Annotated in this window: 53 protein-coding genes and 2 pseudogenes; 18 read left to right on the top strand and 37 right to left on the bottom strand. The window is 61.1% G+C overall.

What is annotated here, in order from left to right; all coding sequences use genetic code 11:
- Positions 1–161 precede the first annotated feature (161 nt).
- Entirely contained in the window at positions 162–1,220 is a 1,059-nt protein-coding gene (nadA, locus tag BLO80_RS11050; RefSeq protein WP_003205010.1) for a quinolinate synthase NadA, read from the top strand.
- Between the two features lie 198 nt (positions 1,221–1,418).
- Here the strand turns inward: nadA and BLO80_RS11040 are convergent, their stop codons facing one another.
- The 8 genes from BLO80_RS11040 to BLO80_RS11005 form a co-directional block, all read right to left on the bottom strand.
- Positions 1,419–1,907: an RDD family protein gene (locus tag BLO80_RS11040; protein ID WP_060740916.1), complete on the bottom strand. Its 489-nt coding sequence runs from the start codon at positions 1,905–1,907 to the stop codon at positions 1,419–1,421.
- 95 nt (positions 1,908–2,002) lie between these two features.
- Complete coding sequence (locus BLO80_RS11035; protein WP_003175786.1) at positions 2,003–2,215, bottom strand: cold-shock protein; 213 nt, start codon at positions 2,213–2,215, stop codon at positions 2,003–2,005.
- A gap of 395 nt (positions 2,216–2,610) precedes the next feature.
- Positions 2,611–3,735, bottom strand: a complete 1,125-nt coding sequence (gcvT, locus tag BLO80_RS11030) for a glycine cleavage system aminomethyltransferase GcvT (RefSeq protein WP_092332048.1) — start codon at positions 3,733–3,735, stop codon at positions 2,611–2,613.
- A gap of 31 nt (positions 3,736–3,766) precedes the next feature.
- On the bottom strand, positions 3,767–5,143 hold the full coding sequence (locus tag BLO80_RS11025) for an L-serine ammonia-lyase (RefSeq protein WP_092332051.1): 1,377 nt from the start codon (positions 5,141–5,143) through the stop codon (positions 3,767–3,769).
- Positions 5,144–5,381: 238 nt separating this feature from the next.
- Complete coding sequence (gene gcvP / locus BLO80_RS11020) at positions 5,382–8,231, bottom strand: aminomethyl-transferring glycine dehydrogenase (protein ID WP_092332054.1); 2,850 nt, start codon at positions 8,229–8,231, stop codon at positions 5,382–5,384.
- Positions 8,232–8,241: 10 nt separating this feature from the next.
- Positions 8,242–8,625: a glycine cleavage system protein GcvH gene (gcvH, locus tag BLO80_RS11015; RefSeq protein ID WP_092252034.1), complete on the bottom strand. Its 384-nt coding sequence runs from the start codon at positions 8,623–8,625 to the stop codon at positions 8,242–8,244.
- A 418-nt stretch (positions 8,626–9,043) separates the two neighbouring features.
- Positions 9,044–10,552 (bottom strand): sigma-54-dependent transcriptional regulator, encoded by a 1,509-nt coding sequence (locus tag BLO80_RS11010; protein ID WP_092332056.1) that lies wholly within the window; start codon positions 10,550–10,552, stop codon positions 9,044–9,046.
- A 220-nt stretch (positions 10,553–10,772) separates the two neighbouring features.
- Positions 10,773–11,678 carry a LysR family transcriptional regulator gene (locus tag BLO80_RS11005; protein ID WP_092332059.1) on the bottom strand — a complete coding sequence of 302 codons (906 nt, stop codon included), beginning with the start codon at positions 11,676–11,678 and terminating at the stop codon, positions 10,773–10,775.
- A 113-nt stretch (positions 11,679–11,791) separates the two neighbouring features.
- Between BLO80_RS11005 and BLO80_RS11000 the strand changes: the two genes are divergently transcribed.
- Both BLO80_RS11000 and BLO80_RS10995 read left to right on the top strand, forming a co-directional pair.
- Positions 11,792–12,670, top strand: coding sequence for an MBL fold metallo-hydrolase (locus tag BLO80_RS11000; RefSeq protein WP_092332061.1), 879 nt, complete (start codon positions 11,792–11,794; stop codon positions 12,668–12,670).
- A 64-nt stretch (positions 12,671–12,734) separates the two neighbouring features.
- Positions 12,735–13,349, top strand: coding sequence for an NAD(P)-dependent oxidoreductase (locus BLO80_RS10995; RefSeq protein WP_092201518.1), 615 nt, complete (start codon positions 12,735–12,737; stop codon positions 13,347–13,349).
- Positions 13,350–13,369: 20 nt separating this feature from the next.
- Here BLO80_RS10995 and BLO80_RS10990 read toward each other — a convergent pair whose 3' ends face one another.
- The 13 genes from BLO80_RS10990 to BLO80_RS10930 form a co-directional block, all read right to left on the bottom strand.
- A complete protein-coding gene (locus tag BLO80_RS10990) occupies positions 13,370–13,699 on the bottom strand; it encodes a GlpM family protein (protein WP_170842284.1) in 330 nt (109 codons plus the stop codon).
- Between the two features lie 25 nt (positions 13,700–13,724).
- Complete coding sequence (locus BLO80_RS10985) at positions 13,725–15,053, bottom strand: two-component response regulator AauR (protein WP_092332064.1); 1,329 nt, start codon at positions 15,051–15,053, stop codon at positions 13,725–13,727.
- A complete protein-coding gene (locus BLO80_RS10980; RefSeq protein WP_092332066.1) occupies positions 15,050–16,951 on the bottom strand; it encodes a two-component sensor histidine kinase AauS in 1,902 nt (633 codons plus the stop codon). The genes BLO80_RS10985 and BLO80_RS10980 overlap by 4 nt, the downstream gene beginning before the upstream one ends.
- Positions 16,952–17,111: 160 nt before the next feature.
- Complete coding sequence (locus BLO80_RS10975) at positions 17,112–17,846, bottom strand: amino acid ABC transporter ATP-binding protein (RefSeq protein ID WP_003204983.1); 735 nt, start codon at positions 17,844–17,846, stop codon at positions 17,112–17,114.
- Positions 17,843–18,514: an amino acid ABC transporter permease gene (locus tag BLO80_RS10970; protein WP_092166460.1), complete on the bottom strand. Its 672-nt coding sequence runs from the start codon at positions 18,512–18,514 to the stop codon at positions 17,843–17,845. Before BLO80_RS10970 ends, BLO80_RS10975 begins: the two co-directional genes overlap by 4 nt.
- Positions 18,514–19,260: an amino acid ABC transporter permease gene (locus tag BLO80_RS10965; protein WP_014339891.1), complete on the bottom strand. Its 747-nt coding sequence runs from the start codon at positions 19,258–19,260 to the stop codon at positions 18,514–18,516. Before BLO80_RS10965 ends, BLO80_RS10970 begins: the two co-directional genes overlap by 1 nt.
- A gap of 190 nt (positions 19,261–19,450) precedes the next feature.
- Positions 19,451–20,365, bottom strand: coding sequence for a glutamate/aspartate ABC transporter substrate-binding protein (locus BLO80_RS10960; protein WP_092332069.1), 915 nt, complete (start codon positions 20,363–20,365; stop codon positions 19,451–19,453).
- 447 nt (positions 20,366–20,812) lie between these two features.
- Positions 20,813–22,351 carry a glycerol-3-phosphate dehydrogenase gene (gene glpD / locus BLO80_RS10955; protein ID WP_092332072.1) on the bottom strand — a complete coding sequence of 513 codons (1,539 nt, stop codon included), beginning with the start codon at positions 22,349–22,351 and terminating at the stop codon, positions 20,813–20,815.
- 209 nt (positions 22,352–22,560) lie between these two features.
- Positions 22,561–23,295: a hypothetical protein gene (locus BLO80_RS10950; RefSeq protein WP_139196959.1), complete on the bottom strand. Its 735-nt coding sequence runs from the start codon at positions 23,293–23,295 to the stop codon at positions 22,561–22,563.
- Positions 23,296–23,473: 178 nt separating this feature from the next.
- Positions 23,474–24,199, bottom strand: a complete 726-nt coding sequence (locus BLO80_RS10945; RefSeq protein WP_092332077.1) for a hypothetical protein — start codon at positions 24,197–24,199, stop codon at positions 23,474–23,476.
- Between the two features lie 222 nt (positions 24,200–24,421).
- Positions 24,422–25,177, bottom strand: coding sequence for a DeoR/GlpR family transcriptional regulator (locus tag BLO80_RS10940; RefSeq protein ID WP_003204973.1), 756 nt, complete (start codon positions 25,175–25,177; stop codon positions 24,422–24,424).
- Between the two features lie 84 nt (positions 25,178–25,261).
- Positions 25,262–26,767: a glycerol kinase GlpK gene (gene glpK / locus BLO80_RS10935; RefSeq protein WP_060740931.1), complete on the bottom strand. Its 1,506-nt coding sequence runs from the start codon at positions 26,765–26,767 to the stop codon at positions 25,262–25,264.
- Between the two features lie 86 nt (positions 26,768–26,853).
- Entirely contained in the window at positions 26,854–27,705 is an 852-nt protein-coding gene (locus BLO80_RS10930; protein ID WP_092332080.1) for an MIP/aquaporin family protein, read from the bottom strand.
- A 323-nt stretch (positions 27,706–28,028) separates the two neighbouring features.
- Between BLO80_RS10930 and ybaK the strand changes: the two genes are divergently transcribed.
- Entirely contained in the window at positions 28,029–28,499 is a 471-nt protein-coding gene (gene ybaK / locus BLO80_RS10925) for a Cys-tRNA(Pro) deacylase (protein ID WP_092332084.1), read from the top strand.
- A 114-nt stretch (positions 28,500–28,613) separates the two neighbouring features.
- Positions 28,614–29,405: a PhzF family phenazine biosynthesis protein gene (locus tag BLO80_RS10920; protein ID WP_092332086.1), complete on the top strand. Its 792-nt coding sequence runs from the start codon at positions 28,614–28,616 to the stop codon at positions 29,403–29,405.
- A gap of 211 nt (positions 29,406–29,616) precedes the next feature.
- On the opposite strand, the gene BLO80_RS10915 is transcribed toward BLO80_RS10920, so the two are convergent.
- The gene (locus BLO80_RS10915) at positions 29,617–30,726 is read right to left on the bottom strand and encodes an ABC transporter ATP-binding protein (RefSeq protein ID WP_092332088.1); all 1,110 of its coding nucleotides are present in this window, start codon (positions 30,724–30,726) and stop codon (positions 29,617–29,619) included.
- Entirely contained in the window at positions 30,723–31,643 is a 921-nt protein-coding gene (gene argF, locus BLO80_RS10910; protein ID WP_092332090.1) for an ornithine carbamoyltransferase, read from the bottom strand. The genes BLO80_RS10915 and argF overlap by 4 nt, the downstream gene beginning before the upstream one ends.
- 402 nt (positions 31,644–32,045) lie before the next feature.
- On the opposite strand from argF, the gene BLO80_RS10905 reads away from it, so the two are divergent.
- The 3 genes from BLO80_RS10905 to grxD all read left to right on the top strand — a co-directional run bounded on the left by BLO80_RS10905 (position 32,046) and on the right by grxD (position 35,001).
- Complete coding sequence (locus BLO80_RS10905) at positions 32,046–32,333, top strand: hypothetical protein (protein ID WP_092332092.1); 288 nt, start codon at positions 32,046–32,048, stop codon at positions 32,331–32,333.
- 131 nt (positions 32,334–32,464) lie between these two features.
- On the top strand, positions 32,465–34,573 hold the full coding sequence (locus BLO80_RS10900; protein ID WP_092332095.1) for a molybdopterin oxidoreductase family protein: 2,109 nt from the start codon (positions 32,465–32,467) through the stop codon (positions 34,571–34,573).
- An 89-nt stretch (positions 34,574–34,662) separates the two neighbouring features.
- On the top strand, positions 34,663–35,001 hold the full coding sequence (grxD, locus tag BLO80_RS10895) for a Grx4 family monothiol glutaredoxin (RefSeq protein ID WP_092332098.1): 339 nt from the start codon (positions 34,663–34,665) through the stop codon (positions 34,999–35,001).
- 231 nt (positions 35,002–35,232) lie between these two features.
- Here the strand turns inward: grxD and bfr are convergent, their stop codons facing one another.
- A complete protein-coding gene (gene bfr, locus BLO80_RS10890; RefSeq protein WP_092332100.1) occupies positions 35,233–35,706 on the bottom strand; it encodes a bacterioferritin in 474 nt (157 codons plus the stop codon).
- Between the two features lie 198 nt (positions 35,707–35,904).
- Positions 35,905–36,123, bottom strand: coding sequence for a bacterioferritin-associated ferredoxin (locus BLO80_RS10885; protein WP_003178704.1), 219 nt, complete (start codon positions 36,121–36,123; stop codon positions 35,905–35,907).
- Positions 36,124–36,438: 315 nt separating this feature from the next.
- Between BLO80_RS10885 and BLO80_RS10880 the strand changes: the two genes are divergently transcribed.
- Complete coding sequence (locus BLO80_RS10880) at positions 36,439–37,041, top strand: peroxiredoxin (RefSeq protein WP_092332102.1); 603 nt, start codon at positions 36,439–36,441, stop codon at positions 37,039–37,041.
- A 200-nt stretch (positions 37,042–37,241) separates the two neighbouring features.
- Here BLO80_RS10880 and rnt read toward each other — a convergent pair whose 3' ends face one another.
- Positions 37,242–37,919, bottom strand: coding sequence for a ribonuclease T (gene rnt / locus BLO80_RS10870; RefSeq protein WP_003204947.1), 678 nt, complete (start codon positions 37,917–37,919; stop codon positions 37,242–37,244).
- Positions 37,916–38,962, bottom strand: a complete 1,047-nt coding sequence (gene pyrC / locus BLO80_RS10865) for a dihydroorotase (protein WP_092332105.1) — start codon at positions 38,960–38,962, stop codon at positions 37,916–37,918. Before pyrC ends, rnt begins: the two co-directional genes overlap by 4 nt.
- Positions 38,963–39,153: 191 nt before the next feature.
- Between pyrC and BLO80_RS10860 the strand changes: the two genes are divergently transcribed.
- On the top strand, positions 39,154–40,143 hold the full coding sequence (locus BLO80_RS10860) for a flagellar protein MotY (RefSeq protein WP_092201555.1): 990 nt from the start codon (positions 39,154–39,156) through the stop codon (positions 40,141–40,143).
- Positions 40,144–40,271: 128 nt separating this feature from the next.
- Positions 40,272–41,489 carry an argininosuccinate synthase gene (locus BLO80_RS10855; protein WP_003204943.1) on the top strand — a complete coding sequence of 406 codons (1,218 nt, stop codon included), beginning with the start codon at positions 40,272–40,274 and terminating at the stop codon, positions 41,487–41,489.
- Between the two features lie 324 nt (positions 41,490–41,813).
- On the opposite strand, the pseudogene BLO80_RS29910 reads toward BLO80_RS10855, so the two are convergent.
- Positions 41,814–42,071, bottom strand: a pseudogene (locus BLO80_RS29910) (hypothetical protein); the annotation flags it as partial.
- Positions 42,072–42,539: 468 nt separating this feature from the next.
- Here BLO80_RS29910 and BLO80_RS10845 point away from each other — a divergent pair.
- Positions 42,540–43,166 (top strand): response regulator transcription factor, encoded by a 627-nt coding sequence (locus BLO80_RS10845; RefSeq protein WP_053124532.1) that lies wholly within the window; start codon positions 42,540–42,542, stop codon positions 43,164–43,166.
- Between the two features lie 53 nt (positions 43,167–43,219).
- Here BLO80_RS10845 and BLO80_RS10840 read toward each other — a convergent pair whose 3' ends face one another.
- The 8 genes from BLO80_RS10840 to metG form a co-directional block, all read right to left on the bottom strand.
- The gene (locus BLO80_RS10840) at positions 43,220–43,405 is read right to left on the bottom strand and encodes a PA3496 family putative envelope integrity protein (RefSeq protein WP_072408699.1); all 186 of its coding nucleotides are present in this window, start codon (positions 43,403–43,405) and stop codon (positions 43,220–43,222) included.
- A 107-nt stretch (positions 43,406–43,512) separates the two neighbouring features.
- A complete protein-coding gene (nth, locus tag BLO80_RS10835; protein ID WP_092332110.1) occupies positions 43,513–44,151 on the bottom strand; it encodes an endonuclease III in 639 nt (212 codons plus the stop codon).
- Complete coding sequence (locus BLO80_RS10830; protein WP_092332112.1) at positions 44,148–44,681, bottom strand: Rnf-Nqr domain containing protein; 534 nt, start codon at positions 44,679–44,681, stop codon at positions 44,148–44,150. Before BLO80_RS10830 ends, nth begins: the two co-directional genes overlap by 4 nt.
- Positions 44,674–45,282 (bottom strand): RnfABCDGE type electron transport complex subunit G, encoded by a 609-nt coding sequence (locus BLO80_RS10825; RefSeq protein ID WP_092332115.1) that lies wholly within the window; start codon positions 45,280–45,282, stop codon positions 44,674–44,676. The genes BLO80_RS10830 and BLO80_RS10825 overlap by 8 nt, the downstream gene beginning before the upstream one ends.
- Entirely contained in the window at positions 45,279–46,259 is a 981-nt protein-coding gene (locus tag BLO80_RS10820) for an RnfABCDGE type electron transport complex subunit D (RefSeq protein WP_092332117.1), read from the bottom strand. The genes BLO80_RS10825 and BLO80_RS10820 overlap by 4 nt, the downstream gene beginning before the upstream one ends.
- Positions 46,246–47,253 carry an electron transport complex subunit RsxB gene (rsxB, locus tag BLO80_RS10815; RefSeq protein WP_092332120.1) on the bottom strand — a complete coding sequence of 336 codons (1,008 nt, stop codon included), beginning with the start codon at positions 47,251–47,253 and terminating at the stop codon, positions 46,246–46,248. The genes BLO80_RS10820 and rsxB overlap by 14 nt, the downstream gene beginning before the upstream one ends.
- Positions 47,250–47,822, bottom strand: coding sequence for an Rnf-Nqr domain containing protein (locus tag BLO80_RS10810; RefSeq protein ID WP_092332122.1), 573 nt, complete (start codon positions 47,820–47,822; stop codon positions 47,250–47,252). Before BLO80_RS10810 ends, rsxB begins: the two co-directional genes overlap by 4 nt.
- A gap of 130 nt (positions 47,823–47,952) precedes the next feature.
- Entirely contained in the window at positions 47,953–49,998 is a 2,046-nt protein-coding gene (gene metG, locus BLO80_RS10805; protein WP_092332125.1) for a methionine--tRNA ligase, read from the bottom strand.
- A 342-nt stretch (positions 49,999–50,340) separates the two neighbouring features.
- Here metG and apbC point away from each other — a divergent pair, with 342 nt between their 5' ends.
- The gene (apbC, locus tag BLO80_RS10800; protein ID WP_092332128.1) at positions 50,341–51,435 is read left to right on the top strand and encodes an iron-sulfur cluster carrier protein ApbC; all 1,095 of its coding nucleotides are present in this window, start codon (positions 50,341–50,343) and stop codon (positions 51,433–51,435) included.
- A gap of 36 nt (positions 51,436–51,471) precedes the next feature.
- Here apbC and BLO80_RS10795 read toward each other — a convergent pair whose 3' ends face one another.
- Positions 51,472–52,230, bottom strand: coding sequence for an SDR family oxidoreductase (locus BLO80_RS10795; protein ID WP_092201573.1), 759 nt, complete (start codon positions 52,228–52,230; stop codon positions 51,472–51,474).
- A 164-nt stretch (positions 52,231–52,394) separates the two neighbouring features.
- Here BLO80_RS10795 and BLO80_RS10790 point away from each other — a divergent pair, with 164 nt between their 5' ends.
- From BLO80_RS10790 to BLO80_RS30225, 5 genes and pseudogenes are all read left to right on the top strand, one after another.
- Entirely contained in the window at positions 52,395–53,126 is a 732-nt protein-coding gene (locus tag BLO80_RS10790; protein WP_092332130.1) for a HugZ family pyridoxamine 5'-phosphate oxidase, read from the top strand.
- 66 nt (positions 53,127–53,192) lie between these two features.
- Positions 53,193–53,669, top strand: a complete 477-nt coding sequence (locus BLO80_RS10785) for an FxsA family protein (protein ID WP_060740954.1) — start codon at positions 53,193–53,195, stop codon at positions 53,667–53,669.
- Between the two features lie 244 nt (positions 53,670–53,913).
- Positions 53,914–54,207, top strand: a complete 294-nt coding sequence (locus BLO80_RS10780; protein WP_024619193.1) for a co-chaperone GroES — start codon at positions 53,914–53,916, stop codon at positions 54,205–54,207.
- A gap of 50 nt (positions 54,208–54,257) precedes the next feature.
- Positions 54,258–55,901: a chaperonin GroEL gene (gene groL / locus BLO80_RS10775; protein WP_092252066.1), complete on the top strand. Its 1,644-nt coding sequence runs from the start codon at positions 54,258–54,260 to the stop codon at positions 55,899–55,901.
- A gap of 376 nt (positions 55,902–56,277) precedes the next feature.
- Positions 56,278–56,377: pseudogene (locus BLO80_RS30225) on the top strand (IS110 family transposase); the annotation flags it as partial.

The raw sequence follows: 56,377 nt of genomic DNA, 5'->3' as shown, positions 1-56,377 counted from the left end.
GGTCAGAATGATCTTTTGCATCGGCGGGATATTCTGTAGCCTTGCCGGCTTCACGCTATCCCGTGCCTGATTGATACCCACTTTCCCGGCGGTACCCGAGTGGTCCGGAGCCGGGTGTATACTCGACTTTCGCGCTAAACGCGCCTGCAGGTCTTGCGAACATGACGCAAATTTCCGAACGCCTTCTGGTCCAGGCCCACCTCGACGCCAAGCAGCCCAAGCCGCTGACCGCCGAGCAAGAAGCCTGGTACCGCGCCGCCATCGCCGCCGAGCTCAAGGCTCAGGACGCGGTGCTGGTCGCGCATTTCTACTGTGACCCGATCATCCAGGCCCTGGCCGAAGAGACCGGTGGCTGCGTGTCCGACTCCTTGGAAATGGCCCGTTTCGGCAATGCCCACCCGGCCAAGACCGTGGTGGTGGCCGGGGTCAAGTTCATGGGCGAGACCGCCAAGATTCTCAACCCCGAAAAACGCGTGCTGATGCCCACCCTGGAGGCCACCTGCTCCCTGGACCTGGGTTGCCCGGTGGACGAGTTCTCGGCGTTCTGCGACCAGCATCCGGAGCGCACCGTGGTGGTTTATGCCAACACCTCGGCGGCGGTCAAGGCCCGGGCCGACTGGGTGGTGACGTCCAGTTGCGCCCTGGAAATCGTCGAGAGCCTGATGGACAACGGCGAGACGATCATCTGGGGGCCGGACAAGCACCTGGGTACTTACATCCAGCGCAAGACCGGCGCCGACATGTTGCTCTGGGACGGTGCCTGCATCGTCCACGAAGAGTTCAAGTCCAAGCAGTTGGAGGACATGAAGGCGCTGTACCCGGACGCCGCGATCCTGGTGCACCCGGAGTCGCCGACGTCGGTGATCGAGCTGGCGGACGCCGTGGGCTCCACCAGCCAGTTGATTGCCGCGGCCCAGACCCTGCCGAACAAGACGCTGATCGTCGCCACCGACCGGGGCATTTTCTACAAGATGCAGCAGCTGTGCCCGGACAAGGTCTTCATCGAGGCCCCTACCGCCGGTAACGGCGCAGCGTGCCGCAGTTGCGCGCACTGCCCATGGATGGCCATGAACACCCTGGAGCGCACCCTCAAGAGCTTGCAGGAAGGTGCCAACGAGATCTTCGTCGACCCGGCGCTGATCCCCCAGGCGATTCGCCCGCTCAAGCGCATGCTGGACTTCACCCAGGCGGCGCGGATGAAGCTGGCGGGCAATGCGTGATCGTTGGCAGGCTGACGGTTTTTGAGCGTTAGGGCTTGAGGCTTTAAAGCTTTTTGTGGCGAGGGAGCTTGCTCCCGCTGGGCTGCGAAGCAGCCCTTCTTGCCAGCAGCCCGATCACTCAGTGCAAGCCATCCACGACTGCTGCGCAGCCGAGCGGGAGCAAGCTCCCTCGCCACAAGGCTGTTTTGCAGTCGGGAATTACTTGGTCTTCTTGGGAATCCGCACCAGCTGCGTTTCCGAGTAGATGTCATGCCAGCTGCGCTGGCGCTTGTCGAACAGCGCCCAGATGAAACCCAACCCCACCAGCAGCAGTGACGCGATCGACACCACGAACCGCAACAGCGCCTGCCACAGGCTGATGGCCGTGCCATCGGCGTTCTGTACGCGGATGCACCACACTTGCATGCCCAAGGTCTGGCCGTTGTGGGTCCAGAACTTGGCGAAGAAGCCGAACAGCACGAACAGCAGCACCGTGGACAGCAGTGGGTCGCCGTCCAGCGCACCGGCTTCGGTCAGGGCGCGCATTTTTTCTTCGCCGATGATCGCCATCTGGATCATCTTGTAGGCACCGCTGGTGACGATCAGCAGCGCTGTGCACAGCAAAAAGTCATAAAACATCGCCGCCAGGCGACGGCCCAGGCCGGCGGGGGGAAAGTCGCCCTGGGGCGTGAGCAGGTGTTTCGGCATGACGGCCTCGGCTGAAAAAGGAAGCCATTTTACGGATTTACGCCCATAAAAAAGCCCCTGATATCAATCAGGGGCTTTTTTAGTGTGCGAAAGCCTCAGGCCTCGGCTTGAACCTCGTCAGCCTGCATGCCTTTCTGGCCTTGCACGGCAACGAAAGTGACTTTCTGGCCTTCTTTCAGGCTCTTGAAGCCGTTGCCCTGAATGGCGCGGAAATGCACGAACAGGTCCGGACCGCTTTCAGGCGTGATAAAACCAAAACCCTTTTCGTCGTTGAACCACTTGACGGTACCGCTCTGACGTTGAGACATTTTCTTATTTCCTTTGACGCTAAAATTGATGACAGCCTCTTTCGCATGAAAGAGTACTGGGCTGGGTTGCAGGAAAGTAAGAGACGTCGAACGGGATGTAGCGAACTTCATAAGCTACTGCCCAGGTCACGATTCCAAGCGACCCATGCAAACACAGTGACCAAACTCTACGCCAACTTCGAATAAAAAAACAACCCCCCCGGAAGGGCCCGTATTTGCTCAGCTTGCCCGCATTTACGCCGCTTGCGGAGCAGGGCTTATTCGATAGGCTAGTTCAATTGTTTACGACCGTTATAAGGTCGGTTGAATGTCTAAAGATATGCACCTTTTTATGGCGGTTGCGTGACACATTAGTGCACGTATAACGCAACCGCGTTACTTATAGAAACAACCAATCAGCCGCGGTAGTAGCGCTGTGGGACGAATGGCATTTTGCTTACAAGCAAAGGCACCTTCTTCCCACGCACGATGGCCCAGACCGGCGTATCCAGCGCCACATAGGCGCTGTCCAGGTAACCCATCGCCAACGGAGCGCCCAGGGTCGGGCCGAAACCGCCGCTGCACACAGAGCCGATGGTCTCGCCGGCTTCGTTGACGATCTCCGCGCCTTCACGCACGGGTGTGCGTTCCTGGGGCAGCAGGCCGACGCGTTTGCGCTTCACGCCGCCCTGTTGTTGGGCGAACACACTCTCGGCGCCGGGGAAACCACCGGCGCGGGTGCCATCGGCACGGCGTACTTTGGAAATGGCCCACAACAGGCTGGCTTCGATCGGCGTCGTCTCGGTGTTCATGTCGTGGCCATACAGGCACAGGCCGGCTTCCAGGCGCAGGGAGTCACGAGCACCGAGGCCGATGGCCGCGACTTCCGGCTCGGCCAGCAAGGCGCGGGCGAGTTTTTCCGCGTCGGCGGCGGGTACGGAGATTTCGAAACCGTCTTCACCGGTGTAGCCCGAACGGCTGACAAAGCAATCCACGCCCAGCAGCGTGACGCGCTGGAATTGCATGAAGGTCATCTTCGCCACGTCAGGCGCCAGGCGGGCGAGCACGGTGACGGCGGCCGGGCCTTGCAGGGCGAGCAGGGCACGGGCCTCGAACAGCGGCTCGATCGTGCACTGATCGCCAATGTGCGCACGCAGGTGGGCCAGGTCCTGTTCCTTGCAGGCGGCGTTGACCACCAGGAACAGCTCGTCATTACCCAGGTTGGCGACCATCAGGTCGTCGAGGATGCCGCCGTTCTCGTTGGTGAACATGGCGTAGCGCTGCATGCCCACCGGCAGGTCGATGATGTCCACCGGCACCAGGGTTTCCAGGGCCTTGGCGGCGCCTGCGCCGCTCAGGCGGATCTGGCCCATGTGGGACACGTCGAACAGCCCGGCCTGATCGCGGGTGTGCTGGTGTTCCTTCATCACGCCCAGTGGGTACTGCACCGGCATGTCATAGCCGGCGAACGGCACCATGCGGGCGCCGAGTTCGAGGTGCAGGGCGTGCAGCGGGGTTTTCAACAGTTGTTCGGTGGACATATCAGCTCCTGGAAAATGAGAGTGGCGCGCGTCAGCATTCGATGATGTTGACCGCCAGACCGCCGCGGGCGGTCTCCTTGTATTTGCTTTTCATGTCGGCGCCGGTCTGGCGCATGGTGCGGATGACTTTGTCGAGGGAGACGAAGTGATGCCCATCGCCGCGCATGGCCATGCGCACCGCGTTGATGGCCTTCACCGAGCCCATGGCGTTGCGTTCGATGCACGGCACCTGCACCAGCCCGCCGATCGGGTCGCAGGTCAGGCCGAGGTTGTGTTCCATGCCGATCTCGGCGGCGTTTTCCACTTGCTGCACGGTGCCGCCGAGTACTTCGCACAAGGCGCCGGCGGCCATGGAACAGGCCACGCCGACTTCACCCTGGCAACCGACTTCGGCGCCGGAGATGGAGGCGTTTTCCTTGTACAGGATGCCGATGGCGGCGGCGGTCAGCAGGAACCGCACCACGCCATCCTCGTTGGCTCCGGGGATGAAGCGCATGTAGTAATGCAGCACAGCCGGGACGATGCCCGCCGCGCCGTTGGTCGGAGCGGTGACGACGCGCCCGCCGTAGGCGTTTTCTTCGTTGACGGCCAAGGCGTACAGGTTGACCCAATCCAGCACCGACAGCGGGTCACGCAGAGCGGCTTCGGGGTTCTTGCACAACTGGCGATGCAACGCCGCGGCACGGCGCTTGACCTTCAGTCCGCCCGGCAGAATCCCTTCGTTGCGACAGCCGGCCGCCACGCAATCCTGCATCACCTGCCAGATCTTCAGCAGGCCGGCGCGGGTCTCGGCTTCGGGGCGCCAGGCGCTTTCGTTGGTCAGCATCACCTGGCTGATCGATAGGCCATAGGTGGTGCAATGGCCCAGCAGGTCCTTGGCGCTCTTGAACGGGAAGGTCAGGGGCGTGGCGTCTTCGACGATGCGGTCGGCGCCGGCGGCGTCTTCATCCACGACAAAGCCGCCACCGACCGAGTAGTACTCGCGGCTGCGCACTTGCAGCCCGGCGGCATCAAAGGCGCGGAAGATCATGCCGTTGGGGTGAAAGGCCAGCGGCTTGCGGATCATCGCCAAGTGCAGTTTTTCGTTGAATTCGATGGCGTGTTCGCCGAGCAGGTTCAGGCGACCGTTGCTGCGGATCTCCTGGAGCCGGGCGTTCACCGTTTCGGTGTCCACGGTGTCGGGATGCTCGCCCTCCAGGCCCAGCAGCACGGCCTTGTCACTGCCGTGGCCCTTGCCGGTGGCACCGAGGGAGCCGTAGAGCTCGACCTTGACGCTGGAAATGCTTTCAAGCAGGTCGTCACGGCGCAGCCCCTCGGCGAAACGGGCAGCGGCACGCATCGGGCCGACCGTATGGGAACTGGAAGGGCCGATACCGATCTTGAACAGGTCGAACACGCTTAACGACATGGTGTTTCTCCGGTTTCTTTTTATGAGGATCGACGGTTATGAAATGGGGCACAGGCTCCTTTGTGGGAGCGAGCTTGCTCGCGATAGCGGAGTGTCAGTCAACATTTCTGTCAGCTGTCACACCGCTATCGCGAGCGAGCTCGCTCCCACAGGGAGATGTGGTTTCCTTGAGAAGGTGACCTTCCACAAGGTTCGCGGTGTTGTTGAGAGGTGGCGAGCAAGCCCGCCACCCCACAGGTCAAGCGTAGCTTTCGATCGACGGGCAGGCGCAGACCAGGTTGCGGTCGCCGAACACGTTGTCGACCCGGCCCACCGGCGGCCAGTACTTGCCGTCGATCAACGACGCCACCGGGTACACCGCCTGTTCACGGCTGTAGGGGTGGGTCCACTCGCCGACGAGCTCCGCCGCGGTGTGCGGGGCGTTCTTCAGCGGGTTGTCGTCTTTGTCCAGGCTGCCATTTTCCACCGCGCGGATTTCTTCGCGGATGCAGATCATGGCGTCGCAGAAGCGGTCCAGTTCTTCCTTGGATTCGCTTTCGGTCGGTTCGATCATCAACGTGCCGGCCACCGGGAACGACATGGTCGGCGCGTGGAAACCGAAGTCGATCAGGCGCTTGGCCACGTCATCGACACTGATGCCACTGCTGTCCTTGAGCGGACGCAAATCGAGAATGCACTCGTGGGCCACCAGGCCGTTGCTGCCGGAGTAGAGCACCGGGTAGTGCTCTTCCAGGCGACGGGCGATGTAGTTGGCGTTGAGGATGGCCAGTTGCGAGGCGCGCTTGAGGCCCGCGCCGCCCATCATGCGTATGTACATCCAGGTGATCGGCAGGATGCTCGCGCTGCCGAACGGCGCCGCGCACACCGCGCCTTCCTTGCGCGCCATGTTGGCATGGCCCGGCAGGAACGGCGCCAGGTGCGACTTGACGCCAATCGGGCCGACGCCCGGGCCGCCACCGCCGTGGGGGATGCAGAAGGTCTTGTGCAGGTTCAGGTGCGACACGTCGCCGCCGAACTTGCCCGGGGCGCAGAGGCCGACCATGGCGTTCATGTTGGCGCCGTCGATGTACACCTGGCCGCCGTTTTCATGAATGATGCCGCAGATTTCGCGGATGCCTTCTTCGAATACGCCGTGGGTGGACGGGTAGGTGATCATCAGCGCGGCGAGGTGTTCGCGGTGCTCGATGGCCTTGGCCCGCAGGTCTTCGATGTCGACGTTGCCACGGGCATCGCAGGCGGTCACGACCACGCGCATGCCGGCCATGTTGGCGGTGGCCGGGTTGGTGCCGTGGGCCGAGGACGGGATCAGGCAGATGTCGCGACGGTCTTCGCCACGGCTCTGGTGATAGGCGCGGATCGCCAGCAGGCCGGCGTATTCGCCCTGGGAACCGGCGTTGGGTTGCAGCGACACCGCGTCATAGCCGGTGGCGGCGCAGAGCATGGCTTCCAGTTCGTCGGTCAGTTGCTGGTAGCCGGCGCTTTGCTCGGCCGGGGCGAACGGGTGCAGGGCGCCGAACTCGGCCCAGGTCACCGGGATCATTTCGCTGGCGGCGTTGAGTTTCATGGTGCAGGAACCCAGCGGGATCATGGTGCGATCCAGGGCCAGGTCCTTGTCGGCGAGCTTGCGCAAGTAGCGCATCAGCTCGGTTTCGGAGTGGTAGCGGTTGAACACCGGGTGGCTGAGGATCGCCGATTGGCGCACCAGCTCGGCCGGGATGCGGCTTTGCACGGTGGCGGCCAGTGCCGTGAAGTCCGGCAGTGCCTTGCCGTCGGCCAGCAGGCTCCACAGTGCTTCGACGTCAGCTTGGCTGGTGGTCTCGTCCAGGGACAGGCCCAGGCGTTCCGTGTCCACCACGCGCAGGTTGATGCGTTGGGCGCGGGCCTTGTCGTGCAGGGCGGCGGTTTGCGCGCCGGTGTGCAGGGTCAGGGTGTCGAAGAAGCTCTCTTGCTCGACGCTCAGGCCCAGCGTGCCGAGGCCCTTGGCGAGGATTGCGGTCAGGTGATGGATGCGATTGGCAATTTGCACCAGGCCCTTGGGACCGTGGTACACGGCGTACATGCTGGCGATGTTGGCCAGCAGTACCTGGGCGGTGCAGATGTTGCTCGTGGCTTTCTCGCGGCGGATGTGTTGCTCGCGGGTCTGCATCGCCAGGCGCAGGGCCGGCTTACCGAAACGGTCCACGGAAACACCGACCAGGCGGCCCGGCATGTCGCGCTTGAAGGCGTCCTTGGTGGAAAAGTACGCCGCGTGCGGGCCGCCGAAACCCAGCGGCACGCCAAAGCGCTGGGCGCTGCCGATGGCCACGTCGGCACCGAATTCACCCGGCGGGGTCAGCAAGGTCAGGGCCAACAGGTCGGCCGCAACGGCCACCAGGGCGTTGGCGGCGTGGAAGCGTTCGGTCAGTTCGCGGTAGTCGAACAGGTCGCCGTTGCTGGCGGGGTACTGCAGCAGCGCGCCAAAGAAACCGCTGACGTCGCTCAGTTCGCGCTCATCGCCCACCACCACGTCGATGCCCAGGGGCTCGGCACGGGTGCGCAGCACGTCGAGGGTTTGCGGGTGGCTGTGCACGGAGGCGAAGAAGGCCTTGCTGCCCTTGTTCTTGCTCAGGCGCTTGCAGAAGGTCATGGCTTCGGCGGCGGCGGTGGCTTCGTCGAGCAACGAGGCGTTAGCGATCGGCAGGCCCGTGAGGTCGCTGATCAGGGTCTGGAAGTTCAACAGCGCTTCGAGACGGCCCTGGGAGATTTCAGGCTGATACGGGGTGTAGGCGGTGTACCAGGCCGGGTTTTCCAGCAGATTGCGCAGGATCGGTGCCGGCGTGTGACAGTTGTAGTAGCCCTGGCCGATGTAGGTCTTGAACAGTTGGTTCTTGGCGGCGATGGCCTTGATCGAGGCCAGTGCGTCGGCTTCGCTCTGGCCGTCGCCCATGTCCAGCACGCTGGTGCCCTTGATGCTTTCCGGGATGACGCTGGCGCTCAACGCTTCCAGGGAGTCGTAACCCAGGCGCTCGAGCATGGCTTGCTCGTCGCTGGAACGCGGGCCGATGTGGCGGGCGATGAATTCGTTGGCGGTGCCGAGATTTACGGTCATGGTGCGCTCCTCAGGCTTCGGCGTTGGCTTTGATCAGGCGATCGTAGGCGTCTTGATCCAACAGCTTAGCCACTGCATCGGCGTCGGTCGGTTTAAAGCGGAAGAACCAGCCTTCGCCCATCGGATCTTCGTTGACCAGTTCCGGGCTGGCGTCGAGTTTGTCGTTCACTTCGAGCACTTCACCGTCCAGGGGCATGTACACACCGCTGGCGGCCTTGACCGATTCCACGGTAGAGGCCTCGGCGCCTTTGTCATAGGCCTGCAATTCAGGCAGTTGCACAAAAACCACGTCGCCCAATGCGTTCTGCGCGAAAGCGGTAATGCCTACGGTGACGCTGCCGTCGGCTTCGGTGCGCAGCCATTCGTGATCTTCAGTGAAACGCAACTCGCTCATGGAAACTCCTGGGGCCAGATTCGTCTGGTGGACGCGAAGAAAGGCGCGGGGCTTGGCCCGGCCGAATGGCTATACCCATAGCAAGAACGCGGCCAATGTTTATAAGTGCTTATAAATCAATGGATTGATTGATTTTATCGAGACTCGATTCAACTCGGCTGTAGCGAAATCGCTACAGTTGTACGGCTGGATAAAATCGTTGTGGGATCAAAGCCTTGTACAGTGCCGGTTAGCGGTAAGTGTATCGATATCGTTCCGCTGTAGCGCTTTCAGTACAGGTGGAGGTCGTTTTTGGCTTGATTCTGAACGCAACGCCGGCCCCTTGTGGGAGCGAGCTTGCTCGCGATCGGGGACTGCCAGTCACCTCAGTGCAAACTGAACCACCGCTATCGCGAGCAAGCTCGCTCCCACAAGGGGCCTACGGCTTCCCGGAAATCCCGTACTTGCGCAACCGATGGGCAATCGCGGTGTGGGAGGTTTGCAGGCGGCTGGCGAGCTGGCGGGTGGAGGGGTAGTTGGCGTAGAGGCTTTCGAGCAGGTGCTTCTCGAAGGTTTCCACGGCCTGTTCCAGGCTTTCGACTTCCACATCGCCCTGGCGCGCCACGGAGGTGCCGGCGATGTCCAGGTCACCGATGTCCACCAGGCTGCTTTCGCAGATGGCGGCGGCGCGGAAGATCACGTTCTGCAATTGCCGCACGTTGCCCGGCCAGCGGTTGCCCAGCAGCGCCGGATACGTGCCGGGAGCCAGGCGGCAGACCGGGCGCTGGATCTGCGCGCAGGCCTGCTGCATGAAGTAGCGCGCCAGCAGCAGGATGTCCTGGCCGCGTTCACGCAGCGGTGGGACTTCGACATTGAGCACGTTCAGGCGATAGAACAGGTCCTCGCGGAACGAGCCTTCGCTGACCATTTTCTCCAGGTTGCGGTGGGTGGCGCTGAGGATCCGCACGTTGACCTTGACTTCCCGGTCGCCGCCCACCCGGCGGAAGCTGCCATCGTTCAGGAAACGCAGGAGCTTGGCTTGCAGGTACGGCGACATCTCGCCGATTTCATCGAGGAATACCGTGCCCTGGTTCGCCAACTCCATCAGCCCTGGCTTGCCGCCCCGTTGCGCCCCGGTGAAGGCGCCGGGGGCGTAGCCGAACAGCTCGCTTTCCGCCAGGTTCTCCGGCAGCGCGGCGCAGTTCAGGGCCAGGAACGGCGCGCTGTGACGGGCGCTGATGGCGTGACAGGCCCGGGCCACCAGTTCCTTGCCAGTGCCGGTTTCGCCCTGGATCAGCAGCGGTGCATCCAGGGCCGCGACCCGCTGGGCCCGGGCCTTGAGGGTGCGGATCGCCGGGGATTCGCCCAGCAGCGCGTCGAAACCTTCGGCGTGGTCGTGGTGCAGGGCTGACAGACGCTCGCCGATGCGATTGGGCTGATAGAGCGTCAGCAGCGCGCCGGCGTCGGTGATGGGGGTGGCGTCCAGCAGCAAGGTCTGGCCATTGAGGGTGACCTCCCGCAATGGCAGGCGGAACCCATTTTCCAGCAGGGCGCCGAGCAATGCCTCGTCACTGAACAGCTCGGCCACGCTTTCCCCGGCCGGTTCACGACCATACAGGGCGATCAGCGCCGGGTTGGCCAGCAACACCTTGCCGACGCTGTCCAAGGCCAGCACCGGGTCGGTCATGGCGGCGAGCAAGGCATCGAGCTGCAGGTGCCGACGCTGGCCCGGCAAGATGTCCACCACGGTGACCGCCTGCACGCCGCGCACGCTGAACAGCGCCTCGCGCAGCTCGTCGAGCACTTGCGGGCTGAGGGTCGGGGCATCGATGTAGACGTTGGGTGGCACCATCTCCACCGCATCCAGGTTGAGATTGCGCCCACCGAGCAAGGCCAGGACTTCCTGGGTGATGCCGACGCGGTCGATGAAACTGACGTGGATACGCATGGGGCGGTTTTGGGTTCTGGGTTGCGGAGGGTGGCCAGTATGCCTTGGGGCGGGCTGTTGGTGAAATCCTGGTGCAAGGCTTGGGGCTGTACAGCGATTCCTTGTGGGAGCGAGCTTGCTCGCGATAGCTGAATGTCAATCAACATCTCTGCTGGCTGTCACACCGCTATCGCGAGCAAGCTCGCTCCCACAAGGGGGACAGTGGTGAGGCGAGTATTTTCTACAACCCCACATCCCACTCCGGCGTCTCGGGAAACTTCAGCACCAGAAAATCCAGCAGGCTGCGCAGCGCCGAGGGCATGTGCTTGCGTGAGGCGTACACCGCGTACATGTTCATCCGGCGCGGTTCGGCATGGGGCAGCAGGCGGATCAGTTCGCCGTTCTTGAGGTGGGCGCCGGCCTGGTAGCTGGGCAGCATCGCCACGCCTGCGCCGGCTATCGTGGCTTGAAGCAATGTGCTGGCTTCGTTGGCGCTGATGTTGCCTTGCACCGGCACCGAGACCTGCTTGCCGTCCTGCTCGAAATGCCACAGGCTCTTGCCGACGTAGGAGTGGGTGAGGCAGTTGTGCCGGCTCAGGTCTTCCACGCGCAGCGGTGTCGAATGCTCACGCAGATACCGCGGCGAAGCGCAGATCACCGAACGGCAGACCGTCAGGCGGCGGGCGATCAGGTTCGGGTCCAGGTCGTTGCTCATACGGATCGCCAGGTCGATGCGCTCGTCCACCAGGTTCACGGTGCGGTCGAGCATCTGCAGGTCGACGCTCACCCCTGGGTAGCGCTTGACGTAGTCGGCCATGGCGCTCGCCAGTTGGGCCTGGCCGAACGAGGTGCTGGCGCTGATGCGCAACAGGCCCCGTGGCGCATCGTCCGGGGCGCCGACGGCGGCTTGCATGTCGCCGGACAGCTCCAGCATCTGCCGGCAGCGCGGCAGGATCTCGGAACCTGCGGCTGTCAGGCTCAGCTTGCGGGTGGTGCGGTGCATCAGCCGGGCACCGACCCAATCTTCCAGCTCCGCCAGGTAGCGCGATACCACTGGCCGCGACAGGTCCAGATGCTCGGCCGCCGCCGACTGGCTGCCCAGGTCGACCACCGTGACGAACACCCGCATTGCTTGTAGACGATCCATGATTTGCCCGATTTCAGAAACAAACTATGTTTCAGCATCGCATTTTTTGTAACGAGTCAGGTAACTAAGCTCCGTCTCATTCCCCTGGCGGGTTTTTCGACAACGGAGCACACATGACCGGCTTTATCCCACTCAAGCGCCTGCTGCTGGCAACTGCCGCCCTGGCTTTCACTGCCCAGAGCTGGGCCGCCGGCTTGACGCTCGACGTCTACAACCCTGGCGCGGCGGCGGTTTTCCCGGTGACTTCGGTGTTGGTCAGCGGTGAAAAAGAGGCGATTCTGGTGGACGCCCAATTCGGCAAATCCCAGGCCGCCGAGGTGGTGGAAAAAATCCGCGCCAGTGGCAAGCGATTGACCACGATCTACATCAGCCATGGCGACCCAGACTACTATTTTGGTCTGGAGACCCTCACCGCCGCGTTCCCTGAGGCCAAGGTGCTGGCGTCGGCGCCGACCGTCGAGCACATCAAGCACACCATGGACGGCAAACTGAAATACTGGGGGCCGATCCTGAAGACCGATGCGCCGGCCAAAGCCATCGTGCCCCAGGTGCTCAAGGGCGACAGCCTGACCCTGGAAGGCCAGCGCTTGCAGGTCGTCGGCCTCGATGGTCCGCAGCCGGACCGCAGTTTCGTGTGGATTCCATCGATCAAGGCGGTGGTTGGCGGTGTCGTGGTGGCCGAGAACCTTCATGTGTGGATGGCCGATACCCAGACGCCGCAGTCTCACAAGGATTGGCTGGCGACGCTGGACGCTATCGAAAAGCTGCAACCGGCCACTGTGATCCCCGGCCATTACCTGGGCGAAAGCGCCCGTTCCCTGGCCCCGGTGCGTTTCACCGCCGATTACATCAAGGCTTTCGACGAAGAAACCGCCAAGGCCAAGGATTCCGCCGCGCTGATCCGTGCCATGAAACTACGCTATCCGGACCTGGGTGAAGACAGCTCCCTGGAGCTCAGTGCCAAGGTGGCGAAGGGCGAGATGAAGTGGTGAATACCGATCTTTGATCAGAGCACAAACGCATGTATTTCAACATCGCTAATCACTGGAGAACACCATGAGCAAAATCGCAATCATCGGCGCCACCGGGCGTGCGGGTAGCCAACTGTTGGAAGAGGCCCTGCGCCGTGGTCACAGCGTGACGGCCATTGCCCGCAACACCGCGAAAATCGGCGAAAGGGCCGGAGTGGTCAGCAAGCAGTTGGACGTATTGGACAGCGAGGCGCTGATCGCCGCCATCGCCGGGCATGACGTGGTGATCAGTGCCACGCACTTTGCCAGCGTGCCGGCCGACAAAGTCATCGCACCGGTGAAAGCCGCCGGGGTCAAGCGCTTGCTGGTGGTTGGCGGGGCCGGTTCGTTGCTGCTGCCGGATAACAGCCGGGTGATCGACAGCGATGGCTTCCCGGAGGAATACCTGGCCGAAGCCAGCGCCGGTGCATTGTTCCTGGATGTGCTGCGCAAGGAACAGGACCTGGACTGGACGTTCCTCTCGCCTTCGGCGGAGTTCGTGGAAACCGAGCGCACGGGCCAGTTCCGTGTCGGCAAGGATCACTTGCTGTTCGACGCCGATGGGCGTAGCTGGATCAGCTTCGCCGACTATGCCATTGCGATGATCGATGAAGTGGAAGCGCCGCAGTTTTCGCGGACGCGGTTTACCGTCGGTTATTGAGCCGTAGGTTTTTACAGGGATCAGCCGTGAACCCGCACCCAGACGGTGACCAGCACCGTCGCTGCCATCAGCCAGGCGACGGCTGCCACGGCCAATGAGGCTTCGAGGCGCAGGCGGTCGACCATGACGTACAGCGTTGCGAGATAGACGAAGTACGGAATGATCGACCACATGCCAAACACGATGGTGGTCTTCAGATCGTCCACCGAGCGGCCTTTGCCAACGATGTAGTGGGCGATCAGGGCGAAGGTGGGGAACAGCGGCACCAGCCCGGCGATGTAGTAATTCCGGGTCTTGGCCAGCATCGCCAGGATGACCACCACGGCTGCGCCCAGCGCCGCCTTGAAAATCAGGTCCACACGTTCACCATTGGGGTTAATGGCTCAGGCCATATTTTTTGACTTTGTCGAACAGCGTGGTCTTGGCCATGCCCAGTTCCTGACTGGCCTGGGTCAGGTTGCCACCGCTGCGTTGCAGGGCGTCCACCAGCAGGTTGCGCTCGAACGCTTCCACCGCTTCGGCGAAGGTCAGGCCCTGGCTGCCGCCACTGGCACCGGAGCGCTTGAATGCCGGCAGGCCGAGGGCGTAGCGCTCGGCGACGTTGCGCAGTTCGCGCACATTGCCCGGCCAGTCGTGGCTCATCAGGTTCGACAGAGTCTGGTTGTCCAGCTCCGGCACCGTGCGGTCGAAGCGCAGGGACGACTGCTGAAGAAAGTGCTCGAACAATTGCAGGATGTCTTCGCGCCGCTCGCGCAGGGGCGGCAGTTCCAGGGTCACCACGTTGAGGCGGTAATACAGGTCGCTGCGAAATTGCCCGGACCGGCCCATTTCGTCCAGGTCGGACTTGGTGGCGGCGATCACCCGGCAATCCACCGCCACGCTCTGGTTCGAGCCCAGGCGTTCGAGGGTGCGTTCCTGCAACACGCGCAGCAACTTGATCTGCAAGGGCAGGGGCATGCTTTCCACTTCATCGAGAAACAGTGTGCCGCCATCGGCGTGCTCGATCTTGCCGATCCGGCGTTTGCCGGCCCCGGTGAAGGCGTTGGCCTCGTGGCCGAAAATCTCGCTTTCGAACAGATTCTCCGGCAGGCCGCCGCAGTTCAGCGCGACGAACTGCTTGTTATGGCGTCGGCTGAAATCATGCAGGCAGCGGGCGACCAGTTCCTTGCCGGTGCCGGTTTCGCCTTCGATCAGGACGTTGGCCAAGGTGTCGGCGACGTTGGCGATCAGTGCGCGCAGATGCTGCATGGCCGGCGAGCGGCCAATGATCCGGCCTTCCAGGGAGTCGCGTTCGGCCAGTTGCCGACGCAGCGATGACACTTCCCGGGCCAGGCTGCGCTGTTCCAGGGCGCGACGGGCGACATCCACCAGGCGCTCAGGGGAGAAGGGTTTTTCCATGAAGTCATAGGCGCCTTTTTGCATGGCCCCGACGGCCATGGAAATGTCGCCGTGGCCGGTGATCAGCACCACCGGCAGGCTGCGGTCCCGCGCCTTGAGACGCGTCAGCAGTTCCAGGCCGTCGATGCCCGGCAGCCGAATATCGCTGATGACGATGCCGGCAAAGTCATCGTCGACTCGCTCCAGGGCCTCTTCGGCACTGCCCACGCCGATGCAGGGAATGTCTTCCAGACTCAGGGCCTGCTGGCAGCCCAGCAGGACGTGGGGGTCGTCTTCGACGATCAGTACGCTCAGGTCGTGGTTCATAGCGGCTCGGCAGGTGAAAGGCTGACCAACGGTAGATTGAGGACAAACGTAGTGCCACGCTCAAGCGGGTACTCGACGCCCAGGTGCCCACCCGCGGCGGCGGCCAGGCTCGCCGAGAGCGTCAGGCCCAGGCCCAGGCCCTGTTCGCCAGGTTTGGTGGTGAAGAACGGTTCGAACAAATGCTTGCGGGCTTCAGGATCGATGCCGTGACCATTGTCCCGCACCCGAAGGCGATATTTGCCATCGGCGGCCTGGCCGTCGAGCCATAGTTTCGGCTCGGGTTGCGTTTGCATGGCGTCCAGGGCGTTGCCGATCAGGTTCACCAGGATCTGTTCGAGGCGGGTCTGGTCGATTTGCAATTGGACGTCATCGAAACCGCTGTGGATCTGGATGTCCAGGTTTTCCAGGCGCCCGCCCAGCAATTGCAATGCGGCCTCGACGGCCTTGCCCAGGCTCGCCCGGCCCTGGTCGTCGCCGCGCCGGGCGAAGGCACGCAGGCTGGCGGTGATCCGGCCCATGCGGTCGATCAATTCGTTGATGGTCTTGAGGTTGGTGCTGGCGATGTCCAGCTGGCCGCGCTCCAGGAAGCGCACGGTATTACCGGACAAGGTGCGCAGTGCCGCCAGCGGCTGGTTGAGCTCATGGGCGATGCTGGTGGACATCTGGCCGATGGCCGCCAGTTTACCGGCCTGGACCAGTTCGTCCTGGGCCCGGCGCAAGGTCTCTTCGGCCTGGCGCCGCTCGCGGATCTGGCCCTTGAGTCGTTCGTTGCTGGCGCGCAGGTCGGTGGTGCGTTCGGTAATCCGACGCTCAAGCTGGTTGTTGGCTTCCTGCAAGGCTTCCCGGGCCGCCAAGCGGGTGGCGATGACCTTGCGTCGTTCGTTCCAGGCGATCAGCAGGAACGCCACCAGGGCGAAGGCCACGGCCACCAGGATGCCTTGGTTGATCGCCTGGCGACGCAGGTCTTCAAGGGGCGTCAGCAGGGTGAAATTCCACGGGGTATCGCTCAAGGGTCGAGTCTGCGACAGGTAGCTGATGGCGCGATCGTCGGACACCAGTTCGGTGTTGGCCGGGAAGGTCAGCTTCTCCATGCCTTCGGCCAGGCGTTCCCGGGCCAGGGGCACCAATTCATTGAGCGGGAACCAATAATATTGCAGGCTGCGGGCCAGGCGTTCCTTGGTCTCGTCGCTCAGGGGCCGCACCGACTTGAGCCGTCGCGCCGGGTCGCTGGAGAGGATGATGATGCCGTTCTCGTCACTGACGAACGCCTCCAGCCGCGCTCGCTGCCAGCGCTCTTCCATGGCTTCGAGGCGCACCTTGACCACCGCCACGCCAATGATCTTGCCCTGTTGCTCCAGGCCATGGGCCAGGTAGTAACCGGGTTCGCCATTGGTGCTGCCGATGCCGTAGAACCGTCCCGGCTGGCCGCGTACGGCGTTCTGGAAATAGGCACGGAAGGACAGGTCTTCGCCCAGGTAACTGTCGACATCGCGCCAGTTGCTGGTGGCCAGCACCCGACCGGTGGTGTCCATCACGTAGATGGCCCGGCTGCGGCTGCGGCGGTTCAGGCCTTCGAGGTATTCGTTGACGGTCTTGCGATGCTCGGGCGTGGGGTCGTCGAGCAGTTGCGACACACTCGATTCAAGCTCCAGCAGGCTGGGCAGGTAGGTGTACTTGCTGATTTCGCTCTCGACCGCACGGGCGTGCAGCTCCAACTGGCGCTCGCCATTCTCGGCGAGGCCACGTACGCCATAGTGCTCGCTGATCCAGAAGCCGAGGTAACCCAGGCCGATCATCAGCGCAATGATCAGGGGCGGCAGGAACAGATGGCGGATCAGGCGGGGTTTCACGGCGAGTGATGGCGGCGCGGCGCGATAAAGGGTGGGGTCGCATTTCATCACAGAAGCCTTGGGTCAACCACAACACAAATCTACAAACCAACTCCTATCCCCTGTGGGAGCGGGCTTGCTCGCGAAAGCGGTGTGTCAGCCACATTGATGTTGAATGTGCTGCCCTATTCGCGAGCAAGCCCGCTCCCACAGAGGAGAACGGTGTTGTTTAGTGCTGCAGGATTTTCTCGAGGAAATGCTGCGCGCGTTCGGAGCGGGCACTGATGTCGCCGAAGAACTCTTCTTTCTTGCAGTCCTCGATGATCTGGCCCTGGTCCATGAAGATCACCCGGTTCGCCACTTTGCGGGCGAAGCCCATTTCGTGGGTCACGCACATCATGGTCATGCCTTCATGGGCCAGTTGCACCATCACGTCGAGCACTTCGTTGACCATTTCCGGGTCAAGGGCCGAGGTCGGTTCGTCGAACAGCATCACCACCGGGTCCATCGCTAGGGCACGGGCAATCGCCACGCGTTGCTGCTGGCCGCCGGAGAGCTGGCCCGGGTGCTTGTGGGCGTGGGCCGAGAGGCCGACCCGCTCGAGCAGTTGCAGGCCTTTCTTGGTGGCTTCTTCCTTGCTGCGGCCCAGCACCTTGATCTGCGCGATGGTCAGGTTTTCGGTGATGGTCAGGTGCGGGAACAGCTCGAAATGCTGGAACACCATGCCCACCCGCGAACGCAATTTCGGCAGGTTGGTCTTCGGGTCGGCGATGGAGGTGCCATCTACCACGATGTCGCCTTTCTGGAACGGCTCCAGGGCGTTCACGCATTTGATCAGCGTGGATTTGCCCGAACCCGATGGCCCGCACACCACCACAACCTCACCCTTGCTGACCTCGGTGCTGCAATTGGTCAGTACCTGGAAGTCCCCATACCACTTGTTGATGTTCTTGATAGAGATCATACGGCGAACCTTTTTTGCAGACGCTTGACCAGCAGCGAGGCGGCAAAGCTGATTGTGAAGTACACGAGACCTGCGATGATCAGGAACTCATTGGAGCGGCCGATGATGTCGCCATTGGCCCGCGAAGCATTGAGGAAGTCCACCAGGCCGACCGTGTAGACCAGCGAGGTGTCCTGAAACAGGATGATGCTCTGTTGCAGCAGCAGCGGGGTCATCTTGCGAAACGCCTGGGGCAGGATGATCAGGCGCATGGTCTGGCCATAGTTCATGCCCAGCGCCTGTGCCGCGCCCATCTGGCCCTTGGGGATCGACTGCACGCCGGCCCGCACGATTTCGCAGAAGTACGCGGCCTCGAACATCATGAACGCCACGACGCAGGAGCCGAACGCACCGATCGGGGTGTCCTCGCCGGTGATCCAGCGCAGCACGAACGGCACCGCCAGGTAGAACCAGGTGATGACCAGCAGCAGCGGAATCGAACGGAAATAGTTGACGTAGGCGCCCGCGATATTGGACACCAGCTTGTTGTGGGACAGGCGCATCAGCGCCAGGATCGTCCCCAGGATGATCCCGCCGACGACACCCAGGGCCATCAGCTTGAGGGTCATGACCATGCCGTTCCACAAGCCGGGAATGGCCGGTATGACGCCAGTGAAGTCGAATTCCATCATTTACCCCCCACGGAGATCAGGCCGGGCACCGCGACCTTCTTCTCGACCATGCGCATGAGCAGCATCAGGCTCATGTTCAGGGTGAAGTAGATCAGCGTCGCCAGGGTGAAGGCTTCGAACAGGTTGGCGGAGAACTCGGCGGTCTGTTTGGTCTGCGCGAGCAGCTCCATCAGGCCGATCAGCGAGGCCACGGAGGAGTTCTTGAAGACGTTGAGAAATTCCGAGGTAAGCGGCGGAATGATGATCCGGTAGGCCTGGGGCAGCAGCACGTTCCAGTAGATCTGGGGCAGCTTGAAGCCCATGGCCCGGGCGGCGGATTCCTGGCCGCGCGGCAACGCCTGGATGCCCGTGCGCACTTGTTCGCAGACCCGGGCGGCGGTGAACAGGCCCAGGCACACCACCACGCTCAGGTAGGCCGAGGTGGTCGGGTTCAGGTCCTGCTTGTACCACTCCTGCATATCGGCGGGCAGCAGGTCCGGCACCAGGAAGTACCAGATGAACAGCTGAACCAGCAGCGGCACATTACGGAAGAGTTCCACGTAGCAGGTGGCGATCCCCGACACCAGCCGGTTCGGCACGGTGCGCATCACGCCGAGCACCGAGCCCAGCAGCAGGGCGATGATCCAGGCCACGACGGCGATAGCGATGGTCCAGCCCAGGCCGGCTACGTACCAGTCGAGATAGGTCTCGCTGCCCACGCCGGTGGACTTGAAGAACACGCCCCAGTCCCAGTTGTAATTCATTAGGGTCTCCCCTCAGATCGTTCGATATACAAGTGCCCGCCTGGGGAAACTCCGTTCCCGCCCGGCTCGGAGGCCAGGCACACGCGATCGGCTCGACAGCCACCGGTTCGAGTGTTTCCAGATTTGCCAGCAGGGAGTGACCATCCCCTGAAAGGGCCGGGCCCCTTCAGGAGATAAGGTTAGTCAGAAATCAGGATTTCTTGTCGTCAGCCGCTTTATCGGTCGGCTTGGCGATCAGTGCCTTGAGTTCGTCGCTCATCGGGAAGTTCAGGTTCAGGCCTTTTGGCGGGATAGGTTGCATGAACCATTTTTCGTAGATCTTGTTGATCTCGCCCGAAGCGTAGGTGGCCTTGATGGCGTCATCCACAGCCTTTTTGAACGGCTCGTCACCCTTGCGCATCATGCAGCCATAGATTTCGTAGGACTGTGGTGTACCGGTCACGGTCCAGTCGTCGGCTTTCTTGGCCTTGGCGGCTTCGCCGGCCAGCAGGGCATCGTCCATCATGAAAGCGACGGCACGGCCGCCTTCGAGCATCTGGAAGGACTCGCCATGGTCCTTGGCGGAGATGACGTTCATGCCCATTTGCTTGTCGGCGTTCATGGACTTGAGGAGGCGCTCGGACGTGGTGCCGGCGGTGGTCACGACGTTCTTGCCCTTGAGGTCGTCGAAATCCTTGTACTTGGAATCTTTCTTGGTCAGCAGCCGAGTGCCGATCTCGAAGATGCCAACGGAGAAGTCAACCTGCTGCTGACGCTCGACGTTGTTGGTGGTGGAGCCGCATTCCAGGTCCACGGTGCCGTTCTGCACCAGAGGGATACGGGTTTGCGAGGTGACCAGGTTGTACTTGACCTGCAGGTTGGGCAGGTCCAGGTCTTTCTTGATCGCTTCGACGACTTTCAGCTGGATGTCGTGGGAGTAGCCGACCGGCTTGCCGGAAGCATCCGCGATGTAGGAGAACGGAATGGAAGCGTCGCGATGCCCAAGCGTAATGACGCCGGACTCTTTGATCTTTTTCAGTGTGCCGGTCAGTTCGGCTGCGAAAACCGGAGTGCTGATCAGAGCGGCAGCAATGGCTGCGCCCAGGAGATGGGGAACGATACGCATCGATGTTTCCTCGACATTGTTTTTTTTATTTCGGCCGGTTCGTCGGCCCTGAGTACTTCGAGATGCCTGGCAGCTCCTGGTGTGTTGGCGTACAGGCATTCGTCTCCAGAAGTGTAGAGCATGACTCGTGCCAGGCCAGGACAGCCTGTTTAACGTGTTGTTTTAAATGGTTATTCATGTGTTGTTTCAGGTTTTATGCCGGCTGGTTTATCCGGTTAGCCGAACTGACTGGCGGGTCGTGTTCGGAAAACCGAATGGCTTGGGCCTACCCCGATCCATTGTGGGAGCGAGCTTGCTCGCGATCGCGGTGTGTCAGTTCCATGGATGTTGAATGTGCCGGCCTCATCGCGAGCAAGCTCGCTCCCACAGAGGGCATCGGTGGACGACAGATAGCAAAAAGCCCCTGAATCGCTGGATCCAGGGGCTTTGGGGGTTGCGGGGTATCGGTCAGGCCGCTTCGATCTTGCGACGGTTGTGCTCGACTTTATCCAGGTACTGTCGCAGCTTCTCCTGCTCGGCCGGGGTGGTGAACAGGCCCAGCTTGCTGCGACGCCACAAGACGTCCTGGGCATCGACGGCCCACTCGTCGCTGCACAGATAATCGACTTCGCGGGTATAGAGGCCGGCGCCAAGGTGTTCGCCCAGGCCGCCAAGGTCATGCACGCCTTCGAGCATGCGCCAGGTACGGCTGCCATAGGTGGTGGCCCAGCGGCGGGCGATGTCGGTCGGCAGCCAGTCGAACTTGTCCCGCAACGCCGAGCACAGCGCTTGCGGGGTGGTCATGTTTTCGCCGCCGGGAAGGGCCTCTACGGCGGTCCAGCTTCCGCGCATCTGCGTGAAGTAGGGCGCCAGTTGCGCCATGGCCGATTCGGCCAATTTGCGATAAGTGGTGAGTTTGCCGCCGAACACCGACAGCAAGGGCGCTTCTTCGCCGCCACCGGAAAGCGCCAGGGTGTAGTCCCGGGTAACGGCCGACGGGTTGTCGGATTCGTCGTTGCACAGCGGCCGTACGCCGGAATAACTGTGCAGGATATCGTCGCGGCTGATCTGCTTCTTGAAGTGGGCGTTGACCACCTTCAGCAAGTAATCGGTTTCGCCTTCGGTGATCGCCACGTTGGCCGGGTCGCCGGTGTATTCGCGATCCGTCGTACCGATCAGGGTGAACTGGTTCAAGTACGGAATGGTGAACACGATGCGCTGATCTTCGTTTTGCAGAATGTGCGCATGCTCGCCTTCGTAGAGTTTCGGCACGATCAGGTGGCTGCCCTGGATCAGGCGAATGCCGTAGGGCGATTCCAGCTTCAGGTCATCGCGAATGAACTTGGCGACCCACGGGCCGGCGGCATTGACCAGCGCCTTGGCGCGGATCGAAAACAGGCTGCCGTCGGCACGTTCCAGGTGCAAGTGCCACAGGCCTTTGCTGCGGCGGGCGTTCACACAGCGGGTGCGGGTGTGGATATGTGCGCCTTTTTCCCGGGCGGCCATGGCATTGAGTACCACCAGTCGCGCATCGTCGACCCAGCAGTCGGAGTATTCGAAACCTTTGGTGATTTCGCTTTTCAGTGGGCTGTCGGCACCGAATTTCAGGCTTTTGGAGCCTGCGAGCAGTTCACGTTTGCCCAAGTGATCGTAGAGGAACAGGCCGGCGCGAATCATCCAGGCCGGGCGCAGGTGCGGGCGGTGGGGCAGCACAAAGCGCATCTGCTTGACGATGTGCGGGGCCTTGGTCAGCAGCACTTCGCGTTCGGCCAGTGCTTCACGCACCAGGCGGAATTCATAATGTTCAAGGTAGCGCAGGCCGCCATGGATCAGCTTGCTGCTGGCCGACGAGGTATGACTGGCCAGGTCGTCCTTTTCGCAAAGGAACACCGAAAGGCCGCGGCCGGCAGCGTCCGCGGCAATCCCCACGCCATTGATACCGCCGCCAATGACGGCGATGTCATAGATCTCGGCGAGAGGGGGCGTAGGCAAGGTAGAAGTGGGCATCGGCTGGCCTCGGGTTCTTTTCGTAATATTTGAATTCGAACATAAATGTTCATTTGCGAAAATACTAGCCCATAAATACAGCCACAGCCAGTCGTCTTCAATTGAAAATACTGATCAAAGGAAAGCGAAAGGAAAATTTTCGAAGAAAAGAGGGGGGAGGGAAGCTGGCACCGGCGACACGGATAGCGCATCGCCGGCGCTTGTTGGTATCAACTGCGGCTGACTTGTAGGACGGCGGGAAGCGAATGTATGAGAACGTTTTGATCATTACCCGTGTAGTAGGTAATGCGTACTTCTCCGCCATCCTCGGTCAGGTCCAGGACAGAGCGAACAATGACTACGGAGAGATCGGGGCCTACCCCAAAGCGCTCCATATAGATCACTCTGCCGTCGCGTCCATAGCTTGTCCATCGAGCGTCAATAACCACAGGCCGGGGGAAAAGAACAGTAAGTCCGGGGGCGGCTATCTGGTCCGGATCCAGCAGGCCATCAGCTGCTGCGGGTACAGTAGGAGGTGGGTTCGACGGGGTTGATGCCCAGGAGACTACAAAATACAGTCCGGTAATCGCCGACTCCTTCTTCGGACCACCGGAAGTCGGAAAAACTTCGTAGCTGACCTGGGGCCGCGCTAAATCATCTCCTGGAGGCGTGCCTGGGTCTGCCAATAGAACGCTCTTGGGCACAATGAAATCCAGGAAGCGCTCCGTGTCTCTTACGGATAACTTCGTGTAATAACTGCTCGCTTCATGACTGCCTCGCCATAACAGCTGGACTGTGTCGTTTTTTGCCATTTCCGGATAGACCGCCACGCGGACCACAACCCCTGAGTCAGGAGTCGCGGGCAAATCCAGCACCCCTGACTCTGGAGGGACGTCCATGACCATCGGACGATCGAGGATGTTGGCAATTGAAAGAGGGCGTAGATCTTTCATGGAATCGGTCATGTCAGCTCCGTACACGTAATAGTCGCGGCAGCTACTACGTGCCGTAGTCATTTGTGGAACTCCTCGACCCAGCAATCGAGCGGGCGGGCAGGTCGGCGCGGTCGCACGCGATTCTGGGAAGGAGTTCAGAGACTCAATCGGCGACGCTGCAAGCGCGTCGTCGGGGCTTGAACAGCTATCAATCGCGCGTGACTTTCAGCACGGCAGGAAGAGATGTCCCCAGGATATTTTCATCATCGCCCGTGTAATAGACGATGCGTACCTCGCCACCATCCTCGGTCAGGTTCAGGACAGGGCGAAAAATGACCACAGAGAGGTCATCGCCTACCCCAAAGCGTTCCATATAGATCACCCTGCCGTCGCGTCCGTAGCTCGTCCACCTAGCCCAAAGGGCAACGAATCGGGGAAAAATAACGGTGAGTCCTGGATCGGGGATTTTGTCAGGATCGAATTGGCCTCCGATAGCAGCAGGCACGTCGGCTGGCGGGTTCGATAAGCGTTCGTTTCGATGGAAAGACAGGGAGTTGACGGCTGATTCCTTGTTTTCCCCAGAGGCTGGAAAAACCTGATAGCTGACATGAGGGCGGGCGTAATACCCTCCCGGAGGCGACCCAGGGTCTGCGCGCAGAACGTTCTTTGGCACAACGAAATCGAGAAACCGCTCGGGATCCCGTACCGACGACTTTGCGTAATAGCTGCTCGCCTCATCCCCGCCCAGCCATGAAAGCTGGACAGTATCGTTTGTATTCATGCCTGGATAAACCGCTATGCGGACGACGGCTCCTGACTCGGCAACCGCCGTCAAATCAAGACTTCCACTCTCCGGCGAATGCTCCATGACCATCGGAAGATCCAGTACGTCGGCACCAGGAAGGTAATGCAGGTCTTTTGGCAAATCGGTCATGGTAGTAACTCCATACACTCAAGTTATGGCAGCTACTACGTGCCGTGGTCATTTGGTTAGCGCCCGCTCGACTGGTGCGCAGCGGATCCCCAAACGAACGCAGGATTGAGAAGGCACAAACCCAATGTCAGGGTCTGTCAGCAAATCTGGTATTCGACAGCTTGGCTAAATTTCAAGCTAGCAGAGTTTTCAAGCCCGTAACGCTGGGCGGATAGATGGCAGTCAGACCACCTCCAACCGAATCTTGTGCTGGCTCAACAACTGCGCCAGGGCCGGCACCGGTTGCTGGTCGGTCACCAGGCAATCGATCAGGCTGATGGGGCCCAGGCGGACCATGGCATTGCGTCCGAACTTGCTGGAGTCCGCCGCCAACAGCACTTGCCGGGCGTTGGCGATGATGGCTTGGGAAACCCGCACTTCCTGGTAGTCGAAGTCCAACAGGCTGCCGTCTTCGTCGATACCGCTGATGCCCACCAGGGCGAAGTCGACCTTGAACTGGTTGATGAAGTCGACGCTGGCCTGGCCCACCACACCGCCGTCACGCCGTACGTTGCCGCCGGCGATCAGGACTTCGAAGTCGTCCTTGGCGCTGAGGATCGAAGCCACGTGCAAGTTGTTGGTGATGACCTTCAGGTGGTTGTGATTGAGCAGGGCCCGGGCGATGGATTCGGTGGTGGTGCCGATGTTGATGAACAGCGAGGCGTGATCGGGGATCTGGGCGGCGATGGCTTCGGCGATGCGTTGCTTTTCGTCGCGCATCTGATCGGCGCGCATGGCGTAGGCGGTGTTTTCCACGCTTGAATCGTAGGCGGCGCCGCCGTGGTAGCGGCGCAGCAGGTTCACTTCCGCCAGTTGGTTGATGTCACGGCGGATGGTTTGCGGGGTGACGACGAATAACTGCGCCATTTCCTCGATGCTGACATAGCCGCGTTCGCGGACCAGTTCGAGGATTTGCTGCTGGCGGGGAGGCAGATTCATGGGGCTTCCTTTGGGCTGCCGTACAAAATTTGCCCATGATGCCGCAGGAATCCGATCCCGACCAGTTTCAGAACCTTATCAGGCTTATTCAGCGTCTTCGTGGGGCTCCCAATCGCGGGTGCGGCTGACCGCTTTCTGCCAGCCGGCATAGAGTTTTTCTTTCGCCGCCTCGTCCAGTTGCGGTTCGAATTCGCGCTCGATCACCGCTTTGCCGCGCAGCTCTTCCAGGCTGCCCCAGAAGCCGCACGCCAGGCCGGCCAGGTATGCCGCACCCAGGGCCGTGGTTTCACGCATTTTCGGCCGCTCGACCTGGGTGCCGAGGATGTCGGCCTGGAACTGCATCAGGAAGTTGTTCGCCACCGCGCCACCGTCGACGCGCAGGGCCCTGAGGCGTTCGCCCGAGTCCTGTTGCATGGCGTCGAGCACATCGCGGGTCTGGTAGGCGATCGACTCCAGTGCTGCGCGAATGATGTGATCGACCCGTACGCCGCGGGTCAGGCCAAACAGTGCGCCACGGGCATAGGGGTCCCAGTACGGCGCGCCCAGGCCGGTGAAGGCGGGCACCAGGTACACACCGTTGCTGTCCTTGACCTTGTTGGCAAAGTATTCGGTATCCAGGGCGTCGTTGATGATCTTCAATTCATCACGCAGCCACTGGACGGTGGAGCCGCCGTTGAATACAGCGCCTTCCAGGGCGTAGGCCACTTCGCCACGGGGGCCGCAGGCGATGGTGGTGAGCATGCCGTGATTGGATTTCACGGCCTTTTTCCCGGTGTTCATCAGCAGGAAGCAGCCGGTGCCGTAGGTGTTTTTCGCCTGCCCCGGCTCCACGCACATCTGCCCGAACAGGGCTGCCTGCTGGTCGCCGGCGATGCCGCCGATGGCGATACCGCTTTTGGTACGGCCATAGATTTCCGAGGACGACTTCACTTCCGGGAGCATTTCCCGGGGGATGTCGAGGATCTCGAGCATCTTCGCATCCCATTCCAACGAGTGAATGTTGAAGAGCAGGGTGCGTGAGGCGTTGGTGTAGTCGGTGACATGGACCTTGCCACCGGTGAATTTCCAGATCAGCCAGCTATCGACCGTGCCGAACAGCAGCTCACCGTTGCGCGCACGTTCGCGGCTGCCTTCGACGTTGTCCAGGATCCACTTGAGCTTGGTGCCGGAAAAGTACGGGTCGGTGACCAGGCCGGTGGTCTGGCTGATGTATTGCTCGTGGCCGTCGCGCTTGAGCTGTTGGCAGATCTCGGTGCTGCGGCGGCACTGCCAGACGATGGCGTTGTAGATCGGACGGCCGGTGGTCTTGTCCCAGACCACGGTGGTTTCCCGCTGGTTGGTGATGCCGATGGCGGCCACCTGGTCATGGTGCAGGCCGGCCTGGGCCAGTGCTTCGACCATGACCGCGCTTTGGGTGGCGAAGATTTCCATCGGGTCGTGTTCGACCCAGCCGGCCTGCGGGTAGTGCTGGGCGAATTCGCGTTGGGCGGTGCAGACCACATTGGCATCACGGTCGAAGATGATCGCGCGGGAGCTGGTCGTACCCTGGTCGAGGGCAATGATGTAGTTCTTGTTCTGGATATCGGTCATTTCGATTGCCTCGGGTCTTTCATAAAGGGAGACGTAAGAAGAAGCCACGGCGCCGGCTTCGAATGGCAGGGCCTGCGCCGACTGTTTCAGGATGTTCTGGGCTTGCCGTCAATGGCCGGTTCTGCATCCTTTGTCGCTGTCATGGCGCTGGGCAGGTGGCGGGCAATCAACCCGCGATAGGCCGCAGCACCGAGGCATGCACCCACGATCGGCGCAAAAATCGGAACCAGGAAGTACGGGATGTCGCGTCCACCCGTGAGGGAAATTTCACCCCAGCCTGCGAAGAAAGTCATCAGTTTAGGACCGAAGTCCCGCGCCGGGTTCATCGCAAAGCCCGTCAACGGCCCCATGGAGCTGCCGATCACGGCAATCAGCAGGCCGATCAGCAATGGCGCCAGTGGGCCACGGGGCAAGCCGTTGTTGTCATCGGTCAAGGACATGATCACCCCCATCAGGATGGCGGTGATGATCGCTTCCACGAGGAAGGCTTGGCCAGTGGAGAGTGCCGCGTGCGGGTAGGTGGAGAACACCGAAGCCAGTTCGAGGCTCATTTCGGTGCCGCGAACCATGTGCCGGGACTGTTCGAAATCGAAGAATAGATTGCTGTACAGCGTGTAGACCAGAAGGGCGCCGCAGAAAGCGCCGGCCACTTGGGAAATTATATAGAAGGGCAGCTTGCGCTTTTCGAAGTCGGTGAACATGCACAGGGCGATGCTCACGGCGGGGTTGAGGTGGGCGCCGGAAATGCCCGCGCTCAGATAGATTGCCATGCTGACACCGACGCCCCAGATGAGGCTGATTTCCCACAAACCGAAACTCGCACCCGCGACCTTGAGCGCTGCGACGCAGCCGGTGCCGAAAAAGATCAGCAGGCCAGTTCCCAGGAATTCGGCCAGGCATTGGCTGGCCAGGGACGGCTGTTGTAAAGCAGTTGTCATTCAAACCTCGGTTTTTTGTTGTTCTGCAGCGCATTCGATACAGCACGATTGCGCGATTTCCACCGAGGCAGGATCCCCATCCTGATCTCGGGTTGCTGCTTGAGACATGCAATGTGGCTTTCAGTTTCGAAAAAATATAGACAAGAAACGCTGGTGTCAAAGGTCGAAAGTGAACCACTGGTCACATTTCAACTATTCGTGCTGTGAATGACTCCGACCCAAGAGAGGCCGCAGCGGTATGGGCCGTGCAGCCGCAAAGCCTTTTCGCAGACGATGGCTTAGAATCCGCTCACTCTTTTTTGATTTCCTTATCAGGAGCGGTCATGACACCCGCGTTGGATCTGCTTAAGAAAGTGCGCGCCGAACATCGTATCCACAGTTATGAACACGATCCCAAGGCTGCGTCCTATGGCTTGGAGGCGGCGGAAAAGCTCGGGCTGGATCCGGCCCAAGTGTTCAAGACGTTGTTGGCGGCCAGTGAAAAAGGCGAGCTGTTGGTGGCGGTAGTGCCCGTGGCCGGGAGCCTGGATTTGAAAGGCCTGGCCCACGCCGCTGGCGTGAAGAAGGTCGAGATGGCCGACCCGGCCGCCGCACAGCGTTCGACCGGTTATTTGCTCGGCGGTATCAGCCCGCTGGGGCAGAAGAAGCGTTTGCGCACGTTTATCGACAATTCCGCACAGCCACTCGCCACCATGTTCGTCAGTGCGGGGCGGCGTGGGTTGGAAGTCGAGTTGGCGCCTTCGGTATTGAAGGAGCACACCGGGGCGGTGTTTGCTGATATCGGGCGCGCTTGATAGAGCAGGGCGGCCATTACGCAGCCTGTAGGGTGAAAATTCTGCTGATCTGTCACTGGATAATCCGTGCCGCTACACCCCATGCTGGGCATCAGAAAAATAAGGAGAAGTGCCATGCAGCTTGCGTTTCATCAGGTCGATGCGTTCAGTGACCGGCCGTTCGGTGGTAATCCGGCGATGGTCTATCGGCTCGACGGCTGGCTTGCCGACGAGCTGATGCAGAAGATCGCCGCCGAGCATAACCTGGCTGAAACCGCGTTCCTGGTGCGTGAAGGTCAGCATTGGCATATCCGCTGGTTCACCCCCACCACCGAAGTCCCGCTGTGTGGCCACGCCACGTTGGCCAGCGCTTATGTGCTGTTCGAGGTCTATCACGAAACCGTCGAGCGCCTGGATTTCATCTGCCGGTCCGGTTCGTTGAGCGTGACGCGCGAGGGTGATCGGCTGTGGTTGGATTTTCCGGCCGTCGTGCCTGCGGAATTGGGCGTGTCCCTGGCCGTGCAGAGTGCCTTGGGCGTTGAAGCGGTGGATGTGCTGAGTTCCAACGAGTTGTTCGTGGTGCTGGAATCGGAGCAAGCGGTGCTCGATTGCAAGCCGGACATGGTGGCCCTGGCAAAATTGCCCTGGCCCGGCGCTATCGTCACCGCGCCGGGGAGCAAGCATGATTTTGTTTCGCGCTATTTTGCCCCGGCGATCGGCATCAACGAAGACCCGGTGACCGGCTCGACCCATTGCAGCCTGATTCCCTATTGGTCCAAGCGCCTGGGCAAGCACGGACTGACGGCTTATCAGTGTTCGGCCAGGGGCGGGGCGTTATTTTGCCGGTTGGAGGGAGAGCGGGTGAAGATCGGCGGGAATGCGACGTTGGTGGCCAGTGGGACGTTGATGCTGCACTCAAGCCAATGACATCAAATGTGGGAGGTTGCTCGCGATAGCGATGGTTCAGCCTGCACTGGTGCTGAATGTGGCTATGTCATCGCGAGCAAGCTCGCTCCCACAGGATGTGTGGATGACAGTCGATTTGTGCCTGTTGCAATTTCCCATGTGGGAGCGAGCTTGCTCGCGATGGCGGTGGTTCAGCCTGCATCGATGCCGAATGTGTCCGCTCCCACAATGATTAGCTGGCCGCGCTGTAGCGTCGCACGCCGCTGTCCACGGATGGGATATGCGCCGCGGTGCTGCCCGAGGCCTGGAACAGCACCAGGTGTTCAGCCGCTACGCGGATGCCGACGGCTGCTCCGACCTGATGGTCGGCATGGCTAGGGAAGATCGATTCCAGTTGCGCCCCTGTGGGCAATTGCAGGCGATACAAGGTTGAAGCGCCCAGGAAGGTCTTGCCAACGATTCTGGCAGTAAGCGGGCTGTCCGGGGCGTAGACGATATCGTCTGGCCGCAGCAACACATCCACCGCGCCGCCGATGGGCCAGGTATAGGCCCGGTTGCCGCGCAGCAGGCCCAGCTCGGTCTGTACCGATTCCGGGCTGTCGAGCTGGCCGCGAATGAAGTAGCCCTGGCCAACGAAACTGGCGACGAATGGCGTCAGTGGTTCGTGATACAGGTTGTAGGGCGTGTCCCACTGTTCCAGGCGACCTTCCCTGAATACGCCGACATGGTCGCTCACGGCGAAGGCTTCTTCCTGGTCGTGGGTGACCAGGATCGCGCTGGTGCCGCGGGCCTTGAGAATGTCCCGCACTTCATGGCTGAGCTTGCGGCGCAGCTCGCCATCGAGGTTGGAGAACGGTTCATCGAGTAACAGCAGCTGCGGTTCCGGCGCCAGCGCGCGGGCCAGGGCCACGCGCTGCTGTTGTCCGCCGGACAGCTCATGGGGAAAACGGCTGCCCAGGTGTTTCAGGTTGACCAGTTCCAGCAATTCTTCGACGACGCGGTCCTTGTTCGGATGCTTGCGAATGCCAAAGGTAATGTTCTGGGCCACGCTCAGGTGGGGGAACAGGGCGTAGTCCTGGAACACCATGCCGATGCGGCGTTTTTCCGGGGCGAGGGTGAAGCCGGCGCGGGAGATGGTTTCTCCGGCCAACTGGATTTCACCCTCGTGCACCGGTTCGAAGCCGGCAATGGCACGCAAGGTCGTGGTCTTGCCGCACCCGGACGAACCGAGCAGGCAACCGATATCACCGGCATTGAGGTGCAGGTTGAGGTTCTGCACGACCCGCTGGTCCTGATAACCGCAGGCCAGGTTGTGCAAGTTCAGCAGCAGGGCATGGCTCATGCGTGGTGATACGCCGGCTCGACCAGGAACTCGAGCAAGGCCTTTTGCGCATGCAGGCGATTCTCGGCCTGGTCCCAGGCTACCGAACGCGGGTCATCCAACAGGTCCATGCTGATCTCCTCGCCACGGTGGGCCGGCAGGCAGTGCATGAACAACACGTCGGCATCCGCCAGGTCGAGCAGGGCCCGGTTGACCTGCAATGGCGCGAACAACTCCAGGCGCCTGGCGGTTTCTTCCTCCTGGCCCATGGAGGTCCAGACGTCGGTGCTCACCAGGTGCGCACCGGCCACGGCCTGTTTCGGATCACGGACGATGGTCACCCGGTCCCCGGCCTTGGCCAGCAACTCGGCATTGGGGTCAAAACCTTCGGGGCAGGCGACGCGCAGTTGGAAGTCGAATTGCATCGCCGCTTCTATATAGCTGTTGCACATGTTGTTGCCATCGCCGATCCAGGCCACGGTCTTGCCCTGGATCGGGCCACGGTGCTCGAGGAAGGTCTGCATGTCGGCCAACAACTGGCAAGGGTGCAGGTCGTCGGACAGGCCGTTGATCACCGGTACGCGGGAATGGGCCGCGAACTCGGTCAGGGTGCTGTGGGCAAAGGTACGGATCATCACCGCGTCCAGCATGCTCGACATGACGATGGCGCAATCGCCGATGGGTTCGCCACGGCCCAGTTGGGTGTCGCGGGGCGACAGGAAAATCGCCTGGCCGCCCAGTTGGATCATGCCGGCTTCGAAAGAGATGCGGGTGCGGGTCGATGACTTCTCGAAGATCATCCCCAGCACGCGGTTTTTCAAGGGCTCGAACAGTACGCCGCGATTACGCAGGTCCTTGAGCTCCACGCCTCGGCGGATCACGCCGAGCAACTCGTCGGGCGTGAAATCCATCAGGGAGAGAAAGTGCCTTGCGCTCATGATTGACTACCTTTTTGTAACTGACCGCAGATGCTCAAAGCCTTGTTTAATGAAAAAACGGGCGAGACCTGCGGCAAAAGCCGCACGGGGCGACGAAATAGGGGAAGGCGCGATCTTATAATTAAATGTCGCGTCTTACCAATAGGGCTACGGTTTTTGGGGATTTCAGCGAAGCCATCACGCGGATGCGATGGCGTATTTGAAGCCGGTTTCCTGACTGCAGCGGCCCATTTGTACACTGGCGCTGCTCGGCTTGGCAATCAAGCGCGGCGGGCGCGCCATGGATGGGGCGGTCTTGTGCCGTGTCCTCCGACTCTTGCGCCCGTCTGCTGGTAGTTGTGAAACATTTCCTAATGCAAAGGCCTGGGTTATAAATGAGCCTCAGCGGCACAGGAGCCCGAAATGGATTCGAAAGAGCAACAATTGATGGAATTGCTGGGGCTGACCGCACGCTCGCTGACCCACCTGACGGCATCGGTGACGTCCATGTCATTCGAATTGCTGCGCAGCGATGATGAAGTGACCAAGGCCGCCGGCCGCCGGATGATTGATCGCATGGCCACGATCAGCAGCGGCCTTGACGAGCATTGGCGATTGATTGGCGAACTGACTGGCGTACCCATCGCCCAGGAGGAAGTGGAAACCGTCGAGGAAATCCAACTCCTGGCACCGCCCCCCGAGGGCCCTTGATGGCACTTCATCGGCGGGCCTGATGCCCGGCAATTCACAGGACGAACGTCGCTGGCGCTGCCGGGAAGCACGGGCCATAGTTTTGTTCCCGCGGCCGAAAGTGCCCGCCACGAATAAAACAGAGACTGGCCATGACCAAGACTCTCCACCACCGTGCGTGCCATCTGTGTGAAGCCATCTGTGGCTTGACCCTCGAAACCACTGAAACCGACGGCCAGGGCCTGGCGATCACCTCGATCAAGGGCGATGCGCTGGACACCTTCAGTCGTGGTCACATCTGCCCCAAGGCAGTGGCCCTGCAAGATATCCAGAACGATCCGGACCGCCTGCGCCAACCCATGCAGCGCATTGGCAACGAATGGCACCCCATCGCCTGGGACGATGCCTTCGCGTTGGTGGCCGCGCGCCTGGCGGATATCCAGGCACGCCACGGCCAGAACGCGGTGGCGGTCTATCAGGGCAACCCCAGCGTGCATAACTATGGGTTGATGACCCACAGCAACTATTTCCTGGGCCTGTTGAAGACCCGCAGCCGCTTCTCGGCAACCTCGGTGGACCAGTTGCCCCATCACCTGACCAGCCACCTGATGTACGGCCACGGCTTGCTACTGCCGATTCCGGACATCGATCACACCGATTTCATGCTGATCCTGGGCGGCAACCCACTGGCCTCCAACGGTAGCATCATGACCGTGCCGGACGTGGAGAAGCGCCTCAAGGCGATCCAGGCCCGTGGCGGCAAAGTGGTGGTGGTCGATCCGCGCCGCAGCGAAACGGCGGCCATTGCCGACCAGCATGTCTTCGTGCGTCCCGGGGGCGATGCCGCGCTGCTGTTTGGCTTGCTCAATACCCTGTTCAGCGAAGGCCTGACCCGTGACAGCCACCTGCCGGTGGACGGCCTGGACGAGGTGCGCGCGGCCGTTGCTTCTTTCACGGCCGAAGCGATGAGCCCGCTCTGTGCGGTGCCGGCAGCGCAGATCCGGCAATTGGCCCGGGACTTCGCCGCCGCCCCAACAGCGGTGTGCTACGGGCGGATGGGGGTGTCGACCCAGGCGTTCGGTACGCTGTGCCACTGGCTGATCCAGGTGATCAACCTGGTGACCGGCAATCTGGACCGGGTGGGCGGTGCATTGTGTACCGAGCCGGCGGTGGACCTGGTGGCGACCACCTCGGGTGGGCATTTCAATCGTTGGCAGAGCCGGGTCTCCGGACGTCCCGAGTACGCAGGGGAGCTGCCGGTGTCGGCCCTGGCCGAGGAGATGCTGACCGAAGGCGAAGGCCAGATTCGGGCGCTGGTCACCGTGGCCGGCAACCCGGTGTTGTCTACACCCAACGGGCGGCAGCTCGAGCAGGCCCTGGATGGGTTGGAGTTCATGGTCAGTGTCGATCTCTACATCAACGAAACCACCCGTTATGCCGACCTGATCCTGCCCTCGACCTCGGCCCTGGAAAACGATCATTACGACACCACCTTCAACCTGTTCGCGGTGCGCAACGTGACCCGTTTCAACCGGGCGATCCTGCCCAAGCCCGAGGGGGCGCTGCACGACTGGGAAATCTTTGTCGGCCTGGCCAAGGCCTTCGCTGCCCGGACCGGCAAAGAACTCAAGCCGACCATGCCGCCGGCGCAGATGATCGATCTTGGCCTGCGCAGCGGGGCGTATGGCGACGCCTCGCCGCACAAACTGTCGCTGGCGACCTTGTTCGACCATCCCCATGGCATCGACCTCGGCGCACTCAAGCCCAACCTGGCCCCACGCTTGAAAACCGAAAACCAACGGGTGCAGGCCGCGCCGGCGGTGATTCTCGCCGACCTTGCGCGCTTTGCCGCGTTGCAGGCGCCAGAACCGGATGAGTTGCTGATGATTGGGCGCCGCCATGTGCGCAGCAACAACTCCTGGATGCATAACTTCCATCGACTGGTGAAGGGCAAGCCGCGTCATCAATTGCTGATGCACCCGGATGACCTCGCCTCCCGCGGGCTTGCCGACGGGCAGCGCGTGACGGTCAGTTCGCGGGTAGGGGCCATCGAAGTCGAGGTACTGGGCAGCCAGGACATGATGAAAGGCGTGGTCAGCCTGCCCCACGGTTGGGGCCATGCCCGGCCGGGCGTGCAGATGACCATTGCCAGCGGACAGCCGGGCTCCAGCGCCAATGACTTGACCGATGATTGCCAGCTCGATGAGTTGTCCGGCAACGCGGCGCTCAACGGTGTACCGGTGAAGGTGGCGGCTGCGTAGAATTGTCTCTGAGCAGCACGTTCTGCTTTCCGTTACAATGCGCCACCGTGTCGACAACTGACGTCGCAAAGTTTAAGCCGAGGTGCTCCGTGGATATCATCGAAACGATTAAAGACCAGATTGCCAACAACACCATCCTGCTTTACATGAAAGGCTCGCCGAACGCGCCACAGTGCGGTTTCTCGGCCAAGGCTGCTCAGGCGGTGATGGCATGTGGCGAGAAGTTTGCCTACGTGGACATCCTGCAGAACCCGGAAATCCGCGCCAACCTGCCCAAGTACGCCAACTGGCCAACCTTCCCGCAATTGTGGGTGGGCGGTGAGCTGATCGGTGGTAGCGACATCATGACCGAGATGGCCGCCGACGGTTCTTTGCAGGCCACGATCAAGGCAGCGGTAGAAAAAGCGGCGAACAAGACCGAAGCCTGATCCATGGAAGCCTGTTCACCACACCGGTTGTGGTGAACGGGAAACCTTGTGGGAGCGAGCTTGCTCGCGATAGCGGTTTGTCAGTCAGCATTTTTATATCTGATCCACCGCCATCGCGAGCAAGCTCGCTCCCACAGTGGTTTTGAGTAGGGCCTGGGAGAATCCAGGCAATAAAAAGCCCCGCCTCTCGAAAGAGGGCGGGGCTTTTTAGTGGCTGTCTGCCGGGGAAGGTTACTCTTCGCCCATCTGCGATTGCAGGTAGTTCTCAAGACCGACTTTGTCGATCAGGCCCAGTTGGGTTTCCAGCCAGTCGATGTGCTCTTCCTCGGATTCGAGGATGTCTTCCAGCAGTTCACGGCTACCGAAGTCGCCAACGCTTTCGCAATGGGCAATGGCGGACTTCAGGTCGGCGTGGCCGGTGCGCTCGATGCGCAGGTCGCACTCGAGCATTTCCCGGGTGTGTTCGCCGATGTGCAGCTTGCCCAGGTCCTGGACGTTCGGCAGGCCTTCGAGAAACAGGATGCGCTTGATCAGTTTGTCCGCGTGTTTCATCTCGTCGATGGACTCGTGGTACTCGTGCTTGCCCAGCTTGTTCAGGCCCCAATCCTCGTACATGCGCGCATGCAGGAAGTATTGGTTGATCGCGACCAGCTCATTGGCAAGGATCTTGTTGAGATGCTGGATGACTGTAATGTCGCCTTTCATGATGAGGCCTGCCCTGTAATAGCTGTGTATAGGGCGGAGTTTGAGCCGCGCATTTATCAGTGTCAAACCTAAGTTGTTGAATAATAAATGAAAATTAATCGGAATAAGAATGTTTGTGTTCCGCGTCTGGACGCTAAGCATTTGATTTACAGGCATAAAAAAACCGGACATCGAGTCCGGTTCCTTGAAAAGCTGTCTTTACGCGGCAGTAAATTCTACCGGGTAGGGGATCGAGGCCTGTGCCGTTTGCACCTTGGCGAGGGTTTCACGCACCACTTCCTTGGCCAGGCAGGCACATTTGCCGCATTGGCTGGCTACGCCGGTGGCCTGGCGGACTTCGCGATAGCTGCAGCAACCTTCATAGATCGCTTCGCGGATTTGTCCGTCGGTGACGCCAGTGCAGAGGCATACATACATAAGTGAGAACCGTCGCTGGTTGTGACTCAATTGAGACGGATCTTAATGTTAACGAGAATGATTGTCAAAGTGGTTTATCAAGGACTTGCGCCAGAGCGATGCCAGGCTGACGAACGGTTTTTCCCTTGGCAACGAAGGCGGCACGCAGCGGGGCGGCGATTTTTCGATACCACCGAAAAACCCTTGAAGACAGTCCAAATGCGCGGTGTATGATGGTCGGCCCTTGCAAGCGGGTTCGTGTCACAGGGCTGTCGCCTGAGGGTGGCAGGCTGGCCCGGACTCTGTTTTCACGCTAATTACATCAGGAGATATCCAATGAGCGTACTCGTAGGCAAACAAGCCCCTGACTTCACCGTGCCAGCCGTGCTTGGCAACGGCGAAATCGTCGACAGCTTCACCCTGTCCTCGGCCATCAAAGGCAAATACGGCCTGGTGTTCTTCTATCCGCTGGACTTCACCTTCGTCTGCCCGTCCGAGCTGATCGCACTGGATCACCGCTTGGATGACTTCAAGGCGCGCAACGTTGAAGTGATCGCTGTTTCGATCGACTCGCACTTCACTCACAAAGCCTGGCGCGACACCCCGATCAACAATGGCGGTATCGGCCCGGTGAAATACACCATGGCTGCCGACATGAAGCATGAAATCGCCAAGGCCTACGACGTTGAGTCCGAAGGCGGCGTGGCTTTCCGTGGCGCCTTCCTGATCGACGACAAGGGCGTTGTCCGTTCGCAGATCATCAACGACCTGCCGCTGGGCCGTAACATGGAAGAGCTGATCCGTCTGGTCGACGCCCTGCAATTCCACGAAGAGCACGGTGAAGTCTGCCCGGCCAACTGGAAAAAAGGCGACAAGGGCATGACCGCATCGCCTGAAGGCGTTGCCGCTTACCTGAGCGAGCACGGCGACAAGCTGTAAGCGCATCCAGGCATAAAAAAACCGGCCTTCGATGGGCCGGTTTTTTATGGGTGTTCCAAAGCAGAATAGAGTCCTGTGGCGAGGGGATTTATCTGTGGGAGCAAGGCTTGCCCGCGATGCGGTCTTCCAAAAAACGAGTCGCCTGTGTCGCGAGCAAGCTTTGCTCCCACCGAGTGGCACCGCCACAATGGCTCTGCTCTTTAGTCGTCGAAATCCTGCCAGCCGCCCATCTCTTTCCACCGGTTGACGATGCCGCAGAACAGCTCGGCGGTCTTCTCCGTGTCGTAGCGGGCCGAGTGCGCCTCACGGCCATCGAAATCGATGTCGGCGGCCTGGCACGCCTTGGCCAGGACGGTCTGGCCATACGCCAAGCCTGCCAGGGTCGCGGTGTCGAAGCTGGAGAACGGGTGGAACGGGTTGCGCTTCATGTCCAGGCGCGCGACGGCGGCGTTGAGGAAGCCCAGGTCGAAGCTGCTGTTGTGCCCGACCAGGATCGCGCGCTTGCAACCGTTGGCCTTGAGCGCCTTGCGCACACCACGGAAGATGTCGGTCAGGGCCGTTTCTTCGCTGACCGCCATGCGCAACGGGTGATCGAGCTTGATCCCGGTGAACTCCAACGCCGCCGCTTCGACGTTGGCGCCTTCGAACGGTTCGACCCGGAAGAAATAGGTGTGGTCAGGGAACACGAAGCCTTTTTCGTCCATGCCGATGGTGGTCGCGGCGATTTCCAGCAAGGCGTCGGTGGCGGAATTGAAACCACCGGTTTCTACATCGACGACGACCGGCAGATAACCACGGAACCGCGCGGCCATGGGGTGACGGGCGCCGCCCGAACCACCGTTGCCGTCCAGTTCGTCGTCGAAATGATCTTCACTCACGCGTTTTCCTCCAGCAGGCGCCAGCGCAGTTTTTCACCGGCGCGCAGCGGGATGACGGTCTGCTCGCCAAAGGGCAGGCTGACGGGGGCGGTCCATTCGTCACGGACCAGGGTAATACGGTCGGTGTTCACCGGCAGGCCATAGAAGCGCGGGCCATGCAGGCTGGCGAAGCCTTCGAGTTTTTCCAGCGCATTGCGCTGTTCGAACGCCTCGGCGTACATCTCGATGGCGGCATAGGCGGTGTAGCAGCCGGCGCAACCGCAGGCCGCTTCCTTGGCGTGACGGGCGTGGGGCGCCGAGTCGGTGCCGAGGAAAAACTTGGCGCTGCCGCTGGTGGCGGCGTCCAGCAAGGCTTCCTGGTGGGTATTGCGCTTGAGGATCGGCAGGCAGTAGAAGTGCGGCCGGATCCCGCCTACCAGCATGTGGTTGCGGTTGTACAGCAGGTGGTGGGCGGTAATGGTCGCGCCGACGTTGGCCGGGGCCTCGTTGACGAACTGCACGGCCTCGCCGGTGGTGATGTGTTCGAACACCACCTTGAGGGTCGGGAAACGCTCCACGACGCGGCGCATGTGCTCGTCGATGAAGATCTTCTCGCGGTCGAACACATCGACGTCGCCCCGGGTAACCTCACCATGGATCAACAACGGCATGCCGACTTCGGCCATGGCCTCCAGCGCCGGGAAGATCTTGTCGATGCTGGTGACACCGGAATCGGAGTTGGTTGTCGCGCCGGCGGGATACAGCTTGGCGGCATGGACAAAACCGCTGGCCTTGGCGTCGCGAATCTCTTCGGGCTGGGTGCGGTCGGTGAGGTAAAGCACCATCAGCGGTTCGAAGCGGCTGCCAGCCGGGCGGGCGGCGAGGATACGCTGGCGATAGCCATCGGCCTCGGCGGCGTTGCGCACGGGCGGAACCAGGTTAGGCATGATGATTGCGCGCCCGAAGGTGCGCGCGACATCGGCGACGGTATGGGTCAACACAGCACCATCGCGAAGATGAATATGCCAGTCGTCGGGACGCAGCAGGGTCAGGCGGTCGGACATTGGGGGGCTTCCAGGCGGGTCAAACTCTGGGGAATGCTACCGGAAAAGACCGATTCAGGCACCCGCTATCAAGTTCTGCCACAACTTACCGATAGCTCCTACAGGTGTGCCACGAATCCGTGCAGTGCCCCGGACAGGCGTCATGCCCCAAGCATGCGTCGATCTTTGTATAAAAGTCAGTGGAGCCTCCCGTGCGCCAGCGTTATCTAGCCTTGCTCAGTGTGTTTGCCAGCCTTCCCGCCATGGCGCTCACTTTCCAGACCCGTCTGGAGAGCATCGAGTGGACGGTCGAAGGCGACAAGTTCGAGTGCCGGCTGAGCCAGCCGATCACCGATTTCGGCACTGGCGAATTCGTGCGCCGGGCGGGCGAGCAGGCCACGTTCCGCCTCAAGAGCTATAACCCGATGCTGGGCGGCGGTTCGGCCACCTTGCTGGCGGCTGCCGCACCGTGGCAACCGGGGCGCGGCGATATCAACCTGGGCTCGGTCAGCATTGGCAGTGGCGATGTATTGTTCAACAGCTCCCAGGTCCAGGCCGGACGCTTGATCAGTGGGCTGATGGACGGTCGCAGCCCCGTGGTACGGCGCAACACCGAGGACGGTCGAGTGTCGGAAGTCCGGTTGTTGCCGGTGCGTTTCAACAAAGCCTTCAGCGATTATCAGAGCTGTGTGGCCAAATTGTTGCCGAAGAATTTCGAGCAGGTGAAGCAGACCCAGATCGGCTTCCCCGGCGAAGAAGTCGAACTCGATGCCCGGGCCAAGGCCCAGTTGCAGGTGATGCTCGACTTCATCAAGGCCGACCCGAGCGTCAATCATATCGAGCTTGACGGTCATTCCGACAACAGCGGCAATCGCCTGACCAACCGCGAGCTGTCGCGCCGCCGGGCCCTGGCGGTCCAGGACTTCTTCAAGGCCAATGGTTTCCAGGAGTCGCAGATTACCCTGCGCTTCCACGGCGAGCGTTATCCCCTGGTGCCCAACACCAACGCCGCCAACCGGGCCAAGAACCGTCGGGTGGCCGTGCGCCTCGAGCGCGTGGCGGCTAGCGAAGCACCGGCACCCCAGGCCCCCGCCGCGCAGCCTGCACCCGCTGCGGCCCCTGCCAAGGTGCCGGCGCCCACCGCGGCGCCGGCCAAGACCCCGACACCCACGCCCGCCGGGACGACCGCGCGGACCTCCTGATTCGATTTTGACCGTCGCGCGTTCGACATAATCTGTCGCTTCGTCGTCATAAGCTGTCGCGCCCCTGTAAATTATCCGCGCTGGACGTTAGACTTCACGGCTTTCCGTACAACCCGTGGAGTGATGGCATGGCGGACGTAAACAAGGTCGTTCTGGCGTATTCCGGCGGCCTGGACACTTCGGTGATCCTGAAGTGGCTGCAGGACACTTATAACTGCGAAGTGGTGACCTTCACCGCTGACCTGGGGCAGGGCGAAGAAGTCGAGCCTGCACGCGCCAAGGCCCAGGCCATGGGCGTCAAAGAGATCTACATCGATGACCTGCGCGAAGAGTTCGTCCGCGACTTCGTGTTCCCGATGTTCCGCGCCAACACCGTTTACGAAGGCGAGTACCTGCTGGGCACGTCCATCGCCCGTCCGTTGATTGCCAAGCGCCTGATCGAAATCGCCAACGAAACCGGCGCCGATGCCATTTCCCACGGCGCTACCGGCAAAGGCAACGACCAGGTGCGTTTCGAGCTGGGCGCCTATGCCCTCAAGCCAGGCGTGAAAGTCATTGCCCCGTGGCGTGAATGGGACTTGCTGTCCCGTGAAAAACTGATGGACTACGCCGAGAAGCACGCGATTCCAATCGAGCGTCACGGCAAGAAGAAATCCCCGTACTCGATGGATGCCAACCTGCTGCACATCTCCTATGAAGGCGGCGTGCTGGAAGACACCTGGACCGAGCACGAAGAAGACATGTGGCGCTGGACCGTCTCCCCCGAGAAGGCCCCGGATACCCCGCAATACCTGGAGCTGACCTATCGCAATGGCGATATCGTCGCCCTGGACGGCGTGGAAATGAGCCCGGCCACCGTGCTGGCGACCCTGAACCGCATCGGCGGCGAACATGGCATCGGTCGTCTGGACATCGTCGAGAACCGCTATGTCGGCATGAAGTCCCGCGGCTGCTACGAAACCCCGGGCGGCACCATCATGCTGCGCGCTCACCGGGCGATCGAATCGATCACCCTGGACCGCGAAGTGGCTCACCTCAAGGACGAGCTGATGCCCAAGTACGCCAGCCTGATCTACACCGGCTACTGGTGGAGCCCTGAGCGTCTGATGCTGCAGCAGATGATCGACGCCTCCCAGGCTCACGTGAATGGCGTGGTACGCCTGAAACTGTACAAGGGCAACGTGATCGTCACCGGGCGTAAGTCCGACGAGTCGCTGTTCGACGCCAACATCGCGACCTTCGAAGAAGACGGCGGTGCCTACAACCAGGCCGACGCGGCCGGCTTCATCAAGCTCAACGCCCTGCGCATGCGCATCGCGGCGAACAAGGGTCGCAAGTTGTTCTGACCCTGGCGATAAAAAAACGGCCTGCCTTGAGCAGGCCGTTTTTTTTGCCCTCTGTTTTGCGCGCGCAGCCTGTTTGCTGCAGCGCTGTCTCCTGATCGCTCATTCATCCTGCCCGCGTGTCGCAAGGTCTGCGTGGTGGTAAATGACGTACACAACGATGCCGGCGTGTTTCAAATGCTCCGGTCGGCAAGTCTCGATCAGGCGGCGGGATTGGCGGCATAGGATGCAAAGGGTGTCCGGCGGTTCATGCCTGGGGCGATGAAGGCTTATCCGTCGCCGCTGGTCCTTGCCCGTCCGGCGCAGCATTCGTTTGCGCCGACAGGTCGCGTCATCCATGGTCTTTATGAAGTGTTTGCTCTTGCGAAAATCCGAAGGCGAATACAAGGAACGATAATTGAAGTTGAGGGTGATGAAAAAAAGCAGCAATAAATAAAAGGGAAAGCTGATCAGGAACCAGAGATAATACTCACGGTCCTGATCATCCAGAAAAGGCAGGGAAACAGCCGCGGACGTTTCGGATAAAGTTGCGAATATGGCGATAAGGGTCATGGGGTTGGTGATGGTCTTCAAAGGTTTGTTCATGGTTAATGCTCATGGAATATTCATGCTCGTGAGTGGGTTGGAAAAAATAATATCGGTGACTAATAAGGTGTCGCTAAAACAATCAGGGCCGTCGATGTTTTATATCGGCTGCCTGAACGTCTCTTATATAGGAAATTCCGCTGCTGAAGTGAGGCGCGCCAGTTTTAACAGTAAATAATTCAGTTACTCTTTATGAGTGAAGTGCCTTCCGATGACCGGTCCGCAGGCAGGCATGGCGGTGAAAGAGCGCATTATTCATAGGGGTACCGGATGCTCAAGGGCGGTCGGTCCTTCTCTGTAAAAAATTGAGGACACATTTTTCCCGGCGGGATTTGTAGGAGTTTTCTGTATAGCTTGTAGGATCTGTCTCTCGGTGCGCGCGGTCTGGGGGGGGCGGCATGCCAAGGTAGAAATGACTAGGCTATTGTGCGTGCTCTAAAAATTCGAACAGCGAAGTTGGATTTGCCCATGAATAAAGTGCTGATCGTGGATGATCATCCCGTCATTCGTCTTGCTGTACGTTTGCTGATGGAGCGTCATGGTTATGAGGTCGTTGCCGAAACCGACAACGGCGTCGATGCGTTACAACTTGCTCGTGAACTTATGCCCGATATCGTCATTCTCGATATCGGTATTCCGAAACTGGACGGGTTGGAGGTCATTGCCCGTTTGACGGCCATACCTTCGTCAATGAAGGTATTGGTACTGACTTCCCAGGCGCCTGGGCATTTTTCAATGCGCTGCATGCAGACAGGGGCGGCCGGGTATGTCTGCAAGCAACAGGACCTTACCGAATTATTAAGTGCAATCAAGGCAGTGCTGTCCGGCTACAGTTACTTTCCCAACCAGGCATTGCACACGGTGCGATCGAGCCTGGGTAATGCCAGTGAGTCCGATATGGTCGATCGGTTGTCGGGGCGGGAGATGATGGTCTTGCAGCAACTGGCGCGCGGCAAGACCAACAAGGAAATCGCCGATGGAATGTTCTTGAGCAACAAGACCGTCAGTACTTACAAGACCCGTCTGTTATTGAAGCTCAATGCCCGTTCGCTGGTCGACCTGATCGAGCTGGCGCAGCGCAATGGGTTGGTGTGAGGCTGCTTCACGCGTACTCAGTAAAAAGCCTCCGTCGGGGAGGCTTTTACGTGTCAGAGGTCAAAGTCGTAATCGGCCAGTTGCTTCTGTAAACGACGCTCTTCCAGCAGGTTATCGATGGTGCGGCGCTTGCTCAGGTTGGTTTTCGCTACTTCCGGCACGACCGCAGGTTCACCGTCGTCGGCCTCAACGGCGATGAATTCGTCTTCTACATCCAGTTGTTCTTTGCCAGCACTCATGGGTTCGACTCCAGGCTAAGACTGCCATTGGCGCTCCTTATATCGATAAACCACGGGCTGGTAAAAAAGATTTTTTCAATCGATAGATCGATAAAAGCAATAGCGCCTCAATCGTCCGAGGTCTTGTGCTTGTATTCGCATAAGTCTTCGATTCGGCAGCTGCCGCAGCGGGGCTTGCGCGCCAGGCAGACGTAGCGTCCATGGAGGATGAGCCAATGATGGGAGTCCAGCAGGTATTCCTTGGGCACAAACTTCATCAGCTTCTTCTCCACCTCCACCACGTTTTTGCCGGGGGCCAGCCCGGTACGGTTGCTGACGCGGAAAATGTGGGTGTCGACCGCCATGGTCAACTGCCGAAACGCGGTATTGAGCACGACGTTGGCGGTTTTGCGGCCGACGCCTGGAAGGGCTTCCAGCGCTTCACGGGTCTGCGGGACTTCGCTGCCGTGGCGCTCGATCAGCAGGCGGCAGGTTTCGATCACGTTTTTGGCCTTGCTGTTGAACAGGCCGATGGTCTTGATGTACTCGGACAACCCTTCGACGCCCAGGGCGTAGATCGCCTCCGGGGTGTTGGCGACCGGGAACAATTTAGCCGTGGCCTTGTTGACGCCGACGTCGGTGGACTGGGCCGACAGGATGACCGCGATCAGCAATTCGAACGGCGAGGAATAGGCCAGTTCGGTTTTCGGTTCCGGGTTGTCCTCGTGAAAGCGACGGAATATTTCCAGGCGTTTTGCGGCGTTCATGGGCGCGGCGTTTCCTCGGTGGTTGAAGGGGATTTGGCTGCCGTCCAGGCCTGTCGGGCCGCCAACAGCAGCCCTAGCAGAATGAACCCGCCCGGGGCGAGCAAGGCCAGGGGGAGGCCGCTGCCGATCAGCCCACGCAGGGTGCCCAGGCTGACCATCAAGAGACCGAACACCCCAGCCAGCCTGAGGCGTCCAGGCAAGCGAGACTCGACGAAGAAACCCACATGCTCCAGCGCCACGCAGCTCAAGGCGCTCCAGCCCAGGTAAAGGCTCAGCGGTCGATACAGTTCCAATGCCCAGGCCTGGACGACAAAACCTATGCAGGTGGTCAAGGTAGCGGCCAGCACGATGGCGGCGAGCAGTTGTTGCGCGGAGGTCAGGTATTGTCGGACACACCCCATCGCCAAGCCCTGGCAGAAGAACATCAAGGCCCAGGCCAGCCATAGCACCAGTGCGGCCATCAGCGAATCGCTAGCGCCAACCAGCGGGACGAGCAGCAGGCCGTGTGTCAGGCCCCATGGCTTATTCATTGGCAGGCACTCCCAACCGAGCCTTGTGCTCGTCGAAGTAACGCAACGCGTCGTGAACCGCTTGGAGCACCGCCCGGGACGTCACCGTTGCACCGGCCAGTTGATCGAACTGTCCCTGGTCCTTCTTCAGGGCCCAGCCGCTGTCATCAGGCGCCTGGCGTGATTTGCCGGTGAAGGCCTGCATCCAGGCGTTCGGCCAGCCGGCAATCGCCGCGCCCAACCCGGGTGTTTCGGCTTGGCGCAGCGTCTTGACGCCCAGCAGCCGGCCCTGTGGATCGATGGCGACCAGCAATTCGATGCTGCCCTCATAGCCCGGCGCCTGGCTACGCAGCAGCACGGCGCTGGGCTGGCCATTGCGGGTCGCCAGATAACCGCCCAGCAGCGTGCTATGGGCCAAGGTCACCGAGGCGGTGAAAACGGGGTGCGCCAATGGCTGATTGTCGTAGAGGTCAGTGGGCAGCACCTCAAGCAAGGTCCTGTTCGCCAACGCTTGCCGCTGGGCCTCGATGCGCCCAGCGGTGCCGAGGTGCGTGAGGTACGTGGCACTGCTACCGAGGCCGATCAACAGGATCAGGATTGCCACGCCGCCAGGATTCTTCATGGCAGTGGCCGCCGTTGTCGCGTCTCGGCAAACCGGTCCAGTGCCGGCACGCCGAGGTTCATCAGCAACACCGCGAACGCAACGCCATCCGGGTAGCCGCCCCAGGTGCGGATCAGGTAGACCAGCAGCCCCATGCCCGCCCCGAACAGCAGGCGGGCGAGAGGAGTCTTGGCGCCCGAGACCGGTTCGGTCGCGATAAAAAACGCGCCGAGCATGGTCGCGCCGCTGAACAGATGAAACAGCGGTGAGCCATGGGAATCGGAGCCCGACCCGTTCCAGCACAGCAGGCTGACGATAAACAGGCTCGCCAGCAGGCCCACCGGCGCATGCCAGCTGAACACCCGTTGTTGCAACAGAAACAGACCGCCCGCCAGGAAGGCCAGATTGACCCATTCGGCACCGTGGCCACCGAAACGCCCGAACGCCGGATCGCTGGCGAACAGTTCATCGATGGTCAGGCTTGTGTTGGTCCGCAGGCTGTCCAGCGCGGTGGCCCCGGCCCAGGCGTCGGGCGCCGGATGAGTGCCGAACACCTGTTGCAAGCCTTCAAACAGGCCCAAACCGTGGGACGCGGGACTCATATAGGCGGGAAACGCCACCAGCACCAGGGCATACCCGAGCATCGCCGGGTTGAACGGGTTGCTGCCGACGCCGCCCCACAGGTGCTTGCCGAACAGCAAGGCGCAGGCGGCCGCGGTGACGGTCAGCCACCAGGGGCAATACGCCGGCAAGGCCAGGGCCAACAGCGTGGCACTGACCAGTGCGCTGCCATCGTTCAGCTCGGGTTTGAGCGGCCGGCGGCGCAAACGCAGCACCCACGCTTCGACCGCCAGCGCGGTGAGGCCGGACAACAGCAGGTTGAGTGCCACGCCCCAGCCCTGGAACCACAGCAACGCCAGCACGCCGGGCAGTGTCGCCAGCAACACCCGCGTCATCGCTGGCCGCAGCCGTTCGTCCACGGGCTCAGGAAGCGGCATGGACGTCCACCTGGCGTTCGGCATCCTTCACCGCTTGCTCCAACGCCTGCAGTTGTTCATCCGATGCCGCTGCCGTACGGGCTTTGCTGAGTTCGGCGCGGCGCATCGCCAGTTGGATCTTGGCCCGCTTCAGTTCGGCGCTTTGTGCCGGAGCCGGGGCTGGAGTGATCGCGGGTGCGGCGTTTTCCAGTTGGCTCAGGGCTTGCTCGGCCGCTTCGAACTGGCGTTGCAGCAGGATCAGTTGCGACTGCTGCTCGAAGGTGGGCGGATGGCCGAACGCTTTCAAGGATTTGTTCAACTGCGCCCGGCTCATGGCCAGGTCAACCTTGGCTTTTTTCAAGGCGGCATCGGCGGTGGCGGCTTTTTGCGCGCGCACGCGTTCCAGTGCGGCTTGTACGGGATCGAGCGGCTGTTCCTTGGTCTGGGCCGCGCGCTGGGTACGGGCCAAGCGCTCCGCCTGACGCTGTTCTTCTTCGCGGCGCAGGCGCGCATTGCGTTGTTCGAAGCGGCGCCGGGCGTGGTTGCGCTTGGCTGTTCGCGCCTGTTGCTCGGCGGCGCTGAAGGCCAGGCCGCCGACAATCGGCAACACGCTTGCCGTCGGCAGGGGCCGCATTTCGATGCAGTCGACCGGGCAGGGCGCCACGCACAGGTCGCAGCCGGTGCATTCGTCGATGAGGACGGTGTGCATCAGCTTGGCCGCGCCGACAATCGCGTCCACCGGACAGGCCTGGATGCACTTGGTGCAACCGATGCATTCGGCTTCGCGGATAAAGGCGATTTGCGCCGGAGCCACGCCGCGACTGCTGTCCAGTTCCAGCACCGGTATTTTCATCAGCTCGGCCAGGGCCGCGATGGTTTCGCGCCCGCCCGGCGGGCATTTATTGATCGGCTCGCCCTGGGCGATGCCTTCGGCGTAGGGCTTGCACCCGGGGTGGCCGCACTTGCCACATTGGGTCTGCGGCAACAGGGCGTCGATACGTTGAATCAGGCTCATGTTTTGACCAGCCCGCGTAATCCGAGAAAGGCCACCGCCATCAGCCCGGCGCTGATCAACTGAATCGGCAGGCCCCGAAAGGGCAAGGCAATAGCGTGATTGAAGGTGCGCTGGCGCAGGTCGTCGAACAGGCTCAGCACCAGCCAGAAGCCCAGCCCGGCACCCAGGCTCAGCGCCATGGCGTGGCCCAGGCCTCGATCTTCCTGACCGTTGAGCAGCGTGACGCCCAGGATGCCGGCATTGCCGAGCAGCAGCGGCCACAATCCATCGAACGGCATTGCTGGCAGCCAGCGTGTCAGCAAGCGCAGCAAGGGGCCGATCAGCAAGATGCTCAAGGACAGCCAGACCAACAGGCGCAGGAATGTCAGGTTGGTTGGCACGAGCACCCCATGGTCGACCAGATAACCCAGGGTGCCGACGATCAGCATCAGGCACGCCGTTGCCAGGCCCAGGGCGTGCACCTGCCTTCTGCCGTTGGCCGCCAGCAGCGGATCGACGCCCAGCGGCCAATGCAACACCAGGTTGTTGATCAGGGCAGCGCTGAACAGCGTGAGGACGATTTCGGTCATGGGCGTGGGGGCGACAAAGGGCCTGTTACAAGATTAGGCATTATCCGGCACGCCGGAAATGCGGGCCAGATATGAAAATCCCACAGCCACCTGCAAGGCGACTGTGGGATCGATGCAGCACGCGGTCGCGTTACTTGATCCGCTGGCCCGGCTTGGCGCCGCTGTCAGGGCTCAACAGGTAGATTTCCTCGCCGCCGGGGCCCGCCGCCATCACCATGCCTTCGGAGATGCCGAAGCGCATTTTGCGCGGCTTGAGGTTGGCGATCATCATCGTCAACCGGCCTTCGAGCTTGGCCGGGTCCGGGTAGGCACTCTTGATGCCGGAGAACACGTTACGTTGCTCATCGCCGATGTCCAGGGTCAGGCGCAGCAGCTTGTCGGCCCCTTCGACGGCCTCGGCCTTGACGATCAGTGCCACGCGCAGGTCAATGGCGGCGAAAGCGTCGAAGTCGATTTCCGGCGACAACGGGTCCTTGGTCAATTCACCGTTGCCGGTCGGGCCGCCGGTGTCGGTCTGGCTGGCGGCCAGGTCTTCCTTGGAGGCGTCGATCATGGCTTGGACCTTGGTGGCATCGATACGGGTCATCAACGGCTTGAACGCATTCAGTTGATGGTTGCTCAGCAGTGTCTGGTGGTCGTTCCAGGTCAGCGGTGCGACGTTCAGGAACGCTTCGGCATCAGCGGCCAGCAACGGCAGCACCGGCTTGAGGAAGATCACCAACTGGCGGAACAGGTTGATGCCCAAGGCGCAGATGGCCTGGACTTCGTCCTGCTTGCCTTCCTGCTTGGCCAGCGACCACGGGGCCTTGTCGGCGATCCAGGCATTGGCGCGGTCGGCCAGGGCCATGATTTCGCGCATGGCGCGGGCAAAGTCGCGGCTCTCGTAGGCATCGGCGATGCTGGGCGCCGCCGCCAGGAAGGCGTCGGTCAGTTCCGGCGCGGCGTTACCGGCGACCAGGACCCCGGCGTTGCCCTTGTGGATGAACCCGGCGCAACGGCTGGCAATGTTGACGACCTTGCCCACCAGGTCGGAGTTGACCTTCTGCACGAAGTCTTCGAGGTTCAGGTCCAGGTCGTCGACGCCGCGGCCGAGCTTGGCCGCGTAGTAGTAGCGCAGGTATTCCGGCGACAGGTGGTCCAGGTAGGTCCGGGCCTTGATGAAGGTGCCGCGGGACTTGGACATCTTCTGGCCATTGACGGTCAGGTAGCCGTGGACGTTGATGCCGGTCGGCTTGCGGAAACCGGCGCCTTCGAGCATGGCGGGCCAGAACAGCGCGTGGAAGTTGACGATGTCCTTGCCGATGAAGTGATACACCTCGGCCGTGGAGTTCTTGCCCCAGAACGTGTCGAAGTCCAGCCCAGGTGTGCGGTCGCAAAGGTTCTTGAAACTCGCCATGTAGCCGATGGGCGCATCCAGCCACACGTAGAAATACTTGCCGGGCTCGCCGGGGATTTCGAAGCCGAAGTACGGCGCGTCGCGGGAAATGTCCCACTCCTGCAGGCCGGCGTCGAGCCATTCGGCGAGCTTGTTGGCCACCGCGTCGTGCAACGTGCCGCTGCGGGTCCAGGTTTGCAGCATCTCCTGGAAGTCCGGGAGCTTGAAGAAGAAATGCTGGGAGTCCCTGAGCACCGGGGTGGCGCCGGAAATCGCCGATTTCGGGTCCTTCAGGTCGGTCGGTGCGTAGGTGGCGCCGCATTTTTCGCAGTTGTCGCCGTACTGGTCTTCGGTGCCGCATTTCGGGCAGGTGCCCTTGATGAAGCGGTCGGCCAGGAACATGTTCTTTTCCGGGTCGAAATACTGGGTGACCGAACGGGTGGCGATGTGCCCGGCGTCACGCAGCTTCAGGTAGATCTGGCTCGACAGCTCACGGTTTTCTTCGGCGTGAGTGGAGTGGAAGTTGTCGAAGTCCACCAGGAACTCGGCAAAGTCGGCGCTGTGTTCGGCCTGGACGTTGGCGATCAGTTGTTCCGGGGTGATGCCTTCCTTTTCCGCGCGCAGCATGATGGCCGAACCGTGGGCGTCGTCGGCGCAGACATAGATGCACTGGTTGCCGCGATGTTTCTGGAAGCGCGTCCACATATCGGTCTGGATGTATTCCAGCATATGGCCGAGGTGAATCGAACCATTGGCATAGGGCAGGGCGCTGGTGACGAGAATCTTGCGTGGCTCGGACATGGGGCTCGGCTACTTGATGAAACGGAGGTCGGCCACTATAAAGCGCCGGGAAATATATTTCACCCCACCGGCCTGTTTCCGCATGCATCGGTGGGGGGCCTGAGCCAGGCACAATCTGTGGCGAGGGGATTTATCCCCGCTGGGTTGCGAAGCAACCCCAAAACCTGGCACCTCGGTGAGTCAGGCTGATCAGGTTCGAATGTTTTGGGACTGCTGCGCAGTCCAGCGGGGATAAATCCCCTCGCCACAAAGGTGTTCGCCCTGCTGTAATCGGGTCGCCACGCGGGAGCGCTCGGCGTAGGATAGCGGCCTGTTTTTCAAGTCTTGCTATCGGAGTTGCCCATGAGCGCCGTCAACCGCGCAGCGGTGGAAACCGTCCTTCGCCAGTACACCGACCCCTACCTGAACCAGGACCCGGTCAGCGCCGGATGCGTGCGCGCCATCGACATCCAGGGCGATCGCGTCAGTGTCCAGCTGGAAATCGGCTACGCCGCCGACCTGTTCAAGAGCGGCTGGGCACAGATGCTGCAAATGGCGATCGAAGGCCTGGACGGCGTGACAGCCGCGACGGTCCAGATCACCAGCGTGATCGCCGCGCATAAGGCCCAGGCGCAGGTGCCGGGGCTGGCCAACGTCAAGAACGTGATCGCCGTGGCCTCGGGCAAGGGCGGGGTGGGCAAGTCCACCACCGCCGCCAACCTGGCCCTGGCCCTGGCCCGTGAAGGGGCGAAGGTCGGGATTCTCGACGCGGACATCTACGGTCCGAGCCAGGGCATCATGTTCGGGATCGCCGAGGGCACCCGGCCCCAGATCAAGGACCAGAAGTGGTTCGTGCCGCTGCAATCCCATGGGGTGGAAGTCATGTCCATGGCCTTCCTGACCGACGACAACACGCCGATGGTCTGGCGCGGGCCGATGGTTTCCGGGGCCTTGCTGCAACTGGTCACGCAAACCGCGTGGGGCGACCTGGATTACCTGGTGATCGACATGCCGCCGGGCACCGGCGATATCCAGCTGACCCTGGCGCAGAAAGTCCCGGTGGCCGGTGCGGTGATCGTCACTACCCCCCAGGACCTGGCCCTGCTGGACGCGCGCAAGGGCGTGGAGATGTTCCGCAAGGTGAACATCCCTGTGCTGGGCGTGGTAGAGAACATGGCCGTGCACATCTGCTCCAACTGCGGACATGCCGAGCACCTGTTCGGCGAAGGGGGCGGGGAAAAACTGGCGACCCAGTACGGCGTCGAATTGCTGGCTTCGCTGCCGCTGTCGATGGTGATCCGCGAACAGGCCGACGGGGGCAAGCCGACGGTCATCGCCGAACCGGACAGCCAGATCGCCATGGTCTATCAGGAACTGGCCCGCCACGTGGGCGCGCGGATCGTGTTGCAGGAGGCCGCTTCACCGGCGATGCCGAACATCACCGTCAGCGACGATTGATAGAGTGAAACCCTATCCACTGTGGGAGCGGTGACCTTAGATCCGCAACCCGCCATCCATCTCCAGAATCCGACCGGTGTAGTAGTCATTTTCGAAGATATACGCCGCCGAATGGGCGATCTCCTCGGGCTTGCCCATGCGCTTGAGCGGAATCCCCGAGGTCATTTTCTCCAGGGCTTCGGGTTTCATGCCCAGGGTCATCTCGGTTTCGATGAAGCCCGGTGCGATGCCGGCGACACGGATGCCGTAGCGCGCCAGTTCCTTCGCCCAGGTCACGGTGGCGGCGGCCACACCGGCCTTGGCGGCCGAATAGTTGGTCTGGCCGACATTGCCGGCGCGGGAAATCGACGAGATATTGATGATGGCGCCGCTGTTCTTCAGCTCGACCATTTTCGCCGCCACTTCACGGGTGCACAGGAACACGCCGGTGAGATTGACGTCGATCACGGCCTGCCACTGGGCCAGGCTCATCTTGGTCATTTCGCCGTCCTTGACCTTGAGCAGCAGGCCGTCGCGCAGGATCCCGGCGTTGTTGATCAAGCCGTGGATCGCGCCGAAGTCCTCGGCCACCCGGGCAACCATGTCGATGACCTGATCTTCATTGGCGACATTGCACAGGTAGGCACGGGCCTCGACGCCCTTGGCTGCGCAGGCGGCCACCGCCTGGTCGAGTTTTTCCTGGTTGAGGTCCACCAGCGCCAGCTTTGCGCCTTTACCGGCGAAATACTCGGCCATGGAACGACCCAGGCCCTGGCAACCGCCAGTGATAATGATTACTTTGTCAGTGAGTTGCATTCTCATGTCCAGGTGGCGCAGCGGTTTGGGGGGAGCTGTTGGGTGGCCTCTCGATTTGCGACGGTTAGCCCGACTGCACACGAGAACTGTCCCCTAGGTGTATCGGAACATTACTCCAGTCGCCTGACCGTTTTCTAGACGGATTTTATAGAAGGAGTCATAAATTGAGCGTTGAAGCTGCCAAGCATGCCCGGGAACTGCTGCTCAAGGAGTACCGTGGAATGCTCTCCACTCATTCCAAATCCATGCCCGGCTTTCCGTTCGGCTCCGTCGTCCCGTATTGCCTGGACGCACAGGGCTGGCCGCTGATCCTGATCAGCCGCATTGCCCAGCACACTCACAATCTGCAAAAAGACCCCAAGTGTTCGATGCTGGTGGGCGAGCGCGGTGCCGAGGATGTGCAGGCCGTGGGGCGCCTGACCTATCTGGCCGAAGCCCGGAAGCTCGAAGACAGCGCCGCCATCGAAGCGGCCGCCGAGCGTTATTACCGCTATTTCCCTGACTCGCAGAACTACCACAAGGCCCATGATTTCGATTTCTGGGTGCTCGAGCCGGTGCGCCATCGCTACATCGGCGGCTTTGGCGCCATTCACTGGGTCGACCGACTCACCCTGGCCAACCCCTTCGCCGGCAAAGCCGAAGCCAGCATGATCGAGCACATGAACGCCGATCACGCCAAAGCCATCGCCCATTACGTGGAGCTGGCCGGCCTGCCGAAAAGCGAGCCGGCGCAACTGGTGGGCATCGACAGCGAAGGCATGCACCTGCGCATTGGCCAGGGCCTGCACTGGCTGGCGTTTGCGACACCTTGCAACACCCCGACACAAGTGCGCGAAGCCTTGGTTTACTTGGCTCACGCCGAGCAATGGCCAAAAAATGCCGAGGCCGACGCTTGAATTCACGAAAGGGCGACGTCATTTAGGGTTTCATAGCAAGGCATTCTTGCGTTGAGGAACCATTTGATGCGCCCTTTTTTGTTGCTCTTTCTGCTGTTTCCGGTGTTGGAGCTGTTCGTATTCGTCAAGGTCAGCGGTGCGATCGGGTTTTTCCCGGCGCTGTTGCTGGTCATTCTCGGCTCGATGCTCGGCGTGTTCGTGCTGCGCATCGCCGGCCTCGCCACGGCATTGCGTGCCCGTGAAAGCCTGAACCGTGGCGAGCTGCCTGCCCAGACCATGCTCGAAGGCCTGATGCTGGCCCTGGGCGGCGGCCTGTTGATCCTGCCAGGCTTTATCAGTGACGTGCTGGGCCTGGTCATGCTGTTGCCGTTCACCCGTCGGCTGCTGGCCAATAAAATGCGCCAGCGCGCCGAAGAGCAGGCGATGCGCCAGCGGGCCTTTGCCGATGACCTGCAGCCCCGTGGCGGGCCGGCTCCGCGAGAACCCCTGGGCCGTGAGCCCAACGTGATCGAGGGCGAATTCGAACATCGCGACCCCAAGTAAAAAACCGCGACACGGCACCTTCGGGTGCCGTGTTCGTTTCTGGCTCCGAGAAGTAAAAAATTTCATACCCTGCCCTTGTAATCGCCTTGTGCGCCCTTATGTATGGGTCACCGCAAGGTTTCCGGTGGCAACACCGGACAGACTTCCGCGGTTCGCTTGACGAACCGCACCCGGCACAGCCGGATTCGTTAAACCCGCCGGGACTACACCGGCCGATGAAAACCACAATTAGGAGAGATCGACAATGAAGCTTCGTCCTCTGCATGACCGCGTCGTCGTCCGTCGCAGCGAAGAAGAAAAGAAAACCGCTGGCGGTATCGTCCTGCCAGGTTCGGCTGCTGAAAAGCCAAACCAGGGTGAAGTCCTCGCTGTAGGCCCAGGCAAGGCACTGGAAAACGGTGAAGTACGTGCGCTGTCCGTGAAAGTGGGTGACAAGGTTGTGTTCGGCCCTTACTCCGGTAGCAACACTGTGAAAGTTGATGGCGAAGATCTGCTGGTTATCGGCGAGAGCGAAATTCTCGCTGTTGTCGAAGGCTGATTTCCCCGCTCATTTTTCCGCGACTACAAAGTATTTAAGGAATATCGATCATGGCTGCTAAAGAAGTTAAATTCGGCGATTCCGCCCGCAAGAAAATGCTCGCCGGTGTCAACGTCCTGGCTGACGCAGTAAAAGCGACCCTGGGCCCGAAAGGCCGTAACGTGATCATCGAGAAGAGCTTCGGCGCTCCGACCATCACCAAGGACGGCGTTTCCGTAGCCAAGGAAATCGAGCTGAAAGACCGCTTCGAAAACATGGGCGCGCAGCTGGTCAAAGACGTTGCCTCCCGTGCCAACGATGACGCCGGTGACGGTACCACCACCGCGACCGTACTGGCTCAGTCGATCGTCAACGAAGGCCTGAAAGCCGTCGCTGCCGGCATGAACCCGATGGACCTCAAGCGCGGCATCGACAAGGCGACCATCGCCATTGTCAAGGAACTGAAGGGTCTGGCCAAGCCTTGCGCTGACTCCAAGGCGATCGCCCAGGTCGGCACCATCTCCGCCAACTCCGACAGCTCCATCGGCGACATCATTGCCGAAGCCATGGAAAAAGTCGGCAAGGAAGGCGTGATCACCGTTGAAGAAGGCTCGGGCCTGGAAAACGAACTGTCGGTTGTAGAAGGCATGCAGTTCGACCGTGGCTACCTGTCCCCATACTTCGTCAACAAGCCAGACACCATGACCGCCGAGCTGGACAGCCCGCTGATCCTGCTGGTGGACAAGAAGATCTCCAACATCCGCGAAATGCTGCCCGTGCTGGAAGCCGTTGCCAAAGCCGGCCGCCCACTGCTGATCGTGGCTGAAGACGTTGAAGGCGAAGCCCTGGCGACTCTGGTTGTGAACAACATGCGCGGTATCGTTAAAGTCGCAGCCGTCAAGGCTCCAGGCTTCGGCGACCGTCGCAAGGCCATGCTGCAGGACATCGCCGTACTGACCGGCGGTACCGTTATCTCCGAAGAGATCGGCCTGAGCCTGGAAAGCACCACCCTGGAGCACCTGGGTAACGCCAAGCGCGTAATCCTGTCCAAGGAAAACACCACCGTGATCGACGGTGCCGGCGTCGAGACTGACATCCAGGCTCGCGTGACCCAGATCCGCGCACAAGTGGCCGAGACTTCGTCCGACTACGACCGTGAAAAACTGCAAGAGCGCCTGGCCAAGCTGTCCGGCGGCGTTGCAGTGATCAAGGTCGGCGCCGGTTCCGAAGTTGAAATGAAAGAGAAGAAAGCCCGCGTTGAAGACGCCCTGCACGCTACCCGCGCAGCCGTCGAAGAAGGCGTGGTACCTGGCGGCGGCGTGGCACTGGTTCGTGCCCTGCAAGCCATCAGCGAACTCAAAGGCGACAACGATGACCAGAACGTGGGCATCCAGTTGCTGCGTCGCGCTGTAGAAGCACCGCTGCGCCAGATCGTTGCCAACTCCGGCGACGAGCCAAGCGTTGTGGTCGACAAGGTCAAGCAGGGTTCGGGTAACTACGGTTACAACGCTGCTACCGGCGAATACGGCGACATGATCGAAATGGGTATCCTGGACCCGGCCAAAGTGACTCGTTCGGCTCTGCAAGCGGCTTCGTCGATTGCCAGCCTGATGATCACCACCGAGGCGATGATCGCTGAAATCAAGGAAGACGCTCCAGCTGGCGGCGGCATGCCAGACATGGGCGGCATGGGTGGCATGGGCGGCATGATGTAAGCCAGCCTTACCCCTGTAGCGAAAAACCCCGCCTGCGAAAGCAAGCGGGGTTTTTTATTGCCTTGGATTTATGAACGACGCCAATCCCCTGTGGGAGCGAGCTTGCTCGCGATAGCAGAGTGTCAGCTCATATATCCGGCACTGACCCACCGCTATCGCGAGCAAGCTCGCTTGTATGGTAGGACTTGAAGGGGGGAGGAGGGACAAAGCTCGATTCTGACTGTTAGCCGCAGTACAGACCGTGGGAGATTTCACCCCTCCTCCTTTCACCCAAGCGCCGATAAAGAATGCATCTGGCCTAGACCGACGATAGGAACAAGCCTGCGCCTCTGGGTGAACCCTTCAAGTGTTCAAACCTTAGCCCGGAGGATTTTCAATGGCAATGCCGGTTTCTGTCGCAAAGCCGATCGTGGGTGTTGATGTCGCCAAAGATGAGTTGGTGATTTATCACGCAGAAACAGATCGACTGGAAGCGC

This window comes from Pseudomonas sp. NFACC56-3, assembly GCF_900100025.1.
Lineage (GTDB): Bacteria > Pseudomonadota > Gammaproteobacteria > Pseudomonadales > Pseudomonadaceae > Aquipseudomonas > Aquipseudomonas fluorescens_AA.
The sequence above is the reverse complement of the archived record's forward strand: the minus strand, read 5'-3'. Positions and strand labels throughout refer to the sequence as shown.

Coding starts and splice junctions, on each gene's coding strand:
- nadA (WP_003205010.1), top strand. CDS start 162: ATGACGCAAATTTCCGAACGCCTTCTGGTCCAGGCCCACCTCGACGCC.
- BLO80_RS11040 (WP_060740916.1), bottom strand. CDS start 1,907: ATGCCGAAACACCTGCTCACGCCCCAGGGCGACTTTCCCCCCGCCGGC.
- BLO80_RS11035 (WP_003175786.1), bottom strand. CDS start 2,215: ATGTCTCAACGTCAGAGCGGTACCGTCAAGTGGTTCAACGACGAAAAG.
- gcvT (WP_092332048.1), bottom strand. CDS start 3,735: ATGTCCACCGAACAACTGTTGAAAACCCCGCTGCACGCCCTGCACCTC.
- BLO80_RS11025 (WP_092332051.1), bottom strand. CDS start 5,143: ATGTCGTTAAGCGTGTTCGACCTGTTCAAGATCGGTATCGGCCCTTCC.
- gcvP (WP_092332054.1), bottom strand. CDS start 8,231: ATGACCGTAAATCTCGGCACCGCCAACGAATTCATCGCCCGCCACATC.
- gcvH (WP_092252034.1), bottom strand. CDS start 8,625: ATGAGCGAGTTGCGTTTCACTGAAGATCACGAATGGCTGCGCACCGAA.
- BLO80_RS11010 (WP_092332056.1), bottom strand. CDS start 10,552: ATGCGTATCCACGTCAGTTTCATCGACCGCGTCGGCATCACCCAGGAA.
- BLO80_RS11005 (WP_092332059.1), bottom strand. CDS start 11,678: ATGGATCGTCTACAAGCAATGCGGGTGTTCGTCACGGTGGTCGACCTG.
- BLO80_RS11000 (WP_092332061.1), top strand. CDS start 11,792: ATGACCGGCTTTATCCCACTCAAGCGCCTGCTGCTGGCAACTGCCGCC.
- BLO80_RS10995 (WP_092201518.1), top strand. CDS start 12,735: ATGAGCAAAATCGCAATCATCGGCGCCACCGGGCGTGCGGGTAGCCAA.
- BLO80_RS10985 (WP_092332064.1), bottom strand. CDS start 15,053: ATGAACCACGACCTGAGCGTACTGATCGTCGAAGACGACCCCCACGTC.
- BLO80_RS10980 (WP_092332066.1), bottom strand. CDS start 16,951: ATGAAATGCGACCCCACCCTTTATCGCGCCGCGCCGCCATCACTCGCC.
- BLO80_RS10975 (WP_003204983.1), bottom strand. CDS start 17,846: ATGATCTCTATCAAGAACATCAACAAGTGGTATGGGGACTTCCAGGTA.
- BLO80_RS10970 (WP_092166460.1), bottom strand. CDS start 18,514: ATGGAATTCGACTTCACTGGCGTCATACCGGCCATTCCCGGCTTGTGG.
- BLO80_RS10965 (WP_014339891.1), bottom strand. CDS start 19,260: ATGAATTACAACTGGGACTGGGGCGTGTTCTTCAAGTCCACCGGCGTG.
- BLO80_RS10960 (WP_092332069.1), bottom strand. CDS start 20,365: ATGCGTATCGTTCCCCATCTCCTGGGCGCAGCCATTGCTGCCGCTCTG.
- glpD (WP_092332072.1), bottom strand. CDS start 22,351: ATGCCCACTTCTACCTTGCCTACGCCCCCTCTCGCCGAGATCTATGAC.
- BLO80_RS10950 (WP_139196959.1), bottom strand. CDS start 23,295: ATGACCGATTCCATGAAAGATCTACGCCCTCTTTCAATTGCCAACATC.
- BLO80_RS10945 (WP_092332077.1), bottom strand. CDS start 24,199: ATGACCGATTTGCCAAAAGACCTGCATTACCTTCCTGGTGCCGACGTA.
- BLO80_RS10940 (WP_003204973.1), bottom strand. CDS start 25,177: ATGAATCTGCCTCCCCGCCAGCAGCAAATCCTCGAACTGGTCCGCGAA.
- glpK (WP_060740931.1), bottom strand. CDS start 26,767: ATGACCGATATCCAGAACAAGAACTACATCATTGCCCTCGACCAGGGT.
- BLO80_RS10930 (WP_092332080.1), bottom strand. CDS start 27,705: ATGACAACTGCTTTACAACAGCCGTCCCTGGCCAGCCAATGCCTGGCC.
- ybaK (WP_092332084.1), top strand. CDS start 28,029: ATGACACCCGCGTTGGATCTGCTTAAGAAAGTGCGCGCCGAACATCGT.
- BLO80_RS10920 (WP_092332086.1), top strand. CDS start 28,614: ATGCAGCTTGCGTTTCATCAGGTCGATGCGTTCAGTGACCGGCCGTTC.
- BLO80_RS10915 (WP_092332088.1), bottom strand. CDS start 30,726: ATGAGCCATGCCCTGCTGCTGAACTTGCACAACCTGGCCTGCGGTTAT.
- argF (WP_092332090.1), bottom strand. CDS start 31,643: ATGAGCGCAAGGCACTTTCTCTCCCTGATGGATTTCACGCCCGACGAG.
- BLO80_RS10905 (WP_092332092.1), top strand. CDS start 32,046: ATGGATTCGAAAGAGCAACAATTGATGGAATTGCTGGGGCTGACCGCA.
- BLO80_RS10900 (WP_092332095.1), top strand. CDS start 32,465: ATGACCAAGACTCTCCACCACCGTGCGTGCCATCTGTGTGAAGCCATC.
- bfr (WP_092332100.1), bottom strand. CDS start 35,706: ATGAAAGGCGACATTACAGTCATCCAGCATCTCAACAAGATCCTTGCC.
- BLO80_RS10885 (WP_003178704.1), bottom strand. CDS start 36,123: ATGTATGTATGCCTCTGCACTGGCGTCACCGACGGACAAATCCGCGAA.
- BLO80_RS10880 (WP_092332102.1), top strand. CDS start 36,439: ATGAGCGTACTCGTAGGCAAACAAGCCCCTGACTTCACCGTGCCAGCC.
- pyrC (WP_092332105.1), bottom strand. CDS start 38,962: ATGTCCGACCGCCTGACCCTGCTGCGTCCCGACGACTGGCATATTCAT.
- BLO80_RS10855 (WP_003204943.1), top strand. CDS start 40,272: ATGGCGGACGTAAACAAGGTCGTTCTGGCGTATTCCGGCGGCCTGGAC.
- BLO80_RS10845 (WP_053124532.1), top strand. CDS start 42,540: ATGAATAAAGTGCTGATCGTGGATGATCATCCCGTCATTCGTCTTGCT.
- BLO80_RS10840 (WP_072408699.1), bottom strand. CDS start 43,405: ATGAGTGCTGGCAAAGAACAACTGGATGTAGAAGACGAATTCATCGCC.
- nth (WP_092332110.1), bottom strand. CDS start 44,151: ATGAACGCCGCAAAACGCCTGGAAATATTCCGTCGCTTTCACGAGGAC.
- BLO80_RS10830 (WP_092332112.1), bottom strand. CDS start 44,681: ATGAATAAGCCATGGGGCCTGACACACGGCCTGCTGCTCGTCCCGCTG.
- BLO80_RS10825 (WP_092332115.1), bottom strand. CDS start 45,282: ATGAAGAATCCTGGCGGCGTGGCAATCCTGATCCTGTTGATCGGCCTC.
- BLO80_RS10820 (WP_092332117.1), bottom strand. CDS start 46,259: ATGCCGCTTCCTGAGCCCGTGGACGAACGGCTGCGGCCAGCGATGACG.
- rsxB (WP_092332120.1), bottom strand. CDS start 47,253: ATGAGCCTGATTCAACGTATCGACGCCCTGTTGCCGCAGACCCAATGT.
- BLO80_RS10810 (WP_092332122.1), bottom strand. CDS start 47,822: ATGACCGAAATCGTCCTCACGCTGTTCAGCGCTGCCCTGATCAACAAC.
- metG (WP_092332125.1), bottom strand. CDS start 49,998: ATGTCCGAGCCACGCAAGATTCTCGTCACCAGCGCCCTGCCCTATGCC.
- apbC (WP_092332128.1), top strand. CDS start 50,341: ATGAGCGCCGTCAACCGCGCAGCGGTGGAAACCGTCCTTCGCCAGTAC.
- BLO80_RS10795 (WP_092201573.1), bottom strand. CDS start 52,230: ATGCAACTCACTGACAAAGTAATCATTATCACTGGCGGTTGCCAGGGC.
- BLO80_RS10785 (WP_060740954.1), top strand. CDS start 53,193: ATGCGCCCTTTTTTGTTGCTCTTTCTGCTGTTTCCGGTGTTGGAGCTG.
- BLO80_RS10780 (WP_024619193.1), top strand. CDS start 53,914: ATGAAGCTTCGTCCTCTGCATGACCGCGTCGTCGTCCGTCGCAGCGAA.
- groL (WP_092252066.1), top strand. CDS start 54,258: ATGGCTGCTAAAGAAGTTAAATTCGGCGATTCCGCCCGCAAGAAAATG.